Source organism: Pradoshia sp. (assembly GCF_051873915.1).
Lineage (GTDB): Bacteria > Bacillota > Bacilli > Bacillales > Pradoshiaceae > Pradoshia.
Genome location: NZ_JBJEFJ010000028.1, coordinates 19,426 through 68,014, shown reverse-complemented (window position 1 = coordinate 68,014; position 48,589 = coordinate 19,426). Strand labels below are relative to the sequence as shown.

The following is a 48,589-nucleotide window of genomic DNA, read 5'->3' as shown; positions in this document are numbered from 1 at the left end:
AGGACAAAGTATAGACAAATCCAGAAAATCCAAATTTGCAGGTAAAACAAGAAAAACAGGTACGAAATGATAAGAAATCATTCATCACCTGTTTTTCTAATCGAGCAGCTTATGGAGCTGCCCTTTTTCTTCTGTTTTACGATAATAATTTTTCAATAAGGACTTTCTTTCCTGTATTCAAGGTGAACTCAAAACGATTGTGATCCTTCTCTTTCTGGTTGAAATGATGATGGACAGAGCATATATATTCTCCATTATCAAATATATAAAAATTGGTTCCAGAGAGATGGTCGGATGTCATGAAGGATAGCTGGTTATAGCCGTAAATACAGTCATAGATGGAGAAGTTCATTCCATTTAAGGCTGTGACGAATTGATAGAAGGCATCATCGTAAAGCTCATCTAGTAATCGTTCAAGTGAATAAAGCAGATTCTTTTTGATTCGGACCCGGTCTTCATCCATGATGAAGATTAATTCCGATCCGCATAAGAGCTTGCCGTCCTCGACAAGGATTCCTTTGCGCCAGCGGTTGTTTCGGAAGATGGAGATTTCATTGTTCATGTATTCCTCTAAAGGATAGGCTTCATCGGTCTCTTCATCAAAAAACACCCATTGGTCATTAATGTTCTCAAAAACGCCTTCTGTGTGCGCCCTTTTCTGGGCACTTAACAGTTGTGTTCGCAGCTGATTGTTCATGTTCGCGCCTCCAAATGCAGTAAACAGGGATTAGCCAGCCAGGATTAAGCCCTGTTGAAATGTGTTAATTGGCACCTATCTTATTGATTGACATAAATGGTGCCTTTTATAACCCGACTCTTGAAACTCTGGACAATTAACCATCTATTTGAGTAATGCATATCATGTAAGCAGGAATGGGCCACAGGCTTGTTTTGAAAGGATGATGTTATTTTGTGTGGTATTACTGGATGGGTAGAATACGACAGATCGATTAATCAGGAAAAAGTGATTTTAACGGCTATGACGAATACCCTCTCCAAGCGAGGACCGGATGACATGAATATCTGGGATGATAAGCATGTTGGACTTGGGCATAAGCGGCTGGTCGTCGTTGATCCAGAAGGCGGAAAGCAGCCGATGGCCCGTGAAAAAAACGGCCACAAGTATGTCCTTTGCTACAATGGAGAATTGTATAACACCGAAGATATTAGAAAAGAACTTTTATTAAAAGGATATTCATTTAAGGGTCATTCGGATACAGAAGTCTTGATAACAGCCTATATGGAATGGAAAGAAAAATGCGTGGATTTTTTCAATGGGATATTCGCCTTTGCCGTTTGGGATGGAGAGAGGCAGCAGCTCTTTGCTGCGAGGGACCGGCTTGGTGTTAAGCCTTTTTTCTATTCCTTAAAGAATGGCCAGTTCCTATTTGGCTCTGAGATCAAGGCACTGCTTGCCCACCCGGATGTAAAACCGGTCATTACGCGTGAAGGATTAGCAGAAGTCTTTTCACTCGGGCCTTCTCGTACGCCTGGTGCAGGTGTATTCAAGAATATTGCTGAACTAAGACCTGCCCATGCCATGATCTTCAGCCGTGATGGATTGTCGATTTGGCGGTATTGGAATGTGAAGAGTGAGGCACATGAGGGAACCCTTGATGAAACGGTCGAACAGGTTCGCTATCTGGTGACAGATGCCGTAAAGAGGCAGCTGGTTTCAGATGTACCTCTTTGCACGTTCTTATCTGGAGGCCTGGATTCCAGCGCAATTACAGCGATTGCTGCTAAGCAATTCCATGCGGAAGGGAAGGCGCCGCTTCATACGTATTCCATTGATTATGAGGATAATGCGACCCATTTTGTGGCAAACGATTTCCAGCCTAACTCAGATGGATATTGGATTGAGTTAATGAAGAATGAATTTGGCACCAATCATCATTATTGTGTCATCAGCCAGGAGGACTTAATTACGAATCTCTCAGAAGCCGTTATGGTTAAGGATCTACCGGGAATGGCAGACATTGATTCCTCCTTGCTATGGTTCTGCCGAAATATTAAAAAGGATTTTGTCGTCGGTCTGTCAGGGGAATGCGCCGATGAGATTTTTGGCGGTTATCCATGGTTCCATAACCCTGAAAGTCTATCTAACGATGCTTTCCCTTGGATGAGGTCGATCAAGGAAAGGCAGGCATTACTTAGAAGCGACTGGCAAACCAAGCTCAATCTCGAAGAATACATGAAAGCAAGATATAAGGAAAGCTTGGCAGAAACGCCGCTTCTTGATGGGGAATCTGAGCTGGAGCAGAAAAGAAGACAATTATTCTATTTGAATATGACATGGTTCATGACCAATCTTCTGGACCGGAAAGACCGGATGAGCATGGGGGCGAGCCTTGAGGTAAGGGTGCCGTTTGCCGACCATCGTCTTGTTGAATATGCATGGAATATTCCATGGGAGATGAAGATGGCTGATAACCGTGAAAAAGGAATCCTGCGCAGGGCGCTCAAGGGGGTGCTGCCGGAGGAGGTGCTTTATCGCAAGAAAAGTCCGTATCCGAAAACACATCATCCTTTGTATACAAAGCTGGCAAAGGATTGGCTGACGGAGCTTCTGGAGGACGGGAATTCACCGCTGTTGGAATTCTTTGATAAAGAACAGCTCAAGGAACTCATTGATACAGGCGGAGCCTCCTTCAAAACTCCTTGGTACGGGCAATTGATGAATGGACCGCAATTGCTTGCATACTTGATTCAGGTTGACTTATGGTTTAAGCATTATCATATCCAGATAGAGGATTGACCTGCTACCTGCCGCCAAAGCGCGTCAGGTTTTTTTATTGGATAGTCATTTCGTGAAAGTGAACGATGATATAATAAGATATCTACGTTTAGCGGAGGTGGAGAATTGGTTCATAAAGGGGATAATCTTGATCGAACTTCATTGGCTGCTTATCTGGCGGTACTGGTCGTGCATTTCATTTTTTTGTTTGTTGAATGGGGAAATCTGCCGAATGAGATTGCCATTCATTATACGGATGGCCAGGCAGATAGATTTGGGAGTAAGTATATATTATTTATTTTGCCTGTCATCAGTTTGGCTGCTTGGCTTATCTTAGGGTTTCTTAAACGGAGACCCGAGAGCTATACGTATTTTAATCTGACAGATAAAAACAAAGACTTCCAGTATATGAAGGGGAGAAGAATGATGACGCATATGCAATATTTAGCGTCTATATCAATCATCTTCATGAATCTAGCCTTCCTGAAGGAGGCTGCCGGGGAGGACCATATTATCCAGCTTTTCATTGCTGTCATCCTAATAGGGCTTTGCTTTCTCCTGCCGATTTTCTTTTTGATTTGGTCAGCTAGATTAAAGGAATCTTAATGTAATAGAAAAGCAGGTGCGCAATGCACCTGCTTGAACTCATTTCTCCTTTTTCAAGATGGCAAATCCTCGTTTGGATATGGACAACGTATCTGTAAAGGATGTCTCTGGATTAGCATATAGAAGAGAGGCACCAACACATTCCTCTATGGAAAGCTCTTTTTCGTTATCTCCTAGATTAATAAGGACATAAGCATCTGCATTCGCAGATTCTCGTTTATACATGACGACCTCTGAGTCAATATGGACAAACAGCAAATCTCCTTCATTGGCAAGAACGGGATGTTCTTTGCGCAGAGCAATCAATGTTTGTACATGTTCAAACATATCCCGGTCTTGTTCATTCTCATCCCATGGCATGCATTTTCTGCAGCCGGGGTCCTGCCCGCCATCCATACCAATCTCGTCTCCATAATAAATGCAAGGCGTGCCAGTGAAAGTTAACAGGATCGTATAGATTTGTTTAACTTTCTTGATATCTCCCTGGCATTCAGTCAGAATCCGCGGTGTGTCATGGCTGCCAATCAGATTAAAAGCGGCCTTGTTTACTGTATGAGGATACATATGATAGACCTTTGTCATCTTCTCAGCGAATTCGGTCGGCTCCAATGTCTCAGAGGAGAACATTTCAAGGATTGCTGTTAAGAATGGATAGTTCATCACGGCATCGAATTGGTCGCCGCGCAGCCATGGCATGGAATCATGCCAAATCTCCCCGAGGATATAGGCATCCTCCTTCTCTTCTTTGACGGTCTTTCTGAATGAGCGCCAGAAATCGAAATCAACCTCATTGGCGACATCGAGCCGCCAGCCGTCAATTCCGCACTCCAGAATCCAGTGTTTCGCGACTTGGAGTAAATATTCTTTGACCTCTGGATTTTTTGTATTTAATTTCGGCATAGATGCCACATACCCAAATGCATCATAATTGACCTTCTGTTCATCGAGAGGAAGGGAATGCGGGTGGAACCAATCCTTATATTTAGATGCCTCCCCATGTTGAAGTAAATCCTGAAATGGCTTGAAATGATAACCGCTATGATTGAAGACGGCATCCAGCATGACCTTAATGCCGCGAGCATGGGCTTCATCGACAAGCTTCTTTAAGGTTTCCTTCGTACCAAATTGCGGGTCGATTTCCATATAATCTATCGTGTCATATTTATGGTTAGAGAAAGCATGGAAGATAGGGGTGAAGTAAATGCCTGTGATGCCTAGCTCCTTTAAATAATCTAAATGATTGATAACCCCTTCAAGATCACCACCGAAGAAGTTTTCCGGAGTCGGGTCCGCGCTGCCCCACTCAAGTGTTCCTTCAGGGTCCAGCTCCTTATTCCCGTTGGCAAAACGTTCAGGAAATATTTGATACCAGACTGTGTCCTTTACCCAATCCGGTGCGCTGAATACTTCTGTATGATGCAGGTAAGGAAGGGCGAATAGCAGACCTACTTCAGGCAGCTTATCGTAGAATCCCTTCTCAGAGAAATAGGCTGTTTTTCCTTCATGATCTGTAAGGCGAAAAGCATAGCGGGCCCGGCGATGGGGCAGTTCAATTGTCTTACGATAGTAATCATAGAGTTCATCACTTCCGGTATAGCGCATGTCTGTAGTCTTATAGATCCAGTTGGATCCTTTGAAATCATAAGGGTCTCCATGGACGAGCTCCATTTTAGCGATGTCCCCTTTTTTCGCCATAATCATGATGGTGATGGAATCCAGGGATGAACTATAAAGAAACTGGTCTCGTGCGAAATGTATAACCGATGATTTATCCATACTTTCTCTCCTCTCAAAGTGCAATCGCTTGCATTGATTCTATTCTTTACTATAGCTATTCTAAGCTGAAAGTTCAATGAAATCATAAATTACTCGGATAAACTGTTATTATTTACCCAAAAGTGGCAGTTTTGTAACACTTTTAAAAATTTGGTAAAAATGTATTGTTAATTATTGATAATACAGTATAATAAAGGTGTTAAGATTGCAATCGCTTTCATAGGGTGAATATGTCGAAGCATGTTATTTCACTGCCTTTTTATTTTGTCACTTTGTGCAACCGTTTGTATTCTTGGCTACATAATAAGAGGAGGGGTTGACCCATGAAGAAAGCATTCTCCATTGTAATGGTGTTAATGCTTGCAGTTGGTATTCTTGCAGCCTGCGGACCAGATAGAGAAGAAAGTGCAGGAGGCAAAGAGGGAAGCGGTTCAGACGGTAATAAACCTGAGAAATTAGTTGTTTGGGAAGATACAGATAAAAGTGTGGCTTTAGAACCAGCTGCAAAAGCGTTCGAAGAGGAACACGGCATTAAAGTAGAGTTCAAGGAATATGGAATCTCAGAGGATATGAGAAACCAAATTCGCCTTGATGGACCAGCTGACAAAGGTCCGGACGTTCTGACTTTGCCTCATGACCAAATCGGTATGCTGGCTGAAGAAGGGACGATTCAGGAAATTTCTGTTGAACAAAGTGTCCTTGATACATTCACGGAATCTTCCATCCAAGCACAAACATATGACGGTAAATTATATGGCCTACCAAAGGCAACCGAAACACCGGTATTCATTTACAATAAAGAATTAATGCCTGAAGCACCGGCTACAATGGATGAAGTATATGATTTTGCCAAAGATTTCACAGATGGCAAGAAGTTCGGCTTCATCGCCTTATGGGATAACTTCTATCATGCGTACGCAGTCATTGGCGGCATGGGTGGATATGTATTTGGAGAGAAAGATGGTGCCTTGCAAAGGGAAGACCTTGGTTTGAACAACGAAGGAGCCGTGGCAGGTGCTGAGTACATCCAAAAATGGTATAAAGAAGGCTTGTTCCCTAAAGGGGTTATCGGAGAATCAGGCGGATCTGCTCAGGACGGCTTGTTCAATGAAGGTAAATTAGCTTCCGTTCAAAACGGTCCATGGGCTTTCCAAGGCTATATGGATGCTGGAATAGATATAGGTGCAACACCAATGCCGACACTTCCAAATGGCGAGCATATGACGACATTCATGGGTGTTAAGGGATGGCATGTATCTGCTTATACGAAAAACAAGGAATGGGCAACGAAATTGGTTGAGTTCCTGACAAACTATGATAATGCCAAGATTCGTTTTGAAAAGACAAAAGAAATCCCGCCTGTTAAGAAACTGATTGAGGATCCAATCATCGCAGATGACGAGTTCTCTAAAGCAGTAGCTGTTCAATCTCAATATGCGATTCCAATGCCGAACATTCCAGAAATGGCAGAGGTATGGGGTCCAATGGCAACTGCCCTTCAAACATTGGCAACCAATAAAGCTAAGCCGCAGGAAGCAATGGACGAGGCAGCTAAAACGATACAAACAAATATCGAAACAAATCACAGTAAATAAAGAACCTGATGGGCATTATCCTATGCTGAGGGTAATGCCCATCCTCTTATAGAGAAGAAGAAAAGAAGAAGTTTCTTTTCCTAAGAAAGGGGAGTCTTCCGAAATGGAAAGTCTGCAAATGAACATCGAGCCACAAGCAACGCGGACGAAACACGCGAGGAATGCCTTGCTGCTCTCAATTATACCTGGGGTTGGACAGTTCTATAATGGGCAGAAGCTTAAAGGGTCCATGTATTTAATCCTAACCATTATTTATCTTGCTACATTCTTTCAAACATTAAATTTAGGATTCTGGGGATTGATCACACTCGGAGAGATTCCGATGCTCGATCATTCGATTCGTTTATTAATTGATGGAATTCTAGCACTCCTGATTACGGTCATCGGGCTTGTGATATATGGAATCAACCTATTTGATGCTTATCAGAATGGAAAAAAGAGAGATTTAGGGATTCCTTTAAATTCCTTGCGTGAACAGTATCAAAATTTGATTGATAATGGGTTCCCGTATTTGATTATATCACCGGGAGTATTGCTGCTCGTTTTCGTCGTCATCTTTCCAATTATCTTTTCATTCCTGCTCGCCTTTACGAGCTATGATCTCTACCATTCCCCGCCGGCCAATTTGGTTGATTGGGTTGGGCTGCAAAACTTTATTGATATTTTCAAGATTGATATTTGGAGAAAGACCTTCTTCAACGTGTTTGGCTGGACGCTTATTTGGACATTTGCGGCAACCACCCTCCAAGTGGCATTGGGAATATTCCTGGCAGTACTGGTGAACCAAAAGGATCTTAAAGGGAAAGCCATTATACGAACAGTATTCATTTTGCCATGGGCAGTTCCGGCGTTTGTATCGATCTTGGTATTCTCAGGAATGTTCAATGAATCATTCGGTGTCATTAACACGACCATCCTGGCTAGCCTCGGCATTGATCCAATCAGCTGGATGACAGAATCCAACTGGACGAGACTGGCACTGATTCTGATTCAAGGGTGGCTTGGTTTCCCATTCATCTTTGCGATGACAACGGGTGTCCTGCAATCCATTTCGGAAGACCTGTATGAAGCAGCTACAATTGACGGGGCAAATGTATGGCAAAAATTCAGGAAGATTACCCTTCCGCTCGTGCTTTATGCGACAGCGCCGATTATCATCACGCAATACACATTTAATTTCAATAACTTTAATATTATCTTCTTATTTAATAATGGCGGACCGGCGATTGCTGGACAGAACGCATGGGGAACAGACATTTTGATTTCCTGGATCTACCGTTTAACCATGACTGCTGGACAATATGGAAAAGCAGCGGCTATTACAATGATTCTTTCCTTGATTGTCATGTCTGTCGCCTTGTGGCAGTTTAAGAGAACAAAATCATTCCAAGAGGAGGATATGATGTGATGAAGAGTAAGAATAGCAGAAAGTTCGTCCGTTTATCATTAACCTATCTTGTCATCGGCATTATGTTTGCCATCATCATCTATCCTGTTCTCTGGATTATCGGCTCCTCCTTTAATCCGGGCGACAGCTTATCAGGCTCCAAGATGATTCCGGATAATGCGACATTAAGCCATTACAAGGAATTATTCGATTTAGAAAACAGTGATTATCTGCTCTGGTATTTTAACTCCATCAAAATCAGTGTGATGACGATGGTGTTGACGGTCATCTCCGTCTCCTTTACTGCTTACGCATTTTCCCGCTACCGCTTTGTCGGACGGAAAAACGGGTTGATGACATTCTTAATTCTACAAATGATTCCGAACTTCGCTGCGCTTATTGCTATCTATGTGCTGGCGATGAGAACAGGTTTGCTTGATACCCATCTTGGTTTGGTACTGCTCTATGTCGGCGGTCAGATTCCAATGAACACATGGCTGATGAAAGGATATTTGGATACCATTCCGCGTGACCTGGATGAAAGTGCGAAAATGGATGGTGCGGGACACTTGCGGATTTTCTTCCAGATTGTTATGCCGCTAGCTAAACCAATTATTGCGGTTGTGGCTCTATTCTCATTCGTGGCTCCTTTTGGTGATTTCATTCTTGCAAAGATTCTCATCAGCTCGAGTGAGAAGTATACGCTTGCGGTTGGGTTATACTCAATGGTCGGTAAGCAGTTTGGAGCTGAATTTACCAAGTTCGCAGCTGGTTCTGTCTTGATTGCCATCCCTATTGCCCTCCTTTTCTTACTATTACAAAAATATTTTGTTTCTGGTTTGACGGCAGGAGGGACGAAAGGATAAGGTTATCCTGTATGGATAATCTTGGGGGGACAAAATATGCTGAAAAAACTCATCGTCATCCTGCTTGTACCGCTTCTTCTCTTCCCGCTTTTTTCTAAACCGGGAAGTGCGGCGGACTGGCAGGATGATGCCATTTACTATGTAATGGTAGACAGATTTTACAACGGTAATACACAAAATGATCAGGAAGTCAATATTGATGATATGAACACCTATCAAGGGGGAGACTTTGCAGGTATTACGGAAAAGCTGGATTACATAAAGGAAATGGGATTTACGGCCATTGCGCTCAATCCTGTTATCCAAAACATGAACGGAGATTATACGGGCGGTTCGCCGCTTGATTTTACGGCCGTTAATGAGAACTATGGAACAATGGAGGAATTGAGAAAGCTGGTCAAGGAAGCACATGATCGCGATATGAAGATTATGCTGGATTTTCAGGTGAATCATGTCGGGGAAGGTCATCCGTGGCTTGAAGAGAATGGTAAGAAGGACTGGTTCCATGAAGAGAGAGCCATCACAGAAAACGGACAAACGGACAAGCAAGAGACTGGCTGGCTCGATGGAAAACCAGACTTAGCGCAGGAAAATCCGGAGGTTTCAAGCTATTTAATTGATGCGGCCAAATGGTGGATTAAGGAAACCGGTATTGATGGTTATCGGCTTATTTATATGAATTATGTACCCCAGTCTTTCTGGGAAGAAATGATTAGTGCAATCAGGGAAGACCGTCCGGATTTCTTTTTTATCGGAGATGTGGATGCAGATAAAGCAGAGAAGCTGGGCATTGGCATGCTCGATGAAGAGCAGATGACGGGCATGAGAGAGGCATTTTCAACGACAGATGTTGAGATGGACAGCCTGTTTAAGAGATGGGAGACGCTTTTTGGAGCCTTAAACACTCCTTATACCACAGGCATTTCAGTCGATACAGAGCGCACAGAAAGATTTACGAAGGAAACTGAGCGGGCTAAGCAATTTCCAGGGACACGGTGGAAGATGGCTTTAACCTATATGTATACAATGCCGGGTATCCCTGTTGTAACCTATGGTTCTGAGATTGCCTTGAATGGCGGAGAAAAGCCGGACAACCATCGAATGATGAATTTCCGCACAGACGAAGAGCTCATAGATTATATGAAACAGTTATCTGCTCTTAGGAAAGAGTACCCTGCACTAAGGACGGGTGATTTGGAGCTCCTGCAATCAGAGGATGGGATGGTTGTTTTTAAAAGAGAAACAGAAGAGCAGACAATGATTGCAGCTATCAATAACAGTTCGAAAACGAAAACGATTCAGCTTGATTCAGCCTTTATTCAGGACAATCAAGAGCTTCGAGGAAAATTGAATACAGATCTTGTCAGGGAACAGAATGGTACATTTAGTATTACCCTAGAGCGGGAGATGGCCGAAGTTTACTTGGTAGAAAAGGAATCTGGCATAAATTATGGCTTCCTGGCTGTTCTTATTTTAGTTCCTATTGCCTTTATCCTTTTCTTGATCCTTGCGAGGAAAAGGGGTAGACAAACGAATTAAAGATAGCGAAAATATAGGGGGAGTGTAAGCGCTCCCTTCTTTTGCATGATTTCACCTGTATTTTGGGCCTGTAGGAATGGGGGCTTCGAATGCTTGATGGAGAAAAAGAGTTGAGTGAGGTAGGGTGCTTATGAAAAAGAGATGGTGGAAAGAAGCAGTTTGTTATCAAATCTATCCGAAAAGCTTCATGGATTCAAATGGAGATGGAATTGGCGATTTAAAAGGCATCATCAGTAAGCTTGATTATATTAAATACTTAGGGATTGATGTGATTTGGGTATGTCCTATTTATCAATCGCCAAATGAAGATAATGGATATGATATTAGTGATTATCAAGATATTATGGATGAATTTGGTACGATGGAGGATTTTGACCGTTTACTGGCTGAAGTGCATAAACGGGGGATGAAGCTGATCATGGATTTGGTTGTTAATCATACAAGTGATGAGCATCCATGGTTTATTGAATCCAAGTCTTCTCCTGATTCTCCAAAACGGGATTGGTATATTTGGAGCGATGGGGCAGAGGATGTGCTGCCAAACAACTGGGAGAGCATCTTCTCAGGAAGTGCTTGGGAGTATGATAAGGCAAGCGGGCAATATTATTTGCATGTCTTTGCGAAAAAGCAGCCTGATCTGAACTGGGAAAACAAGGAGATGCGCGAAGAGGTCTATCGTATGATTAACTGGTGGCTTGATAAGGGCATTGATGGATTCAGAATTGATGCTATAAGCCATATTAAGAAAAAAGAAGGCTTCCCTAATGCCGAAGCCGATGACCAGTCACAGATTCCTGGCTTCTCCTTCTATACGAATCAAGAGGGTATTCATGATATTCTCCAGGAGCTTAAAGAAAGAACATTCTCTCGCTATGATATCATGACAGTCGGTGAAGCCAGCGGGGTGAGCAGTGAGAATTCTGACCCTTGGGTGAATGAGGAGATTGGCGCCTTTAATATGGTCTTTCAATTTGAGCATTTGGCTCTGTGGGAGAAGGAATCAGAAACCGAGCTCGACCTTGCAGCCTATAAAGCAATCATGAATAAATGGCAGACAGGCTTGCATGGCAAAGGGTGGAATGCTCTATTTATCGAAAATCATGATAAACCTAGAATTGTCTCGACACTTGGAGATGATCAGAAATATTGGAAAGAGAGCGCTAAGATGCTTGGCGCCATGTATTTCTTCATGCAGGGAACACCTTTTATTTATCAAGGTCAGGAAATTGGGATGACGAATGTCTCATTTGAATCCATAATGGATTATGATGATATTAGCATGAAGAATTTCTACTATATGGAGCTTGCAAAGGGCAGGAGTCATGAAGAACTAATGAAAATCATCTGGAAGAGCGGAAGAGATAATTCGCGAACTCCGATGCAATGGGATTCATCGTCCAATTCTGGTTTCACGAAGGGAACGCCTTGGATGAAGGTCAATCCTAACTATCAAGAAATCAATGTGAGGAAGCAAGAGGATGATCCTCAATCTATTCTTCATTTCTATAAGCAGATGATTCAGCTGCGTAAACAGCATGAATGCTTAATTTATGGGGATTTCAAGCTTCATTTGGAAGATGATCAGCATATATTCGCCTATTCTCGTAATGACGGGAAACAGACGGCATTAATTATTAATAATTTCAGCAGAGAAGAGCAAGCCGTTGAATTGCCGGATTTTGCCGGTAAAGAGATGGAAATGATCCTAAGCAATTATGAGAAGAAGGACAGGCAATCAAATCCATTCCTCCTATCTCCCTATGAGACGGTTGTGTATCTCCTGTAAAGCTGCTAAGAAAGGAAGGCTGATTGTATGGCAGTAACCATAAAGGATGTTGCAAAATTGGCAAATGTGGCTCCGTCTACAGTATCAAGAGTGATTGCCAACAATCCGCGAATCAGTGAAAAGACAAAGAGAAAAGTGCGGAAGGCGATGAGTGAACTTGGTTATCACCCGAACTTCATCGCAAGAAGTCTGGCTAGTAAATCAAGTGATGTACTTGGTATCATCATGCCGAAATCAGGGGACGGATCATTCCTAAATCCCTTCTTTCCAACGGTTATGAAGGGGCTGAGCCAGGCGGCGCATGATGACCGCCTTGGCCTTCAGATCACGACGGGGATTACCGAAGAGGAGATTTACGGGGAAGTAGAGAAAATGGTTCATGGCGGTCGTGTGGACGGGTTGATTCTTCTCTATTCGAAGGTCGGCGATAAGGTGCTTCATTATTTAAGGAAAGCAAATTTTCCATTCGTAGTAATCGGCAAACCGTATCAATATGAAAGCAGTATTACCCATGTGGATAATGATAACTTTCAGGCTGGCAAGGATGTAGCGCAATACTTGCTGGATTGCGGCCACACCGATATCGCCTTTATAGGCGGGAATGCGGACCTTGTTGTCACGATAGAGCGGGTGAAGGGCTATGAGGCAGCGCTTAAGGAAGCGGGAATTCCGATGCGTAAGGAGTATGCTATACACGAAGACTTCATGCTAGAAGGCGGAAAGGAAGCGGTTAAGCGGTTGATGAACTTGGAGAATTCTCCAACTGCCTTGATTGTCGCGGATGATTTTATGAGCCTTGGTGTGCTGAATATGCTAGATGAACTAGGGATAGATGTCCCTGGGGATATTTCTGTTTTCAGCTTCAATAATGTGTTGCTGGCACAATTATCTAAGCCGCCTCTGTCCTCCGTCGATATCAATATTGAATCGCTCGGTTACCAGGCCGTGAAATTACTGTTAACGAGAATTAAAGAGCCTGATAGTCCGGCTATGAGGATGATTGTTCCTTATCAGCTCGTGCTGCGCTCATCCGTTGCGGAAATAAACGGAGGAAGAAACCAATAAGCTTGGGAGATTGCTCCTAAGCTTCTTTATGTTCTACTGACCGGTTGAGATGAGGTTGCCTTTTAGAAGGGAATCTTATATAAAAGATGAGGTGATTTGATGACAATCAAAATCGTAGTAGTAGGAAGCATTAATATGGACCTGGTTACATCGGTAAAAAAAGTACCTGTAGCTGGAGAAACCGTCATGGGAGAGACATTTGCGACCATGCCAGGCGGGAAGGGAGCCAATCAGGCTGTTGCTGCAGCCAGACTCGGAGCAGAGGTATCCATGATTGGCTGTCTTGGAAGAGATTATTTAGGGGATGAGCTTCTAGAGGTTCTGAAGAAAGAAGGTATACAGACCGAGGCAGTCAAAAGGGTTGAGGGTTCGAGCGGAACAGCTAGTATCATCCTTTCTGAAGGGGATAACCGCATTATTGTTGTACCAGGAGCTAATCATAAGTTGAAGCCTGAATGGATTGAAGAGAACAGGAGTCTAATAGAAGAAAGTGATCTGCTTCTTGTTCAGCTTGAAGTACCGCTTAATTGTGTGCAAAAGGCACTGGAGATTGCGAAAGCGGCCGGTACCAGGACTATTTTAAATCCGGCACCAATCACACAGCTGCCCGCAGAAATCGTTCAGTCAGCCGATTACATAACGCCTAATGAGCATGAATATCAGGCCCTTTTAGAGGATTTTTCCAATGAAGAACTATATTCGAAGCTCATCATCACATTGGGTGATGAGGGAGTACTCTATTATGAAGATGGAAAGAAAAGGCAGATTCCTGCCCATTCGGTCAAGGTTTGTGATACGACCGGTGCAGGAGATACCTTTAATGGAGCACTGGGCGTAGCGATTTGCGAAGGCAGCAAGCTTGGGGAAGCTATCCGTTTTGCCAATAAAGCAGCAGCTCTCTCTATTACGAAAATGGGTGCCCAAAAAGGAATGCCCACTAAAGAGATGTTGAATCAATTCTCTCAATAAAATAAACCCCCGGCTTCAGATGAAAGCCGGGGGTATTCTTTATTTAACCATTCACGACTGAGCCGCCGTTTACATGGATTACTTGTCCGCTCACATAAGAAGAATCATCACTCGCTAAGTAAACATAGGCTGGAGCTAGCTCTGCTGGCTGTCCAGCACGGCCAAGCGGTGCGTTTTGGCCAAATTCCTTCACTTTATCTGCCGGGAACGTTGCCGGGATGAGCGGTGTCCAGATTGGACCTGGTGCTACACCGTTCACGCGAATGCCTTTGTCAGCAATATTATTGGCTAATGCCCTTGTAAAGGAAACAATTGCTCCCTTGGTGGAGGAGTAATCAATAAGCTGAGGGTTTCCTTGATAGGCTGTGATGGATGCTGTATTGATAATGGAACTGCCTTTCGATAAATGAGGAAGGACTGCTTTAGTTAAATAAAACATGGAGAAGATATTTGTTCGGAAAGTTTTCTCCAACTGTTCATCACTGATATCTAAAAGGCTTTCCTTCACATGCTGTTCAGCCGCATTATTGATTAGGATATCAATCTTGCCGAATTCGGATTTTACTTTATCGACAACCTCACGGCAAAATGAGCTGTCCCCGACATCTCCTGAGAGCAGCATGCAGCGGACGCCTTCTTTCTCTACCATATCTTTCGTTTTATTGGCATCTTCATGCTCATTCAAATAGACAATGGCTACATCTGCGCCTTCCTTGGCAAAGTAGAGGGAGACCGAACGGCCAATTCCGCTGTCACCTCCTGTGATGATGGCTGTTTTTCCTTTCAGTTTATCGCTGCCTTTATAATTTTCATCCACTTCAATTGGATGAGGATGCATCTCTTCTGTCATTCCAGGCTGCACATCTTGCGCCTGTTTCGGGAATCCGTCTTTTCCTAATGTAATATCTTCGTTCATCTTAAATCATCCTTTCTTAACGTTGGTCTCTATTGTTATTCCTCATATCAGGAAAAAGAAACCTTAAAATGTAATATTAGGATGAGTGACTCTGAGGCATTGTCTCTTTTAAATGAAAAAAGGAAGCAGGCATGGAATCTCTGCTTCCCGTTTCTTTATCTGAAATTAATAAATTGAACCTCTATTGATAAATCTGCCTCTCGAATCGCTGCAATGACTTGTTGAAGGTCATCCTTGCTTTTACCGGTCACACGGATTTGGTCTTCTTGAATCTGTGATTTAACCTTTGTACCGGCATTCTTTACGATTAGGTTGATTTTCTTTGCATTATCTTTATCGATACCTTGGACAAGCTTAGCCCTTTGGCGGACAGTCCCGCCGGATGCACCCTCAATTTTTCCATAATCTAAATTTTTGATAGGAACACCGCGCTTAATTAATTTGCTGAGAAGTACGTCTTTAAGCTGGCCAAGTTTGTATTCATCATCGGAAACTAAGACAAGCTCTTCGCTTTCGAGCTTAATGTCACTTTTGCTTCCCTTAAAATCATAACGGGTTTTTACTTCTTTCATTGCTTGGGTCACAGCGTTCGTAACCTCTGAAAAATCTATTTTTGATACTACATCAAAGGAGCTTTCTTTTGCCATATGGATCCCTCCAATTTCTTGTTTTCAAGCAGTCTTATTCAGAGCCTATTATAGGAAATATTCCGAACTTATTCAATTTCAATAAAAAATAGAGGATTTTGATTGAAATCCTCTATTTGGTCGTTATAAGATGTAAATTATGATTTCATCATAAATGATCGGTTTTTTTGGAAAATGATTTTTTTCCAGCTTTTCGATTTTGTTCTTCTTGAATATTTTTAATCTCATGCTTCGCTTGGTTATCACGTGCTTTCTTATCATTGTCAGATGTATGATATGACATTATTTATTGCCCCCTAGACCAATTAATTGATTGATTCATGTCTAGTATGGTGTGAATGGGGAAAAATAATGTATGCACTAAATGGTTTATTCAGGAAGCTGATTCAAGAAAAAGATTGCAATGGTCCCAGGACCTGAGTGAGCACCGACTGTTGCACCGACTGATGAAATATAAACAGATTTTGGATGGAATGTCTCTTCAATGAGAGCCTTGTATTCCAACGCTTCTTTCATGTCATCACCATGACTGATGCCGATGATTTGGTGGTCGAGACGGTCGCCGCGTTCTTTCATTGTATCCATGACGGCGCGCATTAATTTTTTCTTTCCGCGGAATTTTTCAAGTGGAATCAATTTGCCTTCTTCCACATTAAGCAGCGGTTTGATATTTAAAAGACCGCCGATAAATGCGGAAGATTTTGAGATACGTCCGCCGCGAGCCAAGTAGGTCAAGTCAGCTACAGTGAATAGATGCTCCATATGAGCGCATTGGAATTTGGCGATTTCAGTCAAATCAGCTAAGCTTGCTCCTTTAGCTGCATGGCGTGCCACTTCCATAACAGCAAGTCCAAGGCCTAAAGAGGCACATTTGCTATCAACGATCTCAAGCTCAAATTCAGGAAACTCTGCTTTTACCTCATCACGCATCATGACAGCTGTTTGATATGTACCGCTTAACTCGGAGGAAAAGGCAATATACAAGCCTTGCTGCTTATCCTTCGCAAGCTGTCTGAACGCTTCATAAAAGTCTTGAGGTGATGCCTGAGAAGTTTTAGGGGCTTTCCCATTTCGCATGGCATCATAGACAACCTTAGGCTGAATAGTCACTAAATCGTTAAATTCTTCATTATCCATATGAACTTTTAATGGTATGAGAATGATATTGTTGTCTTTGAAGTATTCCAATGGCAAATCGCTGGCACTGTCTGCTATAATTTGGACATTCATTTTAAAGCACCTTCTTTTTTTAATATTCATTTTAGTAACAGTTTAATCATTATAAAGAAAAATCACAATTTGTCTATAACTTTATTTTATCATGTTTATGGATAGATACCATCTAAGGAGGAACAAAGATTGGTTTGGAATGAAACAAAAAAAATAATTGCTGTCATAGTGGGGGCTGTATTAAACGCAATCGCCATGAACTTTTTCTTAATCCCTGCTAATGTCTTCGCAAGTGGATTTACTGGAACAGCTCAAATTATTTCTGCTGCGTTCAGTATCTTCACAAATATTGAAATATCCACTGGTGTTCTCGTTTTACTATTGAATATTCCAATTGCTATTTTAGCATGGTTTAAGGTTGGGAAATCATTTACATTTTATAGCTTTATGGCTGTTGTATTAATGTCTTTCTTCTTAGAAGTAATACCAGTGCAATCCTTCTCGGATGATATTTTACTTAATGCTGTTTTCGGCGGTGTCATCGGTTCAGCTGGTGTGGGGATTACCCTGCGTTTCGGTGCGTCAACAGGCGGTATGGATATCGTCGCCATGATTCTCTCACGAATTAATGATAAACCAATCGGGATCTACTTCCTGATTTTGAACGGTGCGATTGTTGTGATTGCAGGGCTCATGTATTCTGAAGAGCAGGCACTTTACACACTTGTCTCTCTCTATGTATCCACAAGAGTAATTGACGCAATCCATACAAGACATATAAAGGTAACGGCGATGATTGTGACCAAGCATGCAGATGAGCTGAAGAAGGCCATTCACTCCAAGCTGGTCAGAGGAATTACAATGATTCCGGCCGTTGGTGCTTTCACAGGCGAGGATAAATATATGCTCATGATTGTCATTAGCCGATATGAGCTGTATGATTTACAAAGTATTATTCAGCAGGTTGACCCGCAGGCCTTTACAAATATCGTACAATCCACCGGAGTAATCGGATCGTTTAGAAAAGATTAAACAGTGCCAATAGGCACCTTCCTCAACTGGGGAAGGTGTTTTTCTATTGGGACTATTGTCCGGAAAGAAGGTGTATTCTCAATAAAGAAAGCGCTTACGACAAAAAATGATTTAATCGTAATAGGATGGAATGAAAGAAATAGCCGTTCGTGATTTCTCAGAAATTTGTTTAGTGAAAAAATGATTCTATGCTTGTTCGCTATAAAGATGATGTTGTTTAGAGAGTGATTCTTACTTTGTGAAATATATAGGAATACGAAAAGGGCAAGTGAATACATTGGTTATGTATAGGAGAAGAAAGTGAATCAGAGAACTACACTGCAAAATTCGACAATAAAACACTGTTTTCATTTCAGATTTTCTGTACTACAATCAACAATAAGTTCTCTTTTAAGAACAAAAATGCAAAATGTGGAGGTAGGTATGGAAGATACAGTTAGTTTCAAAGAAATACTCAATGTGATGAAGAGGCGGGTAAATTTAATCATATTAATGACATTAACCGCCACCTTGGCCAGCGGTATAATTTCCTATCTCTTTTTATCCCCCATGTATGAATCTTCTACACAAATACTTGTCAATCATCCCACGACATCAAATCAGGCTCAGACAAATGATAAGAAAAGCAAGAAGGATGAGAATGAAATAAATTCTATCGATCCGAATCAAGTGAGAACCAATATTGAGCTTATCAATACGTATACAGCCTTGATTAAGAGTCCGGCTATCATTGAAACAGTCATAGATGACCTTAATCTGGATTCTAGCTTTATGGATTTAAATGACCGGGTAGCCGTCAATACAACCCAGAACTCGCAAATGGTTGAAATCGTTGTACAGGATAAAAATCCTGCTGCAGCGGCTGATATTGCCAATCACATAGCCGAGGTTTTTAAACAGGAAGTAGTAGCCTTGATGAAAGTAGATAATATCAACATATTGGCTGCCGCAAGCGAGCAGGAGCCTTATGGAGCATTAAGCCCAGATATGATTAGGAATGTGATGATTGGTCTGGCTCTAGGATTGTTTTGTGCTATTGGAATTGCTTTTCTGCTGGAGTACCTTGATCCAACAATTCGTAATGAAAGAGATATTGTCTACGAGCTTGGAATCCCTATTGTCGGGAATATCCCTGAGATTAAAGTCAGCCGCAAGAGAATCAACAAGCAGCAAACCGAAAGCAGCGGAGTAAGAATTGGAGGTCGTACACTTGACTCGTAAGATTAATAAGGAATTATTTATAAGTAAAGAACGTGCGAAATATTCCCAGCTTTATAAGCAATCTGTCATTAGTGAACAATTTCGTCTGCTTCGTTCAGGGATTACCTATTCACGAGTCGGAAAGGACTATCAAACGATTATGATCACATCTCCGGGTCATGGAGACGGCAAGACAACAACCGTGGCAAATTTGGGTATCGTATTAGCCCAGCACGATAAAAAGGTTATGATGATTGATGCAGATTTGAGAAAAGGAAAGCTCCATCAGTTATTTGATATCAATCATTCTGAAGGGCTGATAGATCTTCTGGCTCGCAAGGCATCAGTTGAGGAAGCCATCTGTCTTTCCAATATTCCCAATCTTCATATCATCCCGAGCGGGGCTATCACGAAGACATCCTATGAGCTTTTAACCGCAGCTAGAATCGAAGAAATCGTCTCTATCTTGAGTACGGAATACGACATGATTCTCTTTGATACCTCTCCAATTCTCTACACGGCAGAAACTCAAATCATCGCAAATATTTGCGAAGCTTCCTTACTCGTGTTAATGAGCGGGAAGACCTTGAAGGAGGAAGCAGCGAAGGCGACAACCATATTGCAGAATTCGAAAGCGCAATTGCTAGGGGCATCCTTAAACGGGAATCAGGTCCGTTCAAAAGTATATGAGTTTCAGCAATAACTAGTAGCAGGAAAGGACACTTTAAAGGAGTGGTGCAGGGAAATGGAAGTCATTCTTCTTTCTGGGGGATCAGGTCAAAGGCTATGGCCTTTATCCAATGATTCGCGTTCAAAGCAATTTCTGAAGGTGTTGGAGTGTCAGAAGGGGAGCTCTGAGTCGATGGCACAGCGAGTATGGAGACAGCTTGGTGAAGTTGGATTGCAAGATAAAGCGGTCATTGCAACGAGTATAAAGCAGATGGATATTTTGAAGAACCAGCTGGGCGGGCAGGTACCGATAGTCGTCGAACCGAAGAGACGGGATACTTTCCCGGCAATCGCCTTAACAGCCGCTTATTTATCGTCAGTTAAGAGAATTGCTCCTGAGGAGGTAGTAGCTGTCCTGCCGATTGATTCATATGTGGACAATGATTTCTATGAATCTGTGAAGGATTTAGAGCATGTACTTGATATGAGCGGAGCAAGCATTGCTTTAATGGGAGTAGAACCGGACATTCCATCTTCACGTTTTGGCTATATCATCCCTAAGGAAAGGCAAAACAACCATGTTCTTGTCAGTCACTTTGTTGAAAAACCATCTGATGAGTATGCCCTGAAATTAATAGAGAAAGGCGCATTATGGAATTGCGGAGTCTTTGCCTTTCATCTCGGTTTTATACTTTCAATCTTAGAAGATATGGGATTGCCGCAAAACTATACAGACCTTCTAGCTCATTATGAACAATTGCCTAAAATCAGCTTTGATTTTGAGGTAGTAGAGAAGACGAAGAGCATTGCAGCCCTTCCATATAACGGAGCGTGGAGGGACTTGGGGGTTTGGAGCACATTGACTGAGCATATGTCTGAACATTTTAAAGGCTCCGGGGTTATATGCCCAGATTCTAAGAATACGCATATCATTAATGAACTGGACATACCGGTAGCCGTGCTTGGGATATCCAATGCCGTGATTGTGTCAGGACCTGATGGCATATTGGTATCTGATAAAAGTGTCAGCCATGATTTAAAGAAATATATCTTCCATTTCAATAAAAGACCGATGTATGAGGAAAGACGGTGGGGATGGTACAAAATCCTTGATCATACTTTGTACGAGGGTGAATCGGAAGTGATTACTAGAAGAATGGCCATTCGAGCTGACAGCAGTTTAAGCTATCAAAGGCATGAACAACGAAAAGAAATTTGGACGATTCTTACCGGGGAAGGGTCCATCATCCTGGACAATGAATTATTTGAGGTGAGGGCTGGAAGCATTATAGAAATACCAGCTGGAACAAAGCATGCGTTGAAAGCTCACACAGATATGGAATTGATCGAAGTTCAAAAAGGCCCGGTGTTAAGCGAAGAAGATGTGTATCGAATCTGCTTGGAATGGGAAGACATTCTCCCGCTTCACAGCTCATTAACGCTTTAGTGTGTTTATTTAATTCGTTATTAAGAACAAAAAGGAGGAGCTGAAGACCGTTGAAGATAAAGAAGGCCATTATCCCGGCTGCGGGGCTGGGTACGCGGTTATTGCCGGCGACAAAGGCGTTGCCGAAGGAGATGCTTCCTATTATTGATAAGCCGATGATTCAATACATTGTGGAGGAAGCTGTTGAATCAGGAATTGAGGATATTCTAATTGTCACAGGAAAAGGGAAGAGAGCGATAGAGGACCATTTCGATCATTCACATGAGCTTGAACAACGGTTATTCCAAAATGAGAAATATGATTTGCTTAAGAAGGTCCAGCATAGCTCGATGGTCGATATTCACTATATTCGTCAAAAAGAGCCGAAGGGATTAGGTCATGCTATCTGGTGTGCTCGTAAATTCATTGGAAATGAGCCTTTTGCGGTGTTATTGGGAGATGACATCGTTCAAGCAGAGGTCCCATGCTTAAAACAATTGATAGAGAAATTCGAAGAAACCGGGTCCTCTGTTATTGGCATTAAAGAGGTACCGGAAGAAGAAACACATCGTTACGGAGTAATAGATGGCCCGCTGATCGATTCCGGCCTGGTCCATATTCAGAGGATGGTAGAAAAGCCAAAGCGCAATCCTCCTTCTAATTATGCCATCATGGGGAGGTATATCCTGACCCCTGAGATCTTCTCCTATTTAGAGACTCAGGAAGCAGGTAACGGAGGTGAAATTCAGCTAACGGATGCCATGCAGAAAATGGCAGAACATCAATCCATGTACGGGTATGAATTCACGGGAAATCGATATGATGTCGGAGAGAAATTAGGGTATATCCTGACGACGATAAAACTAGCCATGCAGGATGAAGAACTAAAGGAGAAGGTAATCGAAGAAATGGAACAGTTCATGCCGAAAGTGAAAGCAACCATATAACAATTTAAAGGAGTGTATGTATTGAATTCTCCAAAGGCAGGGACTACACAGGAAGCTTACGTTGGAACAATTGAGCTGTACGATAACAAATATTATCTATTATCGAAGAGATATATGGATATCGTCCTCTCGATTATAGGTCTTCTTCTGTTGATACCTGTGTTTGTTATTGTAGCTGCATTAATTAAGCTAGAAGACCCTGAGGCACCGGTATTTTTTAAGCAAGTCCGTGTTGGGAAAGACGGTAAGACGTTCAATATGTATAAATTCCGTTCTATGATTCATCATGCTGAAAGCTTAATTGATTCTCTGCTGGATCAAAATGAATCCAGCGGCGCACTCTTTAAGATGAAGGAGGATCCGAGAGTCACAAAGATTGGTCGGTTCATTCGCAAAACGAGTATCGATGAATTACCGCAGCTATGGAATGTTCTTAAAGGAGAGATGAGTTTGGTGGGCCCGCGTCCGCCATTGCCTAGAGAGGTTGAAACCTACACCGAATATCATAAACAGCGCCTATCGGTCGTTCCGGGATGCACAGGTTTATGGCAGGTGTCAGGTAGAAGCAGCGTCGGATTTGAGAAGATGGTCGAGCTTGATTTGCATTACATTCAAAACCGTCATTTCTTCTATGATGTGAAGCTCATATGTAAGACGATTATCATTATTTTCTATCCTAATAATGCTTATTAAGAAGAACGATAATGGCAGGAAAGATGTGATTGTCATGAATAATCAAGTAGTAATAAAGATCACCTATAAGGGGCTTGGCGGGAAACAGCATGATTAGAGAATCTGCCTTGTTATCTATTAACCGCTTCGCCAAATCATTCGTTCAAATCATGGTAACAATCATTATCGCTAGATTGCTCACGATAACAGAGATGGGAATCTATCAGCAGATTTTTTTGATTGCTGTCATGATAGGCGCGCTGCTCCCTTTTGAGATGCAGACGACCTTTAGTTATTACTATAACAAAACAGATAATGATCGTGAGAAATCGTATACCATTGCCAACACATTTTGGGTGTTGTTTACATTAGGTATGGTGATGCTTGCCTGCTTGCTGATGTTGTTTAATCTTCCTTTTCTTATGAAAGACAGTACGCTTCACCACTATACCTTATGGATTGGTTTATGGAGCTTTGCTACTATAATGGGCAGCTATCTGGAAAACTTATTCGTCTCCATTAAGAAAGCGAAAATATACAGCATCATCAACTTGTCCTATTATTTCACTTATTTTTTGATTATAGGCTTTGCTCTATACACAACAAGGGAATTATTGATCACTATTGCGTTGATTGCGCTCTTTGAATTATTGCGTGTGACGATTTTGCATCTTTACTTTCATTTCAGTCACGGAATGTCATGGAAGGGAAATGTTCCATTATTAAAGGAGCAGCTTCGTTATACAGGAGCAGTGGGGGCCGTTACAGCCATAGATGTTTTAACGCAATCAAACGATAAGATGATTATTTGGCTTTTCTATTCAGTTGAGTTGTTTGCGGTTTACTCCATTGCATCAAAAGAAATCCCATTCATGTCCATCATCACCGTTGCGGTCATTACAGCAATGCTGCCTAGGCTTGGGCGTCTATACAGCATCAAGAGTCAAAAGATTGAGGCACTGCGTTTATGGTCAGAATCAAGCCGTATGCTTGCGCTGATTATGTTCCCGATTTTTTGGATTTTGCTCTTCTACCATCAAGAATTCATTACCCTATTATACTCATCTGCTTACCTAAGTGGAGCAACCATTTTTCTCATATATTTATTGAAATTTCCTCTTCGATTCACCGTCTTCTTTACACCATTGCTTATATCAGGCAACCAGAAGCTTGTGCTCACCAATACAGTTATAACAGTTGTCTGCAATATCGTTCTTGGATTCATATTCATGGCCTTATTCGGATATTTGGGTGTGGCCGCAGCATCAACCCTTTCTTGCTTCATTGGAATTTATCTACAACAAAGAGATGTCTGTAAGGTCTTTGAGATTCCGCAAAGAGAGCTTCTCCCATATAAATCAATCCTGACGACCTTTTTCTCATCCGGCCTGCTTGCTGGAGGAGTTTATGCGGCTTTCTCATTCTTCCCTGGGCATCAGATTCTGCATTTTATCATAGGCGGAATCGTCACAATGCTTTTATGCGGAGGACTTGCGATAGCGAGAAAGGAGATTTCGTATACTGTCTTATTTAATAAACCACTGGCATTGAAGGCAAGAAGATAAAAAGGAGTGATTTTATGAAAGGTGTAATACTTGCAGGAGGCACGGGTTCACGGTTGTATCCATTGACAAAGGTTACGAATAAGCATCTTCTTCCGATTGGAAAATATCCAATGATTTATCATTCGGTTTATAAGCTTAAGGAAGCTGGAATTGAAGATATCCTGATTGTCACGGGCCGAGATCATATGGGGGATGTTGTTGATCTCCTTGGAAGCGGGTATGAATTCGGGGTCCACTTTACGTATAAGGTTCAAGATCGTCCTGGCGGTATAGCGGAGGCCTTAGGGCTCGCCCGTGATTTCACAGGGTTGGAGAAAATGGTTGTTATTCTAGGAGACAATGTATTTACCGATACGATTAAGGGATATGTCGAAAGCTTTGAGAAGCAAGCAATAGGGGCAAAGATTCTCGTTAAAGAGGTAGAGAATCCGAAGCGATTTGGTGTTCCTGACATATATGATGGACGAATTTTGACTATTGAAGAGAAGCCTGCTGTTCCGAAATCACGATATGCGGTTACAGGTATTTATATGTATGATGCTTCTGTTTATGGCATCATTGATCAAATTCAGCCTTCAGCGAGGGGAGAATTGGAAATAACGGATGTCAATAATCAATATATTCACAATGGGTTGCTGACATATGACGTTCTTTACGGCGATTGGACAGATGCTGGTACTCATTCCTCCTATGCACACGCAAATATAGTTGCACAAAATATTGATTTCAGCAAATTGTTTGTAAAAGAGGCAACGTTAATGAAATGAGAAGGAGTATCCCGAGCAATCTAGGAATAAGGAGAGGTAGCGAATGCCGAAAAGTCAATTGGGCAATGTAGCCATGGATGTTGTCAGTGGAGCGGAGAGCTTGGCATCTCTGCAGAAAAGCTTGATCAACAGAAAGAAAACGGCTGTCTATTTTCTCAATGCCCATTGCTATAATATCGCGCAAAAGGATGAGGAGTACCGCAATGTAATCAATATGGCTGACCTTTTACTCAATGATGGGGTTGGAATTAAGATGGGCGCCAGATTATTTGGTGTTCAGCTGAAGGAAAATTTAAATGGGACAGATTTCATTCCTGAATTGCTGCAATTAGCAGCAGAAAAGGGCTTTACGGCTTATTTGCTTGGGGCAGGACCTGGAGTGGCTGGCAAAGCGGCTGAGCATTTGCAGAGAGCCATTCCTGGTTTGCGAATTGTCGGCTATCGGAGCGGTTATTTCAGCAAGGAAGAGAATGATGCGGTAGTCCATGAGATCAATCGGTTAAAGCCAGACATCTTAATTGTTGGCAGAGGAGTCCCGATTCAGGAGAAATGGATTTCAGATAATAAAGAATCTCTGAATGCCACTATCATTCTGGGTGTCGGTGCCTACATTGATTTTGCTTCAGGCAGAATCCCGCGCGCACCGCAAATAATCAGGAAACTGAGGCTGGAATGGGTCTATCGCCTGCTGCTAGAGCCTAAGCGGATGTGGAGAAGATACTTAGTTGGCAACTTCCAATTTTTCTATTATGTAATAAAGAACAAGAATTTGTTTAATCGAAAAGCTGAGGTTCAAGGTCCATAAGGGGAGGATTAAGTAGTATGCAGCCGAAGGTCTGTACGATAATCGTCAATTATAACGGAACGGAAGATACAATTGCCTGTCTTGAATCGTTAAGCAAGGCAACCTACTCCAACCATACCGCAGTTATTGTGGATAATGCCTCGAAGGAAACCAGCAGTCTAAAAAACTATGTTGAGGATGCAGGATTTCATTTTTTCGGGCTGAAGGAAAATGGGGGATTTGCTGCCGGCAATAATAATGGCATCCGCTATGCACTTGAGTGTATAGCGGATATTGATTACTTTTTGCTCCTCAATAATGATACAGAGGTTGATCCGCATTTCATTGAGCCATTAGTGGAGGAATGTGAGAAGGATCCCCAAGTAGGAGCTTGCGGGTCCCATATTAACTATTATGCCAATCGGGATGAGACTTGGTTTGGGGGAGGAGATATCAAGTGGCTGACAGGACGAGTCTTGCATAAAACCCGTGAACGAGGCAAGGGGGAGCCGAGTGATGAGAACTTCCTGACAGGATGTGTGTTTTTATTTCCGGTTTCTATGCTGGATAAAGCGGGATTTCTGGATGAGGATTATTTTCTCTACTATGAAGATGCCGCATACAGTCTGGAGATTCGTAAAGCAGGCTATCGTTTAAGATATGTTCCGCAATCACTTGTCTATCATAAGGTTTCAGCGACAACTGGCTATCGGTCGCCGCTCTCAAACTACTATGGTACGAGGAATAATCTGTTGTTTATGTCCCTTTATGCGAAAAAACCAGTATTCCTCATGTTCCTTCTGTATTTTTTCGTGAAGAATACCGTGAAATATATTTGGTATATCGGAAAAGGAAAGCAGTTCAAACGGGTGAGCCTAGCTATCAAAAAAGCATTTTATGATTTTGCGACTGCTGTAAGCGGAAAGCGTGAATACCCATTTATGTAACGAAGGTTATCCGGTATAAAGGAGGAGCTTATTATCAAGTATTTAAATGGTCTCATTCCTCATGCTCTTAAGAGGGGAATTAGAGTGCACGCATTTAAGAAAAGTAATAAGTCGGTATTTATTGGACCTTATGTGGAGGTTGATCCAGCGACAACGAAGGTTGGGAAGAATTGTGCCTTGAATTTTTATACGAGAATCTCGAATTCAGATGTGGGTGATTACACGTATTTCTCGGCAAACTGTCATGTTATGTATGCCAGTATAGGTTCGTTTTGTTCTATCGGACCTGGTACCATGATTGGGCTAGGCAGCCATCCTATAGACTTTGTTGCCACTTCTCCTATTTTCTATTCCACTTCTAAGGTTGTTAATAACATCAACTGGGTGGACCGAGACTATTATGAAGAATTCGCGCAAGTGAAAATGGGGGATAATGTTTGGCTGGGAGCCAATGTATACGTTATGAACGGTATTGAAATAGGCGAAGGCGCTATATGTGCAGCTGGTTCCGTCGTTACGAGGGATGTCCCTCCATATGCCATTGTGGGGGGAGTACCGGCAAAAGTAATTAAATACCGTTTCGATGAACAAACCATTGAACAGCTTCTCCAATTGGGACTTTTCAAGAAAAGTGAAGAATGGCTGAAGAAACATTTGTGTGGAGCTATTACTCCTGCAGACCTGCTGGAAAGTAAGATCGCAATGGAGGCATAATTGAAAATTTAACAAGGGTAAGAGAGAGGAAAGTCATCTAAGGCAAAAAGCCCTAGATAAGGAGGAGCGATGTTTGGAAAGAGACTAAAGGAGTTGAGAGAGGAGAGGGGGCTCTCTTTGTCAGAATTGGCTGCAAGGTCAGGAGTAGCAAAATCTTATTTAAGCAATATCGAGCGAGATAAGATGACCAACCCGAGTCTTGAAATACTGACGAAAATTGCTGGTGTTCTTGATATTACTCCACAGGTTTTAATATCGATGAATAAGGATGTCGAAAAAGATAATGAACAAACCGATCTTGAAAGGCTCGCTCTTAAGGAGGGAATCAATCAAGCTCAGCTGAAAGAATACAGTGATTTAATAGAATTTATTAAATGGCGATCGAGTAAAAAGGAGTAAACCAATGATTCCAATAATCATGCAAGTCCGCTTGACTTCTCTTTTGAAGGACACAAAATTTTGGCTGGCAATCTTGATTTTTATGGGACTCCTTTCTGTACTTGCTATTAAATTGAAGCCGGCTGATGAGCCGACAGTTCTGCCTTCTATTCGTAAGCCGGTTGAAGAAGTATTAGCTAAGACCATTGATCTTCAGAGTGAGATTGATCAAGCGAGTATCAATGGCGGCGGCATTGTAGCTGTTCCAAAGGGCATGTATGTGGTAGATGAACCTATTATTTTGAAGTCGAATGTTCATCTGAAGGGTGCAGGGATGGGTGAATCGATCCTTCGTTTAAATTTGGAGAAAAGCAAAGGGAGCGAAGATGATTCATCTATATTAATGACAGAGCCAAATGCTCAGAATATCCAGATTAGTGATCTCACATTTGATGGAGAGAAAGACAAGCGCAGAGCACAAATCAATGATTCATATTCACATACTCTTATTCTTCAATTTGTTGATACATTCGAAATCAGCCGAGTAGAAGTTCTTCGGTCGCCAAGTGCTTCCATCATGCTCTTCAATTCAAAAAATGGCACAGTGAAGGACTCAAAGATTGTAGATGGAGGTTCTAATGGAATTATTGGCTTGCAGAAAACAGAAAATGTTCAAATCATCCAGAATGAAATTGATCATACGGATCATCAAAATGGGATATTCATCAGCTATCAGGAAGGAAAGTCAAGCCGGAATGTCATCATTGAAGATAATGTGGTTAAGGATGCAGGAGATTTTGGCATTGAAGTTGGTCATTTAGTTGAGGATGGCGATGAGCAGCATGTCAATATTACGGTAAGGAATAACGAGGTAATCGGTTCACGGAATGCAGGGGTGGCGTTTCGAACAGTCAGTGATGGGGTGATTGAGAATAATATCATAAGAGGGTATGGAAAGACCGGCGGATACGGTGGAGACGGCATATTTGTGGAAGGATGGAAGAACCAATCTGCCAATGTAAAAGTTGTTAATAATGTCGTCGAGCAAACCTATAAAACTGGAGAGGCAAATGCCATTTATGTCACTGGCATGAATAATACGACCATAGAAAACAATGAAATCACTGGCAGCAGGGGGAAGGGGTTATTTATTCAGGCCTCTGTCATTGGTGAAGAAACAGGCGACTTTCCAGAAGGAATTCGCTATTACAATTATCTAACCATTCAAGGAAATAAGATTTCTAACGGAAGAATGGAGGGAATCCATCTACAGGGATATAAGGCAGAAGGCATAGTCGTAAAAAGCAATGAAATCAATCATAATCTTTCCGCAGGATTAGTTATTGCTAATTTAGATGTCATGAGCAGAGGTCTCGAGGTTAAAGACAACCTTATTAAGGATAACGGATTGGCTGGAATTGATCTATACAGCCAAGAGGATTTCACCCTTGAAGGGAATCAGCTGATTGGGAATGGACAGAAATCAAAGGATAGGAAAAATCGTTCTGCAATCATTCTGTTCAATGTCGGCAATGGCCTGCTTAAACAAAATACATATGAAGACAGCCAAAAGGTTCCGACACAGAAATATTATTTGCACATTGCTGAAACGACTGGACAGGTAAACCAGCAAGGAGCTGTATTTGTTGGGGTGACACCAGCATTAAGTGATGCAACGGGTGATTATGTTGAGTAAGAATCATGTCAATCTGTCTTTTTGAAGAGCAGCCTGTGAAGAAACCCACGAATGACCAAAAAAAATCCCTGTGAAGAAGTCGAAAGGAGAGGAAGCGTGAATAGTCTGCTTTGGAGTAATCAAAACCGGCAATATGTTCAAACGGCAATCGCAGCCATCTTAGCTTTGGCGGTGGGGGCGTTCGCCGCCCTCCCGCTTGCCTATCTTCCTATCATCTTAATCATTATTGCCGTTATCTTTTTCTTTCCTTTAACTGTAGAAAGAGTCTTTCTTTTTATTGCACTAAGTATCTTTATTGATCGTTCATTTATTACCTTCCAAGGCTCTTATATACGAATCTTTCAAATATTGTTCTTAGCGCTCTTTCTTAAATTTACGATAGAGTTCCTGCTTTCTAAAAGGGAACTATATAAGACTCCCTTATTTATCCTGATTAATCTGTGGGTATTCAGCTACTTCTTCAGTATAGGACATTTGATCAGCGTGGGAGATTTTTGGGAATCAGTCGTTGGTCAGCTATTTTTGAATCTGTTTTATTTCATATCTGTTCAATGTATTTACAATAAAGGTCTTGATTTCTTTGATAAAGCTTTGAAGTACACATTGGTATCCGGAATTATTGTAACAGCTGTCGGGATACTGCAATGGATTGGCTTCTTTTTGGGATTTGAATTCGGATTGAGTCATTATGAGGAAATCGGCATTCCGCGTCCATCATCCTTTGCCCATGAGCCCGACTGGTATGGCTTATTTGCAGGATATACCGCTGTCTGGTTTGTGGTGATGTATTTAAGCAGGAATACGCGCTTATTTCCGCCGATGTTTATCCTGATTGGCATGTTCATGAGTTTCATAGGTGTGTTCATCAGTATGGCGAGGGCAAGTATTCTTTCCTTGGCGGTCGCCGTAATTGCCATCTTTATCATTACGAAGAATATGAGGGCAATTAAGCTCTTTGCTTCCTCTGCAGTCATTTTGATTTTGTCAGCTATCATGCTTTTTATCGTGAACCAAGGAATCTTTATGAAGGTCTATGACCGCTTTCATCCAAGCACAAGCCTTGAGACAGACCAAGGGGCTGCAGATAGCCGTTTTGCCTCCATCCAGTTAATGCTGGATTATATCCCGAAGCACCCTATTGTCGGCAATGGGAGCGGCGGGATGGCTGAATTGTCCATGAGGGATGATATCAGACAGGAATATATATATGGAGGAGAGCTCAATGCAGGTAAGGGGAATGCAAATTTATTCTTGACGGTCTTGTTTGATACCGGAATAATCGGGCTTGCCATCTTCCTTTTGATTCTTGGAAGAATCACCTGGATGATTCTTTCGGTTTATGATAAATCCAATTTTATTCCTCTCGGATTCTTGGCAGCCAGTCTGTTTATACTCGTAGATTTTAATTTTAATAATGGATTTAGAATGGGATTTGTCTGGTTTCATGCAGCATTAATTACAAGCTACTTCCTTTTGATAAGAAAAGAAAAACAAACTCTAAAGTCTATACCGAGGGGAGAACGGTCATGATAAAGATCAAACAAAGAGTGGGGATAATCGGGAGCGGTTTTATTGGAAAAGGATTAGTGAAGGCATTAAACCTGTGCCAAGATTTAGAGGTTGTTAAAGTCATGACAAGAACCAGGCTGGATAGGCGGGGCGACTTTCCTTATCCTCATTTATTAACAAATTCCATCGAGGATTGTATTGAACACTCAGATATTATTGTTGAATGCACGGGAGATGTGTTATTCGGAACAGAAATGATTGCAAAGGTAATGGAGGCCGGTCTTCCGGTTGTGACCATGAATACAGAGCTTCAGGTAACGACTGGCTCGTACTTTGCTGGAAAAGGATTTATTACAGAAGCGGAAGGAGACCAGCCTGGGTGCATTGCTGCCTTGCGTGAGAATGCTCTGCAAATGGGGTTTGAACCGCTTGTGTATGGAAATATTAAGGGATTCTTAAATCCTAACCCATCCTTTGAAGATATGCTTTATTGGTCGAAGAGAAATAAGATTAGCCTTGAGATGGTCACCTCCTTTACGGACGGAACAAAAGTCGAATTTGAGCAGACTCTGGTAGCGAATGCCTTTCAAACAAAGCTTCTGCCAAGCGGGATCAGTGGAATAGCTGCTGAGGATTTACTAGCTGGAGCTAATGTATTGGCTATGAGGGCGGAAGAATTCGGTTATCCAATCAGTGATTACGTTCTTTCTGCTAAAGCGCCTGCTGGGGTGTTTGTAACAGCAAGACATCTTGATGGCGAAGGGCAAAGGGATGCTCTTCACTATATGAAGCTTGGGGAAGGACCGTACTATACATTGATTATGCCGTTTCATTTATGCCATCTGGAAGTCGTCAAGACAATCAGGCGAGTAATAGAAAGAAAAGAGATTTTATTGAATAATACAAGCGCCCCTTCTTATAGCATGGGAGCGGTGGCAAAGAAAGACCTTGCTGCAGGAACGCCGATTAAGCGTGGAATTGGAAGCTTTGAAGTTAGAGGGAGAGCAGTGAAGATTAACGATAAGCCTAACCATATCCCGATTGGACTGCTTGATCTGGCTACTATAATCAGACCGGTTGAAGAAGGGGAGATGCTGACATTTGCTGATGTCGATATTCCAGATAGTCTCGCCTATAGAGCATGGATGTCAACGAAGGAGCAAGCCCTTATGCCTCAGGGAATTTAATTAAAGATAGAGGAAGTGAATCATGAGAATTCTTCATGTAATCAGGCAATACAAGCCGGTAATTGGCGGGATGGAAAATTTCGTGGAAAACTTAGCTGTTCACTTGAAGGAAAAAGGCATTGAATCAGAGGTATTAACGTTAAATGCTGATTTCTCCAATGGAGAAAGATTCCCGGAGGCCGAAATCATCAATGGCATAGCGGTAAGGAGAATCCCCTATTTTGGATCTCGGCGCTATCCTATTGCTTTATCGGCTGTTAACTACTTATCAGAATTTGATTTAATTCATATACATGGCGTTGATTTCCTGCTGGATTATCTAGCTGGCTTGAAGCTGATTCATAAAAAGCCCATGATTTTATCTACACATGGAGGTTTCTTTCACACGAAAAAATTCTATTTATATAAGAAACTCCATTTCCATACCTTCACAAAGATGAGTCTGAGGAACATGAGCTGGATTGTGGCAGACAGTGAGCCTGATTATGAAACATTTAAGCCGATTTCACCCGAGCGAATTGAGTTAATCGAGAATGGAATTAACTTCGACCACTATCATACGGTTGCACAGGAAAAGGGAAGAAAGAACCGCTTTATCTTTGTCGGCAGATTTTCTAAAAATAAGCGGATTGATAAGCTGCTTGATCTGGTTGCCCGCTTAAAAACAGAATTTCCAGATGTTCATCTATCGGTTGTTGGAAGGGACTATGATCATTTGAAGGGGGAATTCCTGAACTTGATTGAGCGTTATGATATTGGACATCATGTGACCATCTGTGAGGCTCTATCAGAGGAGGATCTATTAAAGGAAATGGCCGAGGCAGCCTATTTTATTTCAGCTTCTGAGTATGAAGGATTCGGTCTATCTTCTTTAGAAGCTATGGCTGGTGGACGTACAGCCTTCCTGAGCCAGATTCCTTCCTTCAAAAAGATGGTATCAGATGGGAAGAATGGTTATTTGGTTGATTTTGAGGATATGGATTCAGCGGCAGAGAAGATTAAGCAAGTTCTTCGGAGCGGGGCGCATGATTCTGTCAGGTTCGCAGGTGTAGAGACAGCTAGACAACATTCATGGGGAGCTATTGTGGATAAATTCATCAGCATGTATGAGATGGTTCAAAATGAGGAGACAGCACCTGTATCGAAGGTGAAGTGAAGAAAAGGGACGCAAGGAAATTTCCTTGCGCCCTTTCTTTATTGAATGCTGTTTTCCAGGGAATCAAGCAGATCTTGCATTTGATGAAGCTGCGCTTGTTCAGCAATAGTGGAATTGGCAAATGCTGAGGAAAGTTCATTCCTTGCCTTTGCAATCAATTCCGGCTGGCTTCCATTGCTGTTATAGGCTAGTTCAACGGCTTTCTTTGCACGACCAAATAATTCATTCCGCATAATTAAAGCCCCGCAAAGGTATTCTGATTTTTGGATTCAGCTTCTGCCATCGTTAAACGATACGGAAACTTCTCGCTATGCTTAGCGACGGCATCCTTCCCTTGCTGGACAAAGCGTTTGGATTTATTTCTTTTTCCCATGAGAAATACCTCCTGCATTCAATGTTTGACAGAGGACAATTCCTCCGTCCTTTACTATCATGTCCAGGAAGAATTTTTGTTAGTCATGCACTTTTAATATTGAATTTATCTTCAAGGAATACAGCAATTCCGTCTTCCTCATTCGTTAAGGTAATATGGTTAGCGACTGATTTCAATTGTTCAATCCCATTGCCCATAGCCACACCAGTTCCTGCATAATCAATCATTTCCAGGTCATTATCTTCATCGCCAAAAGCAATGATGCGTTGCTTTGGAATGCCTAAATCCTTGGCTACCTTGTCGATGCCGACAGCTTTACTTAATCCGTTCCTGACAATCTCAATGACATGCCATGGATCAGCCCAGCGTCTGTGGTCAATGACTTCTGCGTGAACATCAGATAGATGCTTTCGGATTTGTTTGACATCCTCCTCCTCTGTGTGTATTAGCATGGATGTTGGCGAATCCTGCAGGAAGCGGCGGAGGTCACCAGTTGTGACGCTTGGATTGCCCATCTTGAAGACATCAAGTAATTTCTCATCATGATAATGGAAATAAACATCGTCCTTCACTTCAGCTATAATATTGAAGTAACGGTAGTGATCCAATGCTTCAACAATGTCCTTTGCTACCTTAATATCCAGTGGCGTATGGTGCATTCCCCATGACTTGGATAGGGGATGGTGGACAAATGCCCCGTTAAAGTTCACGATAGGAGTCGTCATGCCAACCTCGCGGTAGTATGGTTCACTTGAGCGGAACGGTCTTCCGGTTGCAATCATGACTTCATGGCCGTTGTTCTTTAAGGTTTGGAGCACGTTTTTGGTTCTTGGTGAAATCGTTTTATCATCTTTTAAGAGTGTGCCGTCTAAATCCAGCACAATTAAATGTTTTTCTGACATATGGCTCTCCTTTGAATCATCTGAATTTTTAAGGGTATATCATTACCATCATGTGTAATATCTTATATAATCATATCAAGTATAGCCGAATAATGGTATTTATTGATTTGTAAAATATATGTAAAGAGGTGGAGAAGCACAATGATTCAAATAGAGAAAGTAACGGTAGAAGATGTTCCAATGCTGATCATCGGCAAGCAGGATTTGAAGAATATCCCGCTGCCAGGGTTTATTTTTCTACATGGATTCATGAGCGCGAAAGAGCATAATCTTCATTATGCTTATCTCCTTGCTGAGCGTGGGTTCAGAGTGTTTCTTCCAGATGCGATTATGCATGGGGAAAGAGGGGGAGACTATTCAGAAGAGGTGATGTCTAAATCTTTCTGGAAGATTATTCTATCGTCTATTAAAGAATTACCGAAAATTAAGCACTATATAACGGAGTATGGTTATGTGATTCATGATCGAATTGCGCTTGGAGGAACATCTATGGGGGCAATCACAACCTTTGGGGCTCTTACACAATATGAGTGGATTAAGGCAGCTGTCAGCATGATGGGGACTCCTGCTTACCAAGATTTTACCCATGGGATGCTGAAACAAGGGATAGAAGGAATCAGCGAGGCGGAGGTTAAGGAAACCTTGGATGCTTTAACCAAATATGATTTATCCTTGCAGCCTGAAAAGCTGAATGGAAGACCGTTATTTATTTGGCACGGCGAGAAGGACCCGGTTGTCCCGATAGCTGGCATACGCACCTTCCTCGAAAGTCAGGCTCGGCATTTTAAGGATGAGCAGGTTACATATGTGACAGATGAGCAAGCAGGCCATGCGGTTACAAGAAAAGGCTTGCTTGAGGCTGTAAACTGGATTGAAGAAAAGGTCATATAAGGTTCAAAAAATAGCCACTGAACATGAATTTTGGTAGGATTAGGACAAAGAGGTGCAAGGAAAGGAGCTAAAATTAATGGATCAAGATATGAAAGATAGCATTATGGGTGCTTTAGAGGATGTATTAGACCCTGAATTGGGAATTGATATAGTAAATCTTGGACTTGTGTATGATGTTGATATGGATGAGGAAGGCAATACGACTGTCACGATGACTTTGACGGCGATGGGCTGTCCGCTTGCTGGCACAATTGTCGATCAAGTGAAATATGCATTGAAAGATCTTCCTGAAGTGAAGGACGTGGACGTGAATATTGTATGGACGCCTGCCTGGACTAAGGATCGGATGTCCCGTTATGCGAAAATTGCTCTTGGCATTCAGTAAGAGCATATCCTTTATAAAATGATTTTCACCTTTTTGGGAATGATAGTATATAAAGAGTTTGTCTCTTTGAATATTGTCCAGCCAGGGAGGAAAAATCATGAACAATTATCAAATTGCAAAGCTAAATGATCATCAAGTGCAGAAATTGAATGAATATCAAAAGCAATTCAGCGAGGAACTTGGGAAGGATATTATCCTGATTGCTCATAATGATGACCATAATGAAAAGTAACTGTCCAGAGAGCCGGTGGGATGACCATCCGGCTTTTTTTAATGAAATGAAATGGAATGGACTTAACTAATTCCCTCTGGCATAAAGGATAGGAAGAGGATTAGTCACATAAGAAAAAGGGTATGTATCATAAATTAAGGGATTCAAAAATATGACTCTATTGGTAATTATTTATACATAATCAAGGTGTAAGGTAGGATGAAAGAGAGATCGCGATGAATAGGGGGGAGACAAATGAATAATGAACAAATAACAGATATGCTTGACAGGCCCCTCAGGGACTTAAGGATTTCGGTCATTGACCGATGCAATTTGAGGTGCCAATACTGCATGCCTGCTGATCAGGAGTATACCTTCCTTCCAAAGGAAGAGCTCTTAACATTTGAAGAAATAGAACGAACAGCCTCTGTTTTTGCTGAGCTCGGGGTAAAGAAGATTCGCTTGACTGGAGGAGAGCCGCTTCTTAGAAGAGATTTACCTGTACTGGTAAATATGCTGTCCAGTATCAAAGGGATAGAGGATATTGCTTTGACGACGAATGGAATCCTGCTTCCAAAGCAGGCGAAAGCCCTTAAGGAAGCGGGGGTTAACAGGGTCAATATTAGTTTGGACAGTATAAATGAATCTTTATTTAAGCTGATAAATGGAAGAGGAATAGGGACAAAACCTGTTGTAGATGGGATTCGGGCTGCTAAGGAGGCCGGCTTTGAGACGAAGGTGAACATGGTTGTCAAAAAAGGAATGAATGATGACCAGATTATCCCGATGGCAGAATTTTGCAGAGAAGAGGGTGTGCAGCTTCGTTACATAGAATTCATGGATGTCGGCACGACTAATGACTGGAAGATGGATGAGGTTATTACGAAGAAGGATATCTTTGTCCTATTGAATGAGCGGTTTGAACTTGAGCCGCTAGACCCGGATTACTTTGGTGAAGTAGCGAAGAAATACCGTTATAAGGATACGAATACCCTAGTTGGATTTATTACCTCCGTTTCAGAATCATTCTGCGGCAGTTGCACGAGGGCAAGATTATCAGCAAATGGTCATGTATATACATGCTTATTCAGTGAGGCTGGCCATGATATAAGAGACCTGCTGCGCAGTTCGAGTGAGAATGAACTTTTACGCGAACGAATTGTATCGATTTGGAACCATCGTCATGACCGTTATTCTGACCAGAGAACCGAAGCTGCATCTAAGCTGCGAAAGAAAATTGAAATGTCCTATATTGGCGGATGAAAAAAAGCACCCATTTTCCTGGGTGCTCATCTTCATGTGAGGCTTGCTAGTTTCTTCGTCAGCTGTTTGCTCCAGGAGGCTGATAATGCCTCCTCGTTTAAAAGCCGCTTAATTTGTTCAGAAGGGGTATCATCTCCATACATAATGGTGTTTGCTGAAGCAACAGTAATCCCGCCTTTGCCCCTTTCTTTAAGAATGGCGCTGTCACCTGCTTGAAGGCTGCCTTCTTTCAATACGCGGAAATAATAACCGGAATAGCCTGTCTGCCTAATCCACACAGGCAGCTGAACGAGATTGTGCCTTGCAGCGATTTTATAGCAAGGTTCCCGCGGCTGGGATACTTGCAGAATGCATTCCCCGATAGAGAGAATATCGCCAATCATGATTGAATCCTCTCTGAGACCGCTGACTGTTAAATTTTCTCCAAAGGAGCCAAAAGGGAAGGCTTGGCCAATCTTTTCGGTAAAAAATGCATAGTTTTCCGCTGCATATGCACAAACGGCTTTATCTGGGCCGCCATGATGCTTCGTATCGGCTTGAATGTCGCCATCTAGGTTCGTGAGGGTGACATAAATCGGTTCTGTGACTGCCTCTTTAAAGATGGCTGATTGTACGATCTTGCTGCGGTAGGGCAATGGTTTGGGCGTACCAATGCGCACGCTTTCGATATGGCCTTCTAGCATGATGAATCCCGCCTTTCATGTATAAGATTGATTATAGCAGGATATTGTAAATTTCAAAATATTGGTTGATAGATAGAATGAAAATGAGGTGGAAAGAAAGATGGAGATGAGGAAACCGATACCGGTAGGGGAAGCTGTTCAAAGAGTTATGGAGCATGCGCTGATTGGACAGGATGAATTACTGCCTATACATACTTGCTTTAATGAAACACTCGCACAAGATATAACCGCAACTCATGATGTACCTTATTTTGATCGCTCCCCATATGACGGGTTTGCTATACGTTCGAGGGATACACTTCATGCATCAAGGGATTTCCCGGTTGAATTTGAAGTGATCGAAGAGATTGGTGCTGGTATGGTTGCGACAAGAAAGCTTGAGGATAACCAAGCTGTCAGAATCATGACAGGCGCTCAAATGCCGGCAGAGGCAGACGCTGTTATCATGCTTGAGCTCGTTCGTGAAATAAAACGGGACGGCAGGAACTTCATCCAGATCAAGCGTAAGGTGAAAGAGGGAGAGAATGTATCGTTTAAGGGGGAGGATGCGAGGAAGGGAGAGTTGCTCGTAAAGAAGGGAACAAAGTTGAACCCGGGAATTAAGGCGGTTTTAGCGACATTTGGCTATACGAAGGTCCCCGTGGCGAAGAAGCCTGTTATCGGTCTTTTTGCAACGGGAACGGAGCTGCTTGATGTGGGTGAGGAACTGCAGCCAGGAAAGATACGAAACAGCAATTCCTATATGCTGGCTGACCAGATTAAGAGAGCTGGAGGGGATGTGAAATTTTTCGGTATCTTGCCTGACGATCTTGAAGGGAGCTATTCGGCTATAAGTGATGCTTTGGATAAAGTGGATCTGCTGATTACGACTGGCGGGGTTTCGGTTGGTGATTATGATTATATGCCCGATATTTATCATCGCCTTGGGGCGCGTGTTCTGTTTAATAAGGTTGCCATGAGGCCGGGCAGCGTGACAACTGTTGCAGCCATGGGAGGGAAAATCCTCTTCGGCTTATCCGGGAATCCCTCAGCAAGCTATGTTGGTTTTGAATTATTTGTCAGGCCAATCATCCGCACAATGCTCCACTCACCAAATCCCCACCTTAAGAGAGTGAGCGCTGTACTCGGTGAGGATTTCACAAAGGCAAACCCCTTTACCCGCTTTGTCAGGAGTCGTACTTATTACGAGGATGGCCGGCTTTGTGTCGTTCCGAGTGGAAAGGATAAGTCCAATATGGTGATGAGCTTAGTTACTGCCAATTCTTTTGCCATTCTCCCCGGCGGGACAAGAGGGTATCAAAAGGGGGAAGAGGTGGATATTCTCTTGCTTGAGGATGAAGAAGGGAGTGCATGGCCTTGGTAGCACCTGTTTGGCAAGTGGTCGGCTATCAAAATAGCGGTAAAACGACATTTATTCTTTCAATGATTGCTTATTTAAAAGAAAAAGGAATAGAGACAGCCGTGCTTAAGCATCATGGCCATGGTGGTAAGCCTGATTCAACTGCATGGAAGGATTCCGATAAGCACTTCCATGCAGGAGCGGCAGCAGCACTAGTGGAAGGAGAAGGATTCATCCATCTGCAAGGTCGGATGGATGAGGAATCCTTTTTGCATAAAAATCTAGCCTTATTAATGGTCTTTAATCCGGAAATTATTATCTTAGAGGGATATAAGAAGGCACCGTACCCTAAGATTGTGCTGATTCGTGAGGAAGAGGATCTGTCTTTATTAGAGGAATTAACGAATTGTCAGGCAGTACTTCTTTGGCCTGAAGTAAACAAGAACCATGAATGGATTCCCTTTGACGTGGCAGTTTTTTCATTAGAGGAGAATATGCAGATCTTTGAATGGTTGATGGGAAAAATGAAATTAAATCACGAAAGGATATGAGCGTTTACCGCCCGAAAGAACTGGGCGGTGCGCTTTTTTATTTATGTTCCTGATGATTTATTTTTAGGAGATACATAGGGATGGAAAAGGGAATAAATGTATAAAATGATATTTCGCAGTTTGTTAGAAAGGATAAACGAATTGCGTGTATGAATCTGATTGTTTGGAATATGAATTGTTCAAAGAATCTTAGGGGGATTATTCTGTTTAAAATATTATAAAAATACATTTGATTTTATAATTATACATAACTATAATAAATAGATATTACTGAATTTTAAAAAATTGTTAAGAGGTGGAATATAAATGAATGTCTCTGTTGTTGGTGCGACTGGCTATAGCGGAATGGAATTGATTCGGCTTTTGGCAAATCATCCTTCCTTTTCTTTATCAGGTGTATATTCCTCTTCGACAGCCGGTTCAAGGCTAGACTCAGAGAACAAGCAATTGCACGGCTTAACACAGCTAATATTGAAGGTGTACGATGCCGATGAGATTGCAAATACAAGCGATCTCGTATTCTTGGCTTTGCCAAGCGGAATTGCAAAGAAATTGGTACCTGGATTATATGAGAAAAATCTGAAGATCATTGACTTGTCGGGGGATTTAAGACTAAAGGGACAAGGTGAATATGAGAAATGGTATAAACAGCCGGCTGCTAAAGCGGAATATGTGCAGGAAGCTGTTTATGGATTGTCAGAGTGGAACCGACAGGAAATCGCAAATGCCAGGCTGATCGCTAATCCAGGCTGCTATTCAACCGCTTCCCTTCTAGCACTTGCACCCCTGGCAGCCAATGGATTGATTGAATCGAGCGACATCATTATCGATGCTAAGTCAGGTATATCAGGGGCAGGGAAAAAGAGTACGGATACGACTCATTATGCTCAGACAAATGAGAACCTATCGATATATAAAGTCCATAAACATCAGCATATCCCAGAAATTGAACAGCAACTGAGGCATTGGGATGCTTCCCTTGAACCGGTCATGTTTACGACTCATCTTGTCCCGATGACAAGAGGAATCATGGCAACCATACATGCAAAGGTAAAAAAGGGTGTGACAGCAAGCAAAATTGAAAGGACTCTAGTGGATCACTATGGAGACGAACCTTTCATTCGGCTGAGAGGGGATAATCAATTCCCATCAACCAAGGAAGTGTATGGCACGAACTACTGTGATATCGGCTTTCGAATGGATGAAAGGACTGGCAGAGTCACACTTGTATCTGTGATTGACAATCTTGTTAAAGGGGCTGCGGGTCAAGCGGTCCATAATGCAAATATCATGATGGGACTTGAGGAGACTGAGGGTCTGCGCTTAGTTCCAGTGTTCCCGTAAAGAGAATGATGGAGAGGAAGGTATGTATGAATGCAGAGGTGAAGGAGTTAATGAAAGCAATCGACGGCGGTATCTTGGCACCGAAGGGATTTTGGGCAGAAGGAATTCATGCTGGGCTTCGCTATTCACACAATGATTTAGGAATTCTTTATTCAGAGAGGCCGGCACAGGCAGCAGCGGTATATACATTGAACTCTTATCAGGCAGCGCCAATCCATGTTACGAAGGAGAGCATTGCAAAAAACGGTACCCTGCAAGCATTGGTTGTGAACAGTGCCTGTGCAAATGCATGTACTGGAGAACGCGGATTAAAGGACGCCGAAACGATGCGGGCAGCAGTTGCTGATAAGTTCGGCTTAACCCCCTATGATGTAGCTGTCGCATCAACGGGAGTGATTGGTCAATTCCTCGAGATTGAGAAGATTACAGCCGGTATTAAAGAGATTGAACTCACAAAGGAATCGTCCGGCGGGGAAGGTTTTGAAAAGGCAATCTTGACGACAGATACTTGTACGAAAAAGTGTGCGTTTGAAGCCGTTATCGATGGAGTGACTGTTTCCATGGGAGGGGCGGCTAAAGGCTCTGGTATGATTCATCCCAATATGGCAACAATGCTTGGGTTTGTGACCACGGATGCTAAGGTTGAGCAGAAATCACTTGAACGTGCGTTAAGGAAGGTGACCGATATCTCCTTTAACCAGATTACCGTTGACGGAGATACCTCCACAAATGACATGGTTCTAGTTATGGCTAACGGTGCCGCCGGAAATGAGCTGTTGAATGAAAACCATCCTGATTGGCTTATCTTTATGACCTTGCTGAAGGAGACATGTGAATGTCTCGCAAAGAAAATAGCTCGTGATGGAGAGGGTGCGACGAAATTAGTGGAGGTTCATGTGACTGGTGCAGAAACTGACCTAGAAGCAAAGACCATCGCCAAGACAGTGATTGCTTCTAATCTCGTTAAGACGGCCGTTTATGGTGCAGATGCAAACTGGGGAAGGATTGTTGGTGCAATGGGACGCAGCAATATCCCGTTTAATCAGGAAAGGGTTAGTATTTCCTTTGGTCCTGTTGAAGTCTTTCATCACGGTACTCCGGTCATTTTTGATGAGGAAAAGGCGCGTGATTATTTGCTTGGAGATGAAGTGCAGATTCTCATCCAATTGGCGGATGGACTTGGTGCAGGCAAGGCATGGGGCTGCGACTTGACCTATGATTATGTCAAAATCAATGCCAGCTATCGAACGTAGGGGAGACGGGCAGATGAAAACCATAGTAATTAAATGCGGCGGCAGCATCATTGGCCGCTTATCAGATCAATTCTTTGACAGTTTGGCTGAATTGCGAAGTGAAGGATATTCATTCGTGTTTGTTCACGGCGGAGGACCAGACATTAATGAGATGTTGGATAGGTTTGAAGTTCCTGTTCAATTTGAGAATGGTCTCAGGAAGACAACGAAGGAGACGCTGGAAATTGCCGAGCTGGTTCTAGCCGGCAAAACGAACCGGCAGTTAGTGCATATGCTTCAATCTCATGGTTTTAAAGCGGTTGGCTTAAATGGTTCGGATGGTGCGATTCTGGAGGCAGAGCATATTGATCAAGCGGCACTTGGAGAAGTTGGAAAAATCCGAAAAGTCGATACCACCCTGCTTGATGTTCTTTTGGCTAAAGAGGTGTATCCAGTTCTGACACCGATTTCCCTTAATCAAGACGGGGGGAAACTGAATGTAAATGCGGATACTGCTGCAGGAGCTGTTGCTGCGGCGCTCCATGCAGAGCTGTGTATATTTATTACAGATGTAGCCGGGATAAGAAATGGTCCCAGCACGATTGACCATATAACGGAGGCGGAGATTCATCAATTAATTGATACAGGCACGATTTATGGGGGCATGATTCCCAAGGTGAACGCCGCCATACAGGCGAAGCAAGAAGGAGCCTCAACCATTCTCATAACGAGTGGAGTATCCCGTTTCTTTTCGAATAAAGAGTGGAAGGGTACGTTTCTTGGGGCCTAAAGAAAGGGTGGAAAGCATTGTCATCATTACTTCCGGTATATAAAAAATGGGGAATTACCCCGGTTAAGGCCAAAGGGACTTGGCTTTCAGCAGAGGATGGAAAGGACTATCTGGATTTCACCTCGGGTATTGGAGTAGTCAATCTCGGTCATGGTCATGAGGAGGTCATGATGGAGGTTCAAGCACAGCTAGCGCGCTTTTGGCATACCTCCAATCTATTTCAGCTTCCTATTCAAGAGGAAACTGCGTCCCTATTGGCTCAGTTGAGCGGACTTGACAAGGTATTCTTCTGCAACAGTGGTACAGAAGCAAATGAGGCAGCACTGAAGCTTGCTAGAAGAGCAACAGGGAAAACAACTATAATCACGTGCAGCCAATCCTTTCATGGAAGAACATTTGGAGCGATGGCAGCGACTGGACAGAGTTCCATTCATAGTGGGTTTGGCCCCGTGCTAGAAGGGTTCAGCTATCTTCCATTTAATGATTTGGAGGCTTTCGAACAGGAGATAGATGAAGAAACAGCTGCAGTCATGGTAGAGGTAATTCAGGGAGAAGGCGGTGTTATTCCTGGAACAGAAGTATTTCTGTCAGGGTTGACCGAAATTTGCCAAAAGAACAATGCCCTCTTGATCATTGATGAGGTGCAAACGGGGAATGGACGGACCGGTTATCCATTTGCTTATTTGAAATATCCGAATGTGAAGCCTGATATCATCACGACGGCAAAGGGTCTTGGCAATGGACTGCCAATTGGCGCTGTTATCGCAAAGGCTGAACTAGAGGAGGCATTCTCACCGGGAGTTCATGGTTCAACCTTCGGGGGTAACCCCATATCTCTTGCTGCGAGCAAGGCTGTTCTCACAAAAATGAACGATGAAACCTTCCTGCAAGAGGTGAGAGAGAAATCAGCCTGGTTTATGGATAAATTGAAGGAGCTCGCTGAGCGTTCGCCGGCAATTAAAGAGGTTCGGGGAGAAGGCTTTATGATTGGTCTTGAGATGTATCATGAATCTGCTCCCTATATAATGAGCCTGCAGGAACAGCAATTATTAGTACTGACTGCTGGAGCAAATGTTGTGAGGCTGCTTCCGCCTTTGACCGTGACTAGGGAAGAATTATCAATCGCTTTAGAGAAAATAGAAGAAGTATGCGGGCTTAAAGTCTCTAACTAGAAATTCATGAATGGAAGCATAATTGGGAGAGGGGAAATGCAGGTTGAGAATTATGTATGGAATCAAACCAATCGTAAATCAGAAGGATTTTTTGGAAATGGGAGAGCTGACATGTGAACAGCTAGCAGACCTGCTGGACCTTGCGGAGGAATTGAAGGCCCGCATGCAGGCTGGATATTCCGATCTTCCTCTTAAAGGGAAGATACTCGGCATGATTTTTGAGAAGAACTCTACAAGAACACGGGTTTCTTTTGAAACCGGCATGCTTCAGCTTGGCGGAAGCGCTATTTTCTTAAGTGGTCATGATACACAGCTCGGACGGGGAGAGCCGATAAGTGATACTGCTCAAGTGTTATCAGAGTATGTAGATGGATTAATGATTCGAACACATGAACATGAGCGGGCCCAAGCTTTAGCTGAATTTGCAACTGTCCCTGTTATTAATGGATTGACCGATTTGGAGCATCCATGCCAAGCATTGGCAGATTTATTGACAATTAAGGAAATGAAGGGTGTGCTTTCCGGGGTAAAACTGGCTTATATTGGTGACGGGAATAATGTAGCGAACTCCTTGCTGGTTGCTGGTGCACTGGCCGGTATGCATATTGTCTGTGCGACTCCGCCTGGTTATGAGCCAGACGAGGAAGTGGTAGATAAGGCAAAAAGAGCGGCGAAAGGTACGGGAGCGAAAGTAGAGGTTATGCAAGACCCATATGAAGCTGCTCAAAATGCAGACGTGATTTATTGTGATGTCTGGACGAGCATGGGGCAGGAATTAGAAAATGAAAAAAGGCTGAAGGATTTCGCAGCCTACCAAGTCAATGAAGAGCTGACTGCTTGTGCGAAAGAGGATTATCTGTTTATGCATTGCCTGCCGGCCCATCGTGGTGAAGAGGTAACAGCCGCTATCATTGATTCAGGGCATTCTGTAGTTATGAAGCAGGCTGGCAACCGTCTGCATGCACAAAAAGCCTTGCTTGTTGATTTAATGGCAACGCCAAGGCAGGCATGAATAAATGGAAAATGGGGATTCTAGAAGAGAAAAGGAGGGATTTTCTTGGGACAGAATCGTCATTTTAAGCATGGACAGAAGGCGCCGAATAACGGTGAGTATATTGAGATCGGAGAAACAGGAAGCAATATTGTTAATCCGAAGAAAATTCGATTGAAGGCCGGAGATGCGTTTCCGGAGAACTCGAATCATAATAGACATTGGACATATGTCAGAAAGCCGTAAGGAAATGATATTACGGTAAGCAAAAAGGACAACCGAAGGGCTGTCCTTTTTGCTTATTGCGTTCATCCATTAATGATGCTCTTGTACAGGTTCATTTGGAATGATCGCCGCAACGATAAGAATCAAAACAGTGATGACGACAGCGAGAATAGATGCAGTGCTAAATACATATTCTCCACCTTCGACCATAGAGCTCGTTACGTACATGACCATATGTGTTAATGCAAATGTCCAGATAAATGTAAAAAGATATTTCAACTTGTTCACCCCGTTCATCTACAATCATTAATTATTCTATCATAGATCAAATAAGCTGGAAACTATTTCGTTAAGCTAATTTTTCCAAATATATATCCATTATCATTCCCCAAACACATGAAATTATGTATCCATCTACATAAGAGCAGGAAAGGGGGGAATGCCCGGACACCTTCCTGCACTTCTACATACATTATCAAAGTACCAATTAGTAAGGGGAAAATGATGATGAATCAAAAAACATTTCGATTTAATCATGAATGGACAACCATCTTTTACCCGGAACGGCCGAGCGGTTTTTCAATCCTGCTTGTAGGCGGGGAAAGACATTATATCCATGAAAAAACGAACTTTTGGATGGAGCATCCTGGTAAAAGACAAATGGTGGATCATCTTTTAGGGAAGGGGTACACCCTTTTTGCCACAAACCTCGGTGCCCATTGGGGAAAGGAAGGAGCCTCTGACACACTTGCTGAACTATATGCTCATTTCATCCGTCATGAAATTGTGAATGATAAAATTCATCTTCTGGCTGAAGGAACAGGTGCACTTCTTCTTGAAAGCCTCTGCGTGCTCCTTGATGGAAAGATACGCTCTATAGCGATGGTCGATCCGGAATTATCTTTGCTAAAGCGTTATGAAAAAGAAAAAGAAAATAAATTCTTTCATAAAAAATTTATGAAAGAAATAAGCCATGCATATAATATGGAAACCGCTGATGCGGCTAACTGGCTTAAAGGCAGGCATGACTGCCGAATTCCTGAAGAGATTCCTGTCCTGTTGATGCATGTGATAAATTCCTACGAAAAAAATCTAAAAGCACATTATCAGCATATCGCATCCACTCACCCGCATTTTGACATCAACTATATAACCCCTGAGAAGCGATACAGTATCCCATATCAAATGAATTCATTCTTTAAGAGGCATGAAAAACAATTATAAGAGAGCATAACCCCTGTTTCCCATGCATAATGTGTAGAAAACGGCAGGGGGTTTTACTATGCCAAGGAATATCGTTATGTCGCCATTTTCGTTTGTGGCCTTTGAGCTATGCTCGCAGCTGATGGAAGACGGTCAAGAAGTGATTGGTATTGAACCCTCTTTACCCTATTTAGATAAGGGGGTTAGAGAAGAAAAGGAATTATATATCGGCCGAAATGCCAATTTGCTCTTGTATTCAATAGAGGAATTTTCATTCAGTAAGGAAGAGGATTCTATTCTGTATGTATACCAAGAGGACATAAGCTTGCCTGATGTTGAGGAATTTTTGGAACTGAATAAGAAAAAGACCGGCAAGATTGTTTATATCACTGGTAATCACCAGCGGCCTCTCATAGATGTAATGAAGTGGTCTGAATCAAATGTTCAGATTCAGCTGCCAGATGTGTATGGACCATGGAGGGAGGAGGGTGTCTTTGAACAATGTCTTACGGGAGGCTCATTTCCTTTCGAAGAATATGAGAAGGCAGACCGGGGGGACCTCCTTTATATTGATGATGCGGTCATGAGTATTCTGGAGATTGCTGAATCGAAGAGCGGGAACTATCAGCTGAGGTCTGGTGTGGAAAATCATTGGTATGAGGTACTAAAGGAGCTTGGATACCATATTATCTATGACAGAGAACGGGAGATGCCGGGAAGGGCCTTCCCTTCCAATAAAGAAGAGGAGCAGGTTTATGTTGTGAATGCTCCCATAAAGCCGGAAAAGGGCGTAGAGATGCTGCGAAGGCATGTCAACCAAGTCAGGAAAAGGAGCCTATTTCGTCAGGGCTAACCATTGTATGCCAAATAAGAAAAATCCCCTTTCTCTTCTACATGAAAGGGGATTCAATTTGCTGAGGGGGCTGGGGGATGTCAAAAAGGAAGATAGATTACTTATCGATGGCCATGAAGCATTATCCGGAAATCAAGAAAAGAATGGCGGAGAGCACTCTCGATATTCACAAGAGAGATTTAATCCCCTTTATGGACATATTTACAAGTATCATGAATGATGCCTATGAAAAAGGCTTTAAGGATGGAAAGGCAGCCAGGAAATAAAGGCTATTTTGAAATAAACTTTGAAATAAAGGACGGAATTTTGCGCAAGACTGGTGATAGCTCAGATACGCTGTTGAGCAGGGTATCTGAGTGCTCCATTAGTTTAACAATATCGATTTGCTGATTGGATGATTGGGATGGCTTCGCTGAGGCTGTCTCTTTTTTATTGGGACGAGGACCGAACATGAGACGGTCTAAGCCATCACC

Annotated in this window: 52 protein-coding genes; 40 read left to right on the top strand and 12 right to left on the bottom strand. The window is 42.5% G+C overall.

The window, feature by feature from the left end; all coding sequences use genetic code 11:
- Nucleotides 1-136: 136 nt before the first annotated feature.
- A complete protein-coding gene (locus tag ACI35L_RS03135) occupies nt 137-697 on the bottom strand; it encodes a DUF2777 family protein (RefSeq protein WP_049671831.1) in 561 nt (186 codons plus the stop codon).
- Nucleotides 698-910: 213 nt separating this feature from the next.
- Here ACI35L_RS03135 and asnB point away from each other — a divergent pair, with 213 nt between their 5' ends.
- Entirely contained in the window at nt 911-2,758 is a 1,848-nt protein-coding gene (gene asnB, locus ACI35L_RS03130) for an asparagine synthase (glutamine-hydrolyzing) (protein WP_439802221.1), read from the top strand.
- 105 nt (nt 2,759-2,863) lie between these two features.
- A complete protein-coding gene (locus ACI35L_RS03125; protein ID WP_439802220.1) occupies nt 2,864-3,343 on the top strand; it encodes a DUF1648 domain-containing protein in 480 nt (159 codons plus the stop codon).
- A gap of 39 nt (nt 3,344-3,382) precedes the next feature.
- On the opposite strand, the gene ACI35L_RS03120 is transcribed toward ACI35L_RS03125, so the two are convergent.
- Entirely contained in the window at nt 3,383-5,119 is a 1,737-nt protein-coding gene (locus ACI35L_RS03120) for a glycoside hydrolase family 13 protein (RefSeq protein ID WP_439802219.1), read from the bottom strand.
- Nucleotides 5,120-5,442: 323 nt separating this feature from the next.
- On the opposite strand from ACI35L_RS03120, the gene ACI35L_RS03115 reads away from it, so the two are divergent.
- The 7 genes from ACI35L_RS03115 to rbsK all read left to right on the top strand — a co-directional run bounded on the left by ACI35L_RS03115 (nt 5,443) and on the right by rbsK (nt 14,326).
- The gene (locus tag ACI35L_RS03115) at nt 5,443-6,714 is read left to right on the top strand and encodes an extracellular solute-binding protein (RefSeq protein ID WP_049671827.1); all 1,272 of its coding nucleotides are present in this window, start codon (nt 5,443-5,445) and stop codon (nt 6,712-6,714) included.
- Nucleotides 6,715-6,826: 112 nt separating this feature from the next.
- Nucleotides 6,827-8,122: a carbohydrate ABC transporter permease gene (locus ACI35L_RS03110; RefSeq protein WP_049673002.1), complete on the top strand. Its 1,296-nt coding sequence runs from the start codon at nt 6,827-6,829 to the stop codon at nt 8,120-8,122.
- On the top strand, nt 8,122-8,967 hold the full coding sequence (locus ACI35L_RS03105; RefSeq protein WP_049671826.1) for a sugar ABC transporter permease: 846 nt from the start codon (nt 8,122-8,124) through the stop codon (nt 8,965-8,967). Before ACI35L_RS03110 ends, ACI35L_RS03105 begins: the two co-directional genes overlap by 1 nt.
- A gap of 36 nt (nt 8,968-9,003) precedes the next feature.
- The gene (locus ACI35L_RS03100; protein ID WP_439802218.1) at nt 9,004-10,506 is read left to right on the top strand and encodes an alpha-amylase family glycosyl hydrolase; all 1,503 of its coding nucleotides are present in this window, start codon (nt 9,004-9,006) and stop codon (nt 10,504-10,506) included.
- Between the two features lie 130 nt (nt 10,507-10,636).
- Nucleotides 10,637-12,292, top strand: coding sequence for a glycoside hydrolase family 13 protein (locus ACI35L_RS03095; RefSeq protein ID WP_439802217.1), 1,656 nt, complete (start codon nt 10,637-10,639; stop codon nt 12,290-12,292).
- Between the two features lie 27 nt (nt 12,293-12,319).
- Entirely contained in the window at nt 12,320-13,357 is a 1,038-nt protein-coding gene (locus ACI35L_RS03090) for a LacI family DNA-binding transcriptional regulator (protein WP_439802216.1), read from the top strand.
- A gap of 99 nt (nt 13,358-13,456) precedes the next feature.
- Nucleotides 13,457-14,326, top strand: coding sequence for a ribokinase (gene rbsK, locus ACI35L_RS03085; protein WP_439802215.1), 870 nt, complete (start codon nt 13,457-13,459; stop codon nt 14,324-14,326).
- Nucleotides 14,327-14,369: 43 nt separating this feature from the next.
- Here rbsK and ACI35L_RS03080 read toward each other — a convergent pair whose 3' ends face one another.
- The 4 genes from ACI35L_RS03080 to ACI35L_RS03065 all read right to left on the bottom strand — a co-directional run bounded on the left by ACI35L_RS03080 (nt 14,370) and on the right by ACI35L_RS03065 (nt 17,119).
- A complete protein-coding gene (locus ACI35L_RS03080) occupies nt 14,370-15,242 on the bottom strand; it encodes an SDR family oxidoreductase (RefSeq protein WP_049671821.1) in 873 nt (290 codons plus the stop codon).
- Between the two features lie 155 nt (nt 15,243-15,397).
- Nucleotides 15,398-15,889 carry a YajQ family cyclic di-GMP-binding protein gene (locus ACI35L_RS03075; RefSeq protein ID WP_049671820.1) on the bottom strand — a complete coding sequence of 164 codons (492 nt, stop codon included), beginning with the start codon at nt 15,887-15,889 and terminating at the stop codon, nt 15,398-15,400.
- Nucleotides 15,890-16,037: 148 nt separating this feature from the next.
- A complete protein-coding gene (locus ACI35L_RS03070; protein WP_082197160.1) occupies nt 16,038-16,172 on the bottom strand; it encodes a DUF3941 domain-containing protein in 135 nt (44 codons plus the stop codon).
- 86 nt (nt 16,173-16,258) lie between these two features.
- Nucleotides 16,259-17,119 carry a DegV family protein gene (locus tag ACI35L_RS03065; RefSeq protein ID WP_439802214.1) on the bottom strand — a complete coding sequence of 287 codons (861 nt, stop codon included), beginning with the start codon at nt 17,117-17,119 and terminating at the stop codon, nt 16,259-16,261.
- Nucleotides 17,120-17,248: 129 nt separating this feature from the next.
- Between ACI35L_RS03065 and ACI35L_RS03060 the strand changes: the two genes are divergently transcribed.
- From ACI35L_RS03060 to ACI35L_RS02985, 16 genes are all read left to right on the top strand, one after another.
- Entirely contained in the window at nt 17,249-18,091 is an 843-nt protein-coding gene (locus ACI35L_RS03060; RefSeq protein WP_049671818.1) for a YitT family protein, read from the top strand.
- Nucleotides 18,092-18,514: 423 nt separating this feature from the next.
- Nucleotides 18,515-19,312 carry a YveK family protein gene (locus ACI35L_RS03055; protein ID WP_439802213.1) on the top strand — a complete coding sequence of 266 codons (798 nt, stop codon included), beginning with the start codon at nt 18,515-18,517 and terminating at the stop codon, nt 19,310-19,312.
- A complete protein-coding gene (locus ACI35L_RS03050) occupies nt 19,302-19,994 on the top strand; it encodes a CpsD/CapB family tyrosine-protein kinase (protein WP_049671816.1) in 693 nt (230 codons plus the stop codon). Before ACI35L_RS03055 ends, ACI35L_RS03050 begins: the two co-directional genes overlap by 11 nt.
- A gap of 42 nt (nt 19,995-20,036) precedes the next feature.
- Nucleotides 20,037-21,407, top strand: a complete 1,371-nt coding sequence (locus ACI35L_RS03045) for a sugar phosphate nucleotidyltransferase (RefSeq protein ID WP_439802212.1) — start codon at nt 20,037-20,039, stop codon at nt 21,405-21,407.
- A gap of 50 nt (nt 21,408-21,457) precedes the next feature.
- A complete protein-coding gene (gene galU / locus ACI35L_RS03040; protein ID WP_049671814.1) occupies nt 21,458-22,333 on the top strand; it encodes a UTP--glucose-1-phosphate uridylyltransferase GalU in 876 nt (291 codons plus the stop codon).
- A gap of 12 nt (nt 22,334-22,345) precedes the next feature.
- Nucleotides 22,346-23,026, top strand: coding sequence for a sugar transferase (locus tag ACI35L_RS03035; RefSeq protein WP_439802211.1), 681 nt, complete (start codon nt 22,346-22,348; stop codon nt 23,024-23,026).
- A gap of 89 nt (nt 23,027-23,115) precedes the next feature.
- Nucleotides 23,116-24,570: an oligosaccharide flippase family protein gene (locus ACI35L_RS03030; RefSeq protein ID WP_049671812.1), complete on the top strand. Its 1,455-nt coding sequence runs from the start codon at nt 23,116-23,118 to the stop codon at nt 24,568-24,570.
- Between the two features lie 14 nt (nt 24,571-24,584).
- Entirely contained in the window at nt 24,585-25,337 is a 753-nt protein-coding gene (locus tag ACI35L_RS03025) for a sugar phosphate nucleotidyltransferase (RefSeq protein WP_049671811.1), read from the top strand.
- 43 nt (nt 25,338-25,380) lie between these two features.
- The gene (locus ACI35L_RS03020) at nt 25,381-26,142 is read left to right on the top strand and encodes a WecB/TagA/CpsF family glycosyltransferase (RefSeq protein WP_049671810.1); all 762 of its coding nucleotides are present in this window, start codon (nt 25,381-25,383) and stop codon (nt 26,140-26,142) included.
- Between the two features lie 17 nt (nt 26,143-26,159).
- Nucleotides 26,160-27,068: a glycosyltransferase family 2 protein gene (locus ACI35L_RS03015; RefSeq protein ID WP_049671809.1), complete on the top strand. Its 909-nt coding sequence runs from the start codon at nt 26,160-26,162 to the stop codon at nt 27,066-27,068.
- 84 nt (nt 27,069-27,152) lie between these two features.
- Nucleotides 27,153-27,782 (top strand): CatB-related O-acetyltransferase, encoded by a 630-nt coding sequence (locus ACI35L_RS03010; RefSeq protein ID WP_053103771.1) that lies wholly within the window; start codon nt 27,153-27,155, stop codon nt 27,780-27,782.
- A gap of 117 nt (nt 27,783-27,899) precedes the next feature.
- Entirely contained in the window at nt 27,900-28,181 is a 282-nt protein-coding gene (locus tag ACI35L_RS03005; RefSeq protein ID WP_439802210.1) for a helix-turn-helix domain-containing protein, read from the top strand.
- Between the two features lie 4 nt (nt 28,182-28,185).
- Nucleotides 28,186-29,856 carry a right-handed parallel beta-helix repeat-containing protein gene (locus tag ACI35L_RS03000; RefSeq protein WP_439802209.1) on the top strand — a complete coding sequence of 557 codons (1,671 nt, stop codon included), beginning with the start codon at nt 28,186-28,188 and terminating at the stop codon, nt 29,854-29,856.
- Between the two features lie 96 nt (nt 29,857-29,952).
- Nucleotides 29,953-31,386: an O-antigen ligase family protein gene (locus ACI35L_RS02995; RefSeq protein WP_439802208.1), complete on the top strand. Its 1,434-nt coding sequence runs from the start codon at nt 29,953-29,955 to the stop codon at nt 31,384-31,386.
- Nucleotides 31,383-32,552, top strand: a complete 1,170-nt coding sequence (locus ACI35L_RS02990) for an NAD(P)-dependent oxidoreductase (RefSeq protein ID WP_049671805.1) — start codon at nt 31,383-31,385, stop codon at nt 32,550-32,552. Before ACI35L_RS02995 ends, ACI35L_RS02990 begins: the two co-directional genes overlap by 4 nt.
- A gap of 22 nt (nt 32,553-32,574) precedes the next feature.
- On the top strand, nt 32,575-33,708 hold the full coding sequence (locus ACI35L_RS02985) for a glycosyltransferase family 4 protein (RefSeq protein ID WP_439802207.1): 1,134 nt from the start codon (nt 32,575-32,577) through the stop codon (nt 33,706-33,708).
- 38 nt (nt 33,709-33,746) lie between these two features.
- On the opposite strand, the gene ACI35L_RS02980 is transcribed toward ACI35L_RS02985, so the two are convergent.
- The 3 genes from ACI35L_RS02980 to ACI35L_RS02970 form a co-directional block, all read right to left on the bottom strand.
- Entirely contained in the window at nt 33,747-33,941 is a 195-nt protein-coding gene (locus ACI35L_RS02980; RefSeq protein WP_439802206.1) for a DUF3813 domain-containing protein, read from the bottom strand.
- Between the two features lie 2 nt (nt 33,942-33,943).
- Complete coding sequence (locus ACI35L_RS02975) at nt 33,944-34,081, bottom strand: hypothetical protein (RefSeq protein WP_049671802.1); 138 nt, start codon at nt 34,079-34,081, stop codon at nt 33,944-33,946.
- An 83-nt stretch (nt 34,082-34,164) separates the two neighbouring features.
- Nucleotides 34,165-34,983, bottom strand: a complete 819-nt coding sequence (locus ACI35L_RS02970; RefSeq protein WP_439802205.1) for a Cof-type HAD-IIB family hydrolase — start codon at nt 34,981-34,983, stop codon at nt 34,165-34,167.
- Nucleotides 34,984-35,124: 141 nt separating this feature from the next.
- Between ACI35L_RS02970 and ACI35L_RS02965 the strand changes: the two genes are divergently transcribed.
- From ACI35L_RS02965 to moaA, 4 genes are all read left to right on the top strand, one after another.
- The gene (locus tag ACI35L_RS02965; protein ID WP_439802204.1) at nt 35,125-35,874 is read left to right on the top strand and encodes a prolyl oligopeptidase family serine peptidase; all 750 of its coding nucleotides are present in this window, start codon (nt 35,125-35,127) and stop codon (nt 35,872-35,874) included.
- 76 nt (nt 35,875-35,950) lie between these two features.
- Nucleotides 35,951-36,259: a metal-sulfur cluster assembly factor gene (locus ACI35L_RS02960; RefSeq protein WP_049671799.1), complete on the top strand. Its 309-nt coding sequence runs from the start codon at nt 35,951-35,953 to the stop codon at nt 36,257-36,259.
- A 97-nt stretch (nt 36,260-36,356) separates the two neighbouring features.
- Nucleotides 36,357-36,491 carry a hypothetical protein gene (locus ACI35L_RS02955; RefSeq protein WP_269431793.1) on the top strand — a complete coding sequence of 45 codons (135 nt, stop codon included), beginning with the start codon at nt 36,357-36,359 and terminating at the stop codon, nt 36,489-36,491.
- A 234-nt stretch (nt 36,492-36,725) separates the two neighbouring features.
- Complete coding sequence (gene moaA, locus ACI35L_RS02950; RefSeq protein WP_439802203.1) at nt 36,726-37,733, top strand: GTP 3',8-cyclase MoaA; 1,008 nt, start codon at nt 36,726-36,728, stop codon at nt 37,731-37,733.
- A 32-nt stretch (nt 37,734-37,765) separates the two neighbouring features.
- Here the strand turns inward: moaA and ACI35L_RS02945 are convergent, their stop codons facing one another.
- Complete coding sequence (locus tag ACI35L_RS02945; protein ID WP_049671797.1) at nt 37,766-38,416, bottom strand: MOSC domain-containing protein; 651 nt, start codon at nt 38,414-38,416, stop codon at nt 37,766-37,768.
- Between the two features lie 100 nt (nt 38,417-38,516).
- On the opposite strand from ACI35L_RS02945, the gene ACI35L_RS02940 reads away from it, so the two are divergent.
- The 8 genes from ACI35L_RS02940 to ACI35L_RS02905 all read left to right on the top strand — a co-directional run bounded on the left by ACI35L_RS02940 (nt 38,517) and on the right by ACI35L_RS02905 (nt 46,081).
- The gene (locus ACI35L_RS02940; RefSeq protein WP_049671796.1) at nt 38,517-39,779 is read left to right on the top strand and encodes a molybdopterin molybdotransferase MoeA; all 1,263 of its coding nucleotides are present in this window, start codon (nt 38,517-38,519) and stop codon (nt 39,777-39,779) included.
- Entirely contained in the window at nt 39,767-40,306 is a 540-nt protein-coding gene (gene mobB / locus ACI35L_RS02935) for a molybdopterin-guanine dinucleotide biosynthesis protein B (protein WP_439802202.1), read from the top strand. The genes ACI35L_RS02940 and mobB overlap by 13 nt, the downstream gene beginning before the upstream one ends.
- 306 nt (nt 40,307-40,612) lie before the next feature.
- On the top strand, nt 40,613-41,650 hold the full coding sequence (gene argC, locus ACI35L_RS02930) for an N-acetyl-gamma-glutamyl-phosphate reductase (protein ID WP_439802201.1): 1,038 nt from the start codon (nt 40,613-40,615) through the stop codon (nt 41,648-41,650).
- 26 nt (nt 41,651-41,676) lie between these two features.
- Nucleotides 41,677-42,903, top strand: coding sequence for a bifunctional ornithine acetyltransferase/N-acetylglutamate synthase (argJ, locus tag ACI35L_RS02925; RefSeq protein WP_049671793.1), 1,227 nt, complete (start codon nt 41,677-41,679; stop codon nt 42,901-42,903).
- Nucleotides 42,904-42,916: 13 nt separating this feature from the next.
- Complete coding sequence (argB, locus tag ACI35L_RS02920; protein WP_049671792.1) at nt 42,917-43,672, top strand: acetylglutamate kinase; 756 nt, start codon at nt 42,917-42,919, stop codon at nt 43,670-43,672.
- Nucleotides 43,673-43,689: 17 nt separating this feature from the next.
- Complete coding sequence (locus ACI35L_RS02915) at nt 43,690-44,844, top strand: acetylornithine transaminase (RefSeq protein WP_049671791.1); 1,155 nt, start codon at nt 43,690-43,692, stop codon at nt 44,842-44,844.
- A 52-nt stretch (nt 44,845-44,896) separates the two neighbouring features.
- Complete coding sequence (argF, locus tag ACI35L_RS02910) at nt 44,897-45,856, top strand: ornithine carbamoyltransferase (RefSeq protein WP_049673000.1); 960 nt, start codon at nt 44,897-44,899, stop codon at nt 45,854-45,856.
- Between the two features lie 45 nt (nt 45,857-45,901).
- A complete protein-coding gene (locus ACI35L_RS02905) occupies nt 45,902-46,081 on the top strand; it encodes a YjzC family protein (protein ID WP_049671790.1) in 180 nt (59 codons plus the stop codon).
- Between the two features lie 69 nt (nt 46,082-46,150).
- Here the strand turns inward: ACI35L_RS02905 and ACI35L_RS02900 are convergent, their stop codons facing one another.
- Nucleotides 46,151-46,339 carry a YjzD family protein gene (locus tag ACI35L_RS02900; RefSeq protein WP_049671789.1) on the bottom strand — a complete coding sequence of 63 codons (189 nt, stop codon included), beginning with the start codon at nt 46,337-46,339 and terminating at the stop codon, nt 46,151-46,153.
- A gap of 222 nt (nt 46,340-46,561) precedes the next feature.
- On the opposite strand from ACI35L_RS02900, the gene ACI35L_RS02895 reads away from it, so the two are divergent.
- The 3 genes from ACI35L_RS02895 to ACI35L_RS02885 all read left to right on the top strand — a co-directional run bounded on the left by ACI35L_RS02895 (nt 46,562) and on the right by ACI35L_RS02885 (nt 48,382).
- Nucleotides 46,562-47,284, top strand: a complete 723-nt coding sequence (locus ACI35L_RS02895) for a hydrolase (protein WP_439802200.1) — start codon at nt 46,562-46,564, stop codon at nt 47,282-47,284.
- Between the two features lie 58 nt (nt 47,285-47,342).
- Nucleotides 47,343-48,116, top strand: coding sequence for a hypothetical protein (locus tag ACI35L_RS02890; protein WP_049671787.1), 774 nt, complete (start codon nt 47,343-47,345; stop codon nt 48,114-48,116).
- A 77-nt stretch (nt 48,117-48,193) separates the two neighbouring features.
- Nucleotides 48,194-48,382 (top strand): ComZ family protein, encoded by a 189-nt coding sequence (locus ACI35L_RS02885; RefSeq protein WP_439802199.1) that lies wholly within the window; start codon nt 48,194-48,196, stop codon nt 48,380-48,382.
- A gap of 3 nt (nt 48,383-48,385) precedes the next feature.
- Here the strand turns inward: ACI35L_RS02885 and ACI35L_RS02880 are convergent.
- Nucleotides 48,386-48,589 (bottom strand): hypothetical protein (locus ACI35L_RS02880; RefSeq protein ID WP_439802198.1); only part of this gene is annotated, 204 nt, incomplete at its 5' end.

What these genes read in the sequence shown, in the direction of transcription:
- ACI35L_RS03135 (WP_049671831.1), bottom strand. Translation starts at nt 697, where the DNA reads ATGAACAATCAGCTGCGAACACAACTGTTAAGTGCCCAGAAAAGGGCG.
- ACI35L_RS03120 (WP_439802219.1), bottom strand. Translation starts at nt 5,119, where the DNA reads ATGGATAAATCATCGGTTATACATTTCGCACGAGACCAGTTTCTTTAT.
- ACI35L_RS03115 (WP_049671827.1), top strand. Translation starts at nt 5,443, where the DNA reads ATGAAGAAAGCATTCTCCATTGTAATGGTGTTAATGCTTGCAGTTGGT.
- ACI35L_RS03105 (WP_049671826.1), top strand. Translation starts at nt 8,122, where the DNA reads ATGAAGAGTAAGAATAGCAGAAAGTTCGTCCGTTTATCATTAACCTAT.
- ACI35L_RS03100 (WP_439802218.1), top strand. Translation starts at nt 9,004, where the DNA reads ATGCTGAAAAAACTCATCGTCATCCTGCTTGTACCGCTTCTTCTCTTC.
- ACI35L_RS03095 (WP_439802217.1), top strand. Translation starts at nt 10,637, where the DNA reads ATGAAAAAGAGATGGTGGAAAGAAGCAGTTTGTTATCAAATCTATCCG.
- ACI35L_RS03090 (WP_439802216.1), top strand. Translation starts at nt 12,320, where the DNA reads ATGGCAGTAACCATAAAGGATGTTGCAAAATTGGCAAATGTGGCTCCG.
- rbsK (WP_439802215.1), top strand. Translation starts at nt 13,457, where the DNA reads ATGACAATCAAAATCGTAGTAGTAGGAAGCATTAATATGGACCTGGTT.
- ACI35L_RS03080 (WP_049671821.1), bottom strand. Translation starts at nt 15,242, where the DNA reads ATGAACGAAGATATTACATTAGGAAAAGACGGATTCCCGAAACAGGCG.
- ACI35L_RS03075 (WP_049671820.1), bottom strand. Translation starts at nt 15,889, where the DNA reads ATGGCAAAAGAAAGCTCCTTTGATGTAGTATCAAAAATAGATTTTTCA.
- ACI35L_RS03070 (WP_082197160.1), bottom strand. Translation starts at nt 16,172, where the DNA reads ATGTCATATCATACATCTGACAATGATAAGAAAGCACGTGATAACCAA.
- ACI35L_RS03065 (WP_439802214.1), bottom strand. Translation starts at nt 17,119, where the DNA reads ATGAATGTCCAAATTATAGCAGACAGTGCCAGCGATTTGCCATTGGAA.
- ACI35L_RS03055 (WP_439802213.1), top strand. Translation starts at nt 18,515, where the DNA reads ATGGAAGATACAGTTAGTTTCAAAGAAATACTCAATGTGATGAAGAGG.
- ACI35L_RS03045 (WP_439802212.1), top strand. Translation starts at nt 20,037, where the DNA reads ATGGAAGTCATTCTTCTTTCTGGGGGATCAGGTCAAAGGCTATGGCCT.
- ACI35L_RS03030 (WP_049671812.1), top strand. Translation starts at nt 23,116, where the DNA reads ATGATTAGAGAATCTGCCTTGTTATCTATTAACCGCTTCGCCAAATCA.
- ACI35L_RS03025 (WP_049671811.1), top strand. Translation starts at nt 24,585, where the DNA reads ATGAAAGGTGTAATACTTGCAGGAGGCACGGGTTCACGGTTGTATCCA.
- ACI35L_RS03020 (WP_049671810.1), top strand. Translation starts at nt 25,381, where the DNA reads ATGCCGAAAAGTCAATTGGGCAATGTAGCCATGGATGTTGTCAGTGGA.
- ACI35L_RS03015 (WP_049671809.1), top strand. Translation starts at nt 26,160, where the DNA reads ATGCAGCCGAAGGTCTGTACGATAATCGTCAATTATAACGGAACGGAA.
- ACI35L_RS03000 (WP_439802209.1), top strand. Translation starts at nt 28,186, where the DNA reads ATGATTCCAATAATCATGCAAGTCCGCTTGACTTCTCTTTTGAAGGAC.
- ACI35L_RS02990 (WP_049671805.1), top strand. Translation starts at nt 31,383, where the DNA reads ATGATAAAGATCAAACAAAGAGTGGGGATAATCGGGAGCGGTTTTATT.
- ACI35L_RS02985 (WP_439802207.1), top strand. Translation starts at nt 32,575, where the DNA reads ATGAGAATTCTTCATGTAATCAGGCAATACAAGCCGGTAATTGGCGGG.
- ACI35L_RS02980 (WP_439802206.1), bottom strand. Translation starts at nt 33,941, where the DNA reads ATGCGGAATGAATTATTTGGTCGTGCAAAGAAAGCCGTTGAACTAGCC.
- ACI35L_RS02975 (WP_049671802.1), bottom strand. Translation starts at nt 34,081, where the DNA reads ATGGGAAAAAGAAATAAATCCAAACGCTTTGTCCAGCAAGGGAAGGAT.
- ACI35L_RS02970 (WP_439802205.1), bottom strand. Translation starts at nt 34,983, where the DNA reads ATGTCAGAAAAACATTTAATTGTGCTGGATTTAGACGGCACACTCTTA.
- ACI35L_RS02965 (WP_439802204.1), top strand. Translation starts at nt 35,125, where the DNA reads ATGATTCAAATAGAGAAAGTAACGGTAGAAGATGTTCCAATGCTGATC.
- ACI35L_RS02960 (WP_049671799.1), top strand. Translation starts at nt 35,951, where the DNA reads ATGGATCAAGATATGAAAGATAGCATTATGGGTGCTTTAGAGGATGTA.
- ACI35L_RS02955 (WP_269431793.1), top strand. Translation starts at nt 36,357, where the DNA reads ATGAACAATTATCAAATTGCAAAGCTAAATGATCATCAAGTGCAGAAA.
- moaA (WP_439802203.1), top strand. Translation starts at nt 36,726, where the DNA reads ATGAATAATGAACAAATAACAGATATGCTTGACAGGCCCCTCAGGGAC.
- ACI35L_RS02945 (WP_049671797.1), bottom strand. Translation starts at nt 38,416, where the DNA reads ATGCTAGAAGGCCATATCGAAAGCGTGCGCATTGGTACGCCCAAACCA.
- ACI35L_RS02940 (WP_049671796.1), top strand. Translation starts at nt 38,517, where the DNA reads ATGGAGATGAGGAAACCGATACCGGTAGGGGAAGCTGTTCAAAGAGTT.
- mobB (WP_439802202.1), top strand. Translation starts at nt 39,767, where the DNA reads ATGGCCTTGGTAGCACCTGTTTGGCAAGTGGTCGGCTATCAAAATAGC.
- argC (WP_439802201.1), top strand. Translation starts at nt 40,613, where the DNA reads ATGAATGTCTCTGTTGTTGGTGCGACTGGCTATAGCGGAATGGAATTG.
- argJ (WP_049671793.1), top strand. Translation starts at nt 41,677, where the DNA reads ATGAATGCAGAGGTGAAGGAGTTAATGAAAGCAATCGACGGCGGTATC.
- argB (WP_049671792.1), top strand. Translation starts at nt 42,917, where the DNA reads ATGAAAACCATAGTAATTAAATGCGGCGGCAGCATCATTGGCCGCTTA.
- argF (WP_049673000.1), top strand. Translation starts at nt 44,897, where the DNA reads ATGTATGGAATCAAACCAATCGTAAATCAGAAGGATTTTTTGGAAATG.
- ACI35L_RS02895 (WP_439802200.1), top strand. Translation starts at nt 46,562, where the DNA reads ATGATGATGAATCAAAAAACATTTCGATTTAATCATGAATGGACAACC.
- ACI35L_RS02890 (WP_049671787.1), top strand. Translation starts at nt 47,343, where the DNA reads ATGCCAAGGAATATCGTTATGTCGCCATTTTCGTTTGTGGCCTTTGAG.
- ACI35L_RS02885 (WP_439802199.1), top strand. Translation starts at nt 48,194, where the DNA reads ATGTCAAAAAGGAAGATAGATTACTTATCGATGGCCATGAAGCATTAT.